This is a genomic window from Paenibacillus tritici (genome assembly GCF_013204885.1).
GTDB lineage: Bacteria > Bacillota > Bacilli > Paenibacillales > Paenibacillaceae > Paenibacillus_AQ > Paenibacillus_AQ tritici.
In genome coordinates this window covers 115,343-173,013 of sequence record NZ_JABMKX010000009.1, presented here as the reverse complement: position 1 = coordinate 173,013, position 57,671 = coordinate 115,343, and the positions used below count along the sequence as shown (strand labels likewise).

Below are 57,671 nucleotides of genomic sequence, written 5' to 3'. Positions count from 1 at the left end.
GGACAACGTCGCGCCAGAACAGAAGCTTATTCTTGTTCTTACGAACGAGTACAGCCGCCAGAAACAGGATCAGAATCAGCTTGAACAGCTCAGCAGGCTGAAGACCGAAGCTGCCAAATTTAATCCAGCCTTGCGCACCGTTCTGTTCTGTACCGATGAAGCTGACCAGCACCAGAATCCCAATCCCGGTAACGTACACATATAGCGCATATTTCACAAGCAGACGATAGTCCACGAACGTCAGCCCGATGAAGGCGATGAAGCCGACGATATAGAATTTCATCATTTTGATGTGCGATCCGTCCACCCTGTCGCGCCCGTGGGTCACGCTGTATATGGAGAAAATGCTGACAACCATCAGCAGCACAAGGATAACGAGGATGACGCCGTCAATCTTTTTAATCTTCTGAAGCATATTCTGTCTCCTTACTCAGTACTGGTTCTTCCGGCCTTATAGCAGCAGCCCTTGCAGAAGCTCCGTCATCTCTATTGTAAAGGAAGGGGCAGCCTAAATACAATTTCCATCGTTTGGGGTTGTTCGGTTACGCCGGACTGGCAGGCCGTTGTGCGCGTATAGTTGCACCAGACGCCTCTCATGAAGAACCTGTCGGCTTGGTTCGGGAGAGAACTGCCTGACGCCTGACAGAAGCGGACTAAGCAGCCCTTACGGGTCGCAAAAGCCTCTTCCTGCGGCGATTCGTCCGGACTCCAAGGCCGTTATTCAGCGATAGTTGTATACTAGAATCATGGTACATCGGCCGTTTAATTGTATGAAATACAGCTATACGGATTATCGCTGGCAAAACAGACGTTTTAGTTGTACTGAGTGCATTTAAGTATACTGCATGTCCCGTAATCGGGGCACGGCAAGCCCTCAGCAAGCCATTGGCTACACACATCTGAGCGTGCCGGGCAGTATCGCAACGGACTCCAAGCGGCTGCAGCAGCATTAGGACAAGCGCGCTGGCTCAGCCTACTGGCGTGCAATGCCCAGCACATGCCGGGGAATCCCGGCGAGATCATTAATAGTAATGATCTCGTTCCAGTGACCGGCCGCCCGCAGCAGCCCGGCCACCTGCTCTGCCTGCCCCTGGCCCAGCTCGAAGCCGACCAGGCGCGGCGGCGCCGGGAGCAGCGGGAGCTGCTCCATCATGCGGCGGTACGGGTCCAGCCCGTCCCCGCCGCCGTCCAGTGCCGTGCGCGGCTCATGGTCGCGCACCTCGCGCTGCAGCCCGGCGATATCGCCGCCGGGGATGTACGGCGGGTTGGAGACGAGAATGTCCGTCTCCAGCCCCGCGAACGGCTCGAGCAGATCGCCGAGCCGCAGGTCCACCGCCGTGCCGTGCCGCTGCGCATTGCGCCGGGCCACGGCCAGCGCGCCGGGCGAGATGTCGCCGGCGCAGACCCGCCACGCCGGCGCTTCCGCCGCCAGCGTGACGGAGATCGCTCCGCTGCCGGCGCCGATGTCGACGGCGGTCAGCAGCCGTGCGGCGCGCGCTTCGCCAGCGCCGCTCTCCCGGCGGGCGGCACTGCTGCCCGCCTGGGTACTACTTCCGGCTGCTTCGCCAGCAGCCGTCACACCCGCGGGCGCGGCTCCGCCCCGCATCCCCGCAGCCTCACCGCCCGCAGTTAGCTCTTGCGTGCATCCTTCCGCTTCCGGCGCAGCTCCGCCCCGCGCCGCGACCACCCCGTCCGGCCACAGCTCCGCGCCGTACTTCAGGATCGCCTCGACGAGCAGCTCCGTCTCCGGGCGCGGAATCAGCACCTCGGGCGTGACCTCGAAGGCACGGCCGTAGAATTCCTGTTCGCCGATGATGTATTGCACCGGTTCCCCCGCCGCCCGGCGGTTGACCAAGGCTTCCCAATCGGCCTTGATCGCTGGCGGAAAAGGATCAGCCAGCGCCATATAATAAGCCGCCCCGGACAACCCCAGCACATGCTCCAGCAGCAGCTGGCTGCTGCGCTGCGGCTCATTGCATCCGTTCCTGGCCAAAAAAGAAGAAGCCTCCGCAAAGGCTTCCCGGATGCTTTGCATATCAGGCATGACGTAAAAGTCCTGTTTCAAAGCATTATTCTCCTTTTTCCATCAATTCCGCTTGTTCCGCAATAGACAATGCCGAGATAATCTCGGTGATATCGCCGTTCATGACCTGCTCCAGACGGTGCAGGGTGAGGCCGATCCGGTGGTCCGTTACGCGGCTCTGCGGGAAGTTGTAGGTACGGATACGCTCACTCCGGTCCCCGGTTCCCACTTTGCTCTTGCGTTCCCCGGAATACTTCGCTTCCTCTTCCTGACGCTTCAGATCCGAGATACGGGCACGCAGCACCTGCAGTGCCTTCTCCTTGTTGGAGTTCTGGGACTTGCCGTCCTGACAGGTAGCCACAATACCGGTAGGCACATGAGTTACGCGTACTGCCGACTTGGTCGTGTTGACGGACTGTCCGCCCGCGCCGCTGGAGCAGAAGGTATCGACACGGATGTCTTTGTCATGAATCTCAATTTCGAACTCTTCCGCTTCCGGCATAACAGCAACGGTTGAGGTAGACGTATGAATACGTCCGCCGGATTCTGTCGTAGGAATGCGCTGCACACGGTGTGCGCCGCTTTCAAACTTCATTTTGCTGTATGCGCCGCGGCCGTTGATCAGGAAAATAACTTCCTTGAACCCGCCGAGATCATTCGTGTTCACATCCATCAGCTCTACGCGCCAGCCCTGAGTGTCGGCATAACGGGTATACATCCGGTACAGGTCAGAGGCAAACAAAGCCGCTTCGTCCCCGCCGGCTGCGCCGCGGATTTCCACGATTACGTTCTTATCGTCATTAGGGTCCTTAGGCAGCAGGAGCAGACGAATCTTCTCCTCCAGATGAGTCTGCCGCGTGGACAGCTCATCAATCTCCATCTTGACCATTTCTTTCATCTCATCATCAAGCTTCTCAGCCTGCATCATCTTCGCAGCTTCAAGCTCTTCCATTACATTCTTATATTCGCTATACGCCTCGAAGGCGGGCTGCAAGTCGGATTGTTCTTTGGAATAGTCCCTCAGTTTCTTACTGTCGCTTGCAACATCCGGGTCACAAAGCAGTTCACTGAGTTTCTCATAGCGGTCCGCCAGGGATTGCAATCGGTCCAACAAGGGAATTCACCTCTCCTGATTCAATTTCTTCGTTTATAATTACTTTAAATTGTTAGCACAACTGAAATAGATATACGACTTTATATTATACCACCACTCAAGCTAATTGGCTACATTTTCAAACCGCAGGATCAGGAAAACTTTTGAATTCTGAGCTGCATCACCTTATGATGTAAAAGCTGCATCCAAGTTATGCATTACGCCCGTGTCCCGATTACAAAATCACCCGGTACTGTATAAACATCTGATGCCGCTCCCTGCCTCATTCCCATGAAGATTAGTTAGTTGTATATAATGGCGGCGATACGGCGTTTATACGGCGGTCATAGGAAGAGGAGGAGCCACTGTGCATGAACAGCATGAATAGTTGGAAAAACGTATCTTAATTTCGGTGTTTTGCATCTTTAGAGGGAATTAATTGGATAAACGTCATTTAATTTCAGGCGTTTCCTCAAAAGTGATCGGTTTGCTGAATATTAAGTGCCTTTTTTCCAACTACTGCCTGGCAGGGGTCCCTCTATTCAGCAGCAAGTGGAGATTATCCAACTGCTTCTCCGGCGTTGACAGCAGGCGAAAGACGACAGGCGGGAAGCCGCCTTTCCAGGTTTTCCACAAATAGGAGTTGACCCTTAGCCTTAGCCTTATCCGAAATTCAAAAAGAACCATCCAGCAAGTAAAACTCTACTCTGAATGGCCTCTCTGCCCTACACTATAAATGTTCTATGCGTTAAATGGTCTAGTTAAATGGTCTAGTTGAATAGTCTATACGTTGAAACGGAAATGCATAACGTCGCCGTCCTGCACCAGGTATTCCTTGCCTTCCAGACGCAGCTGGCCGCGTTCCTTGGCGCCGTTCATCGAGCCTGCAGCTACCAGATCTGTGTACGCAACAACCTCAGCCCGGATAAAGCCGCGTTCGAAGTCTGTATGAATAACTCCTGCTGCTCCAGGTGCCTTGGTGCCCTTGCGGATCGTCCAGGCACGGACCTCCTGAACGCCGGCAGTGAAATAAGTGTACAGGCCGAGCAGCTTGTAAGCTGCTTTGATCAGGCGGTTCAGACCGGATTCCTGCAGACCCAGCTCTTCCAGGAACATGTCCTTGTCTTCGCCTTCCAGCTCGGCAATCTCGGCTTCCACCTTGGCACTGATCGGCACCACTTCGGCATTCTCCGCCGCTGCGAATTCGCGGACCTGCTTCACATAAGGGTTCTCCTCCGCAGTCGCTACTTCATCCTCGCCCACGTTCGCCGCATACAGCACCGGCTTCAGGGTCAACAGGTGAAGATCGCGCACGATCTGGCGCTCGTCATCGGATAATTCCAGGCTGCGGGCAGGCTGGTCCAGATACAGGGCTTCCTTCACGCGCTCCAGTACTTCCACTTCCTGGGCGTATTTCTTGTCGCCGCCCTTGATGTTTTTGCGGGACCGTTCGATCCGCTTCTCCACGCTCTCCAGGTCAGCCAGAATCAGCTCCAGGTTAATCGTCTGGATGTCACTGATAGGATTCACCTTGCCGTCCACATGGGTTACGTTCTCATCGACAAAGCAGCGGACCACATGCACAATGGCATCCACTTCGCGGATATGCGCCAGGAACTTGTTGCCCAGGCCTTCGCCCTTGCTTGCGCCGCGTACCAGTCCGGCAATATCGACGAATTCAAAAGCGGTGGGAACCGTCTTGTTCGGCTGCACCAGCTCTACCAGCTTATCCAGACGTTCGTCCGGCACTTCCACGACACCTACGTTCGGGTCGATGGTGCAGAACGGATAGTTGGCGGATTCTGCGCCCGCTTGGGTGATAGCATTAAATAATGTCGATTTGCCTACGTTGGGAAGTCCAACGATACCTGCTTTCAAAGCCATTTATATGACAACTCCTATTTTCGGTTGGTTTGATCACCGCATGGATTACATAACTGATCTCAACCATTATATATTAGAACAAAACCTCCAGCAACAGCAGATGTCAAGGGGATGCCGCCCCTAAAGCGGAGCTTAACCCCCGAGGATGAATCAGCGACTGCCTTGGGACCCCACAACACTGCTATTTCCGGCCTATCCGGCCTACTTACAATGTCTTCGACATTGTAATATCCGTAACCAGGAAGCCCATCTTCTTATACAGCTCGAACGCACGGTCATTCTGCCCGAAGACATGCAGTCCGATCTTGGTCACATTCATCTTCCGGGCTTCTTCGTCCAGCAGAGTTAATGCCAGTTTGCCGTAGCCCTTGCCCTGGAAGGGCTCAAATACATAAAAGTCATAGATGAACGCTTCCCGCACTCCACGGTTCTCATTCACGTTGAACCAGATGTACCCCGCCTGGGTCTTCGTCTCAGTCTCCACTATAGAATAGAGATAAGCCCCCTCCGTGTAGAGCCCTTTGGGCAGGAACCGCGTCATCTCTTCCTGGGATAGCTTCATGGCTGTCTCCGCATCCCAGGCTCCGGCTTTTATTTTGTCTTCTGCGAAGTCCCGGGTAGATTGTCTTAAGAAAAATTGAAATGTCGATTCATCCATTTGAACCAGTGTAATCATAATGTTAGCCCTTCCTCTTGTTCCATAATCATCGTCTGGTCCCTACCGCTACCGCCGGAGAAGACGCGGGGTACCGCGCAGTGCAGTAAGATCCGGCGCTCCGATGCCGAACATTACCGTCCGCAGCTCCAGCTCCACCTGGGCCAGCGCCTGATCCAGCGCCTCCTCGGAGCTGACGGCCGGGCCCAGCAGCCCCCGCCCGAAGCCCGCCAGATCCGCCCCCAGCGCCAGCGCCTTCGCGGCATCTACCCCATGCTTCAGCCCGCCGCTGCCGATAAGCGCGCCGTGCGGGGAGATGCCGCGCACCTCGGTAATGCATTCCGCCGTGGGAATCCCCCAGTCGGCGAAGGCCTCCGCAGCCGCACGCCGCACCGGATCAACGCTGCGGAACTTCTCCACCTGGCTCCAGGAGGTGCCGCCCGCACCGGCAACGTCGATGAAGGCAGCCCCTGCCTGATATAGCCGGGCTGCCGTATCGCCGTCAATTCCCCAGCCGACTTCCTTGACACCCACCGGAATCTCAAGACTCCGGCATAACGCCTCTATCCGCTTCAGCAGGGAGCCAAAGCCGGTATCGCCCTCCGGCTGGAACACCTCCTGCAGTCCGTTCAGATGAAGAACCAGCCAGTCGGCTCCCGCAATCTCTACTGCACGGCGGCACTCGTCTACACCGAAGCCGTAGGAGAGCTGTACCGCTCCGACATTGGCAATGACCGGAATCGTGGGCGCCCTGCCGCGCACATGGAAGGTCGGCGCCAGCTCCGCACGTTCTACAGCGGCCCGCACTGAGCCGACGCCAAGCGCCCAGCCCCGGCGCTCAGCGGCTTCGGCAAGCCGGTCGTTGATGCTTCCGGTCGCCAGGCTTCCCCCGGTCATGGAGCTGATCAGCAGCGGGGTGCGCAGCGTACGGCCCAGAAATGCTGTACGCAGCGAGATCTGCTCGAAGTCCAGCTCCGGCAGTGCGTTATGACGGAACCGGTACTGCTCGAAGCCGGTTGTGATTCCGCTGCCGGCGACATCCTCATTCAGGCAGAGCCGCACATGCTCAATCTTCCGTTCTCCGGTTCTGGAGTCGGGCAGCAGAGATTTATGTCCGGCCATGCCTGAAGCAACCTGCTGAACGGGTTCAAGCCCTGTGCCTGACTGCTCAACAGAGCTCCGCGGCACGCCATTCTGCGGCATATCATTCATGCTGTCTTCCTCCGCTCTGTGTCATTATATATGTTCATATCTATTATGTTCATATCTATATGGAAGCGCTTTTTCTATCTTACTCAGCGCTGCTCGGCACAAGTACATTTTATTATAACACAACCCTGCCTGGCCGTTGAATGCAGACAGGGCCATATCCCCTCACCAATGGCTGGCAATGTATTCACCAACCAGCCGTCCGGAGAGCGAGACAACCGGTGTTCCCCCTCCGGGATGGGTGGTACCGCCAACATACCAGAGTCCCTGTACATCCCTGGAGCGGTTGCCCGGACGGGAGAAGGTCTGCCTTACCGTATTGGAGGATATCCCGTATATGGCTCCCTGATGCGCCAGCGTATCACGGGCGATATCCTGCGGGGTATAATGCTCCAGCACCTCCGCTGCGGACAGCCCTGTGATTCCATGGCCCTCCAGTACCGACATTACACGCTCCCCGTAAGCATCCGTCTCCGCACTCCAGTCACAGGCCGGGCTCAGATAAGGCGCATTGGCCAGGATGAACAGATTGCTCCCGCCCGCAGGCGCCATCTCAGGCTCAGAATAACCCGAGTGGCAGACATAGACCGCCGGGTGCTGCGGAGGGCGTCTATGCTCGAAGATATCCTTGAATTCCTGTTCATAGTTCTCCGGGAAAAACACCGTGTGATGCAGCAGCGCATCATACGTGCGCGGCACTCCTGCCAGCGTGACCAGCCCGGACAGGGACGGCTCGTACGCTTCAATTCTGCGGTCCGTCATTCCGGGACGGACCGCTTCGGGCAGCAGCAGCCGGTTGATGCTCAGCACATCGCCACCGGCAATGACCGTCTTGGCCGGATAGAAGCCCTGCGCCGTATCCACACCTTCTACCGCACCGGAGACCACGGATATCCCCGTGACCTCCGTTCCTGTCATTAACTTCACGCCCAGATTGCGGGCCAGGGCAGCCAAGCCGCTGACTAACTCATAGGTGCCGCCCTTCACACCGTATACGCCTTCCTGAATCTCCAGATGTCCGAGCATGGCGAAGATGGAGGGAGAACGATAGGGCGATGACCCGACATAGGTGGCATAGCGGCCCAGCATAGCTAGGGTATTCGGATGAGAGAAGTAACGGAGCAGCAAATCATGCAGGCTGAGAAAAGGCCTTACCCTCAGCAGGTCCCGCACAAGGGAAGGGGATAACTTATCCCTCCAGGACAGCAGCAGCCGGTTCAGGAACTGCTTCTCGCTGAGCCGGTATAGACGGGAGGCTTCCGCCAGAAATTCCGGGTAACGCGAAGCATCTGCGGAACTGTAGGATGCGATCTGCTCGCGCATCCTCCCGGTATCCCGGGACAAGTCAACCACCTTGCCGTCAGCGAACACATTGCGTGTCCGCGGCTCCAGTTCATAGAGCTGAACGTAATCCTCCATGCTGGCCCCCGCAAGCTCATACAAGGAGCGGAAGACATGGGGCATCGTAATTGTACTGGGACCCCTGTCGAAGGTGTAGCCTCCCGTCTCCACACGCTGCAGCTTACCGCCGGGCTGCGGCTGCCGTTCCAGCACGGTCACTTCCCAGCCTTTGGCGGCTAGGGTTACCGCGCAGGACAGACCTCCGAATCCGGCGCCTATAATCACAGCCTTCGGTTTCATTCATAACGCCTTCCTTTCCATTCATAGCCCCCGCGTGTGCGGCTTCCGTTCCAGGATGCAGCCGCAATCAGGGATAAGCAGAGCATAGCCGCCGGGAGAAGAATACAATACCAGAACGGCTGCTTACCGGCAGCATCGCTCGTCCGCTTGACAGCGATACCAGTCAGCAGCGCAGCAGCAGGCCAGATCGCTGCGCCTAACTGACCGCTCAGGCAGCCGTACAGAACGGCAGCCGCAGGCAGCACATACAGCGACCAATACAGGAACAGTACTGCCAGCAGGAGTATAGGGCTGCGGCCGATACCGGCATAGATATTCTTCCGGTAGCCGTTCCATACCTGCTTGGCATTGTGATACATCCGCATCGACACCTGCTCCGTGATATTCATGAGCCTTACCGTCTCTCCCGCCCGCTTCACGGCCCGGGCCAGCGCCATGTCATCCACCAGCGCACTGCGGATGGCCTGATGCCCGCCACAGCGGTCATAACTGCTGCGGCGGATCAGGATGAAGCCGCCATGTGCCGCAACAAACCGCGGATCTCCAGAGCCGCTGACCAGCGGAACGGGCAGGTGGCAGATGATGGTGAAGACCATCAGGGGAACCACCAGCCGCTCCAGCCATGACCCCGTAATCTGCCGGGGGAAGCCTGTAATCATGCCGCTGCCCGCAGCTTCGGCTGCAGAGAGAGCCGCCTGCAGCGCCCCCTGCTGCAGACGGACATCCGCGTCGAGGAACAGCAGCCAGTCTCCGCTTGCAGCTTCCGCAAGCTGAGCGCAGGCATGGGACTTGCCAAGCCATCCCTCGGGTAGCGCCCGGCCCCGCAGAACGCGTACCCTGCCGCCACCGGCCGCAGCAGCCATAGCCCCTGTTCCGTCTGTGGATGAATCATCCAGAACGATGATCTCCACCTCTGCTCCACCGGTGCTGCAAGCCAGCACCGAGGAGAGGCAACCGGCAATGTTATCTGCTTCATTGCGGGCAGGGATCAATACCGACAAGCGCCGGACCCGTGAGGTAGCCTGCGCTGGCTGAACCTTCACCTCTCTCCTCCCCGGACCTGCACCTATTACGGGAAGCTGGGCTGCATTCCATAGCGCGAACAACAGCTGGAGCAGCAGAATACCTGACAGGATTTGAAAGAGCAGGTTCATCGTCTCCCCCTGCCCGGCCGCAGCAGATCCAGCCACTCATTGGTGGATCTCCCTTTGCGCAGCAGCGGCCTGAATTCATCCGGCATGTACCCTTTATGATGAATGATCCTGCTCCGGTGTGCCTCCAGTTGTTCACTAAGAACAGTCTCCAGCGTGCGGGCTATTACGGAGCGGTCCATCTCCGCCCATGGCAGGAGCTGCGGCGCTCCGGCCAGCAGTGTAGCTTCCGGCTTGGTATGACGGAACAGGCCGTGATACAGCGTTACCGGCACTACGGCAGTCTGCGGACTGAGGCGCAGCACTAAGGCCGCCCCTGCCTTCAGGCTCAGCGGGCGGTGCTCCAGCGGCAGAATTTCACCTTCGGGATACATCCAGACACTCTCCCCTGCTTGCAGTAATCCGGCTGTATAACGCAGCGAAGCCCGCAAGTCGCCTGTGCTGCCGGAGTTAATGGAATAGGCCCCAAGCTTTCGGAAGAAGGCATATTTGCGCAGCTGCTCCTCTTCCATCATGAAGTAATGGCGGCTGCCGGGCAGCTTCCCGGCGGCGTGATAAGCCAGCAGACCGTCCCACCACGAGCTGTGATTCATCAGATAGAGAATCCCCCGGCCTGCAGCGGCAGAGGGCTGGAGTTCGCCGCTGATTCCGATGGAATGGAAATGTCTGCGCAGCAGATACATTGAATTATAGCGGTAGAACACCCGGTCAAAGCTTCCCGACTTGACGGCTTCCAGCATAACGCAGACTCCCTTCAGCCAGAGCAATACCCGCCACGGCGATAACCGCACAGGCTGGCAGTCCCTCTGTAAGACTGATCAGACCGAACATAATCAGAATCGCCTGATACAAGCGGGTGCCCCGGCGGGCAGCAAGCCGGGCCACCGGCACAGCCGGAAGCAGCATGGACAAGAGCCCGCCTGCAATCAGCCAGCCGCCGAAGTTGCTCCAGGGCACCTGGTAGAAGCCCCCGCCGCCCTCCCAGTGCCAGAAGCCCCTCGCATGGGCAACAGGATCAAGCACCAGATCCATCAGCACCGTCCAGAAGCCCACCTGAACAGCCCGCAGCAGCCGCAGCCTGAAGCCCCGCTGTCCGGCATCATGACTAATCAGTACGGCATTGCACACGACAGCGATCCAGGCGAAGCCCAGTGTAACCGGCACACCGAAGAATAAAGGCCCCAGAATAGTAGAGTAACTATAATCTCCAAACAACCGGCCGGAATGTACACCTACCCATTCGACCGCCATTCCTCCCAGCCAGATCAGCGCCAAGGCGTACCAGAATCGCGCTTTGCGCCAGCCTCCCGAAGAATTGACTGACCAGTCAGACATAAAAGGCTGAACTCGCCCCTTGGATAATAAATCCACGGCATATGCGGCATAGAACACGAGAAACAATCCGTTGGAGAAACGCAGGCTTTGGGGAATTCCGAACCAGATCAGCAGCAGAGCGCCAATGACATACCAGATCCAAAAAAGAATTCTGACCATCCTCAGACCACCGCAGTTCTTATACCGGCATAGCGCACAACCGTACGCTGGAACAGCTGGAGCTTGGCTTCATCACTGACATAAGAGCGCTTGTGAAAAACGTCATAACCGTCTGCCTCCACCGCATCCAGAATGGCAGCATAGAAGGAGGCGGCGAGTTCAATGGCAAGTCCGCTCTCCAAAGGATACGTGTGCACATTCTCCAGCCCCTGGTGGAACCAGCCCAGCGCCTCTGTCTTAAGCTCCTGGATTACTGCGATAAACCGCGGGTTGACCTCCCCGTCTTCCAGTTCCCGCTGGCTGTAGCCATGTCTCCCCATCACCTCAAGCGGCACATACCTCCGTCCTCTGCGCAGATCCTCCCCCACATCACGGATGATATTCACAAGCTGCATCCCTATCCCCAGAGCAATTCCAGCCGTTCGTGCCGCTTCACTCTGATCATCCCGCAGGACGGGCAGCAGCATCTCCCCGACAGTCCCCGCCACAAGATAGCAGTAGTCCTGAAGCTGCTCCATCGTGTCATATTGAGTGAAGGACAGATCTCTGAGCTGACCCTCCATTTGCAGATGGAAGGGCTCACGCTGAAGCTGCGGGAAGCTGCTGAACAGCCAGCGCAGCGCCGGCCAGATGAAATGCCCTTCCGCCGTCTCCAGATTCCTGAAATGCGCCCGCAGCTCATGAATGCTGTACGGCGAATGCTCAGGCTCATCCACACTATCATCTATAATCCGGCAAAAGGCATAAATCACATGCACCGCTTCACGCCTGGGACTTGGCAGAACATCAAACGCTTTATGAAAGGAGGTAGACCCTCTCTTCATCAATTCCTCGCATTGCTGCAGTATCCTTTCATTCATCTACGCTCATCTCCTTTATCATTTGCTGAACGGCAAGCTTCGCTCCCTGCATCACAATCGGCACACCGCCGCCGGGGTGGACGGATGCGCCTGCGGCATATAGCCCTTGGAGCGGATAGGGCTTCGGCTGGGGCCGGAATACCCCCGACTGGCTCAGCAGCGGGGCAATGCCGAAGCTGCCTCCGCCGTACATCCCTTCCTTCTGGGCATCAGCGGGAGTTCTTAGCCTCCGCCAGATCAGACTCGCGGCAAGCCCGGGGAAGCCCCGCTGCTCCGCATCCGCCAGCACCTTGTCGGCCAGCGCTCCGGCCAGCTCCCCCCAGTCCTTATCCGGTGCTGCCGGAACGGGAACAAGGAAATACAGCACGCTTTGTCCGGGAGGGGCCGCGCTGCTGTCCAGCGCTACCGGATTGAATACATAATAAGAGGAATCTGCGGGGATCTGTCCCCGGTCAAACAGCTCATGAAGGCTGCTGTTCAGACTATCCGGCAGGAAGAACTGGTGAACCAGTGACTGCGGCCACCGTTTGTCCGTAGCCGCATAGATCAGCAGGCAGCCCGAGGAAGGCTTGAAGCTCCCCCGCTTGATCCTTTTGGGGGATATGCGGCTGCCCTTATTTGCACTTACATCCAGAGCGCGCTCCTGCTTGAAGACACCCGGTGGAAGCAGCTTCTCGACATGCGGGAAATCACCGTTATACAGTACAGCATCATAAGGGATCTCCTTCCCTTGAACAACAACTCCGCGGCAGCGGCTTCCCGCAACAAGCAAGGACTCCACTTCTGTGCCCGTATGAATCTCTGTCCCCCGGCTCTCCAGCTCCCGGGCCATGATCTGCGGCAGCGTGCCATACCCGCCCTTCAGCATCCAGATGCCGAAGGCATGTTCGGCGTAAGGGAGCATCGTGTAGATACCCGGGGTGCGGAACGGCGCCCCTCCGATATATAGGCTCTGGAGGGAGAAGGCATCTCTAAGCTCCTCATGCCGGAAGTACTGGCCGACGGCAGAGCGCAGGCTCTGGTAAGCGCGCAGGCGGACCATCAGCGACAGGTTGGCCGGGCTGAAGAACTCCCGCCCGTTCGGATACCCCCGCTCAAGAAATGAAGTCCGGCCCTGCGGATACAGCACCGACATCTCGTTCATGAATCGGGTGAAGCCCTTGCCTTCTCCAGGATAGATGCGGTCAATCTCCTCCGCCTGCGCCGAAGCATCGGCGAACTTGGTCAAGACGCGCCCGCTCCTGAAGTGGACCCGGTAGAGCGGATCACAGTGCAGCAGCTCCAGGCTTCCGCGCGGCAGCCCGCCTTCTTCCAGAATCCCCAGCAGCATCTCCGGCAGCAGCACGATGGTAGGCCCACGGTCAATCCGGTAGCCGCCCTCCTCTTCAAAAGCGACCCGCCCGCCCACCTGGGCAGCGCGCTCATATATCACAACCTCATGCCCCTGACGGGTGAGCAGCAGCGCTGCCGTCAGACCGCCGATCCCGCTGCCCACGATGGCAACGCGGCTCATAGCGGCACCCCTGCGCCCGCGCCGTGAGCGCCGGTCTGCACAGTGAATCTGCCCCGCACAGCCTGGTCATGCTTCCGCAGCAGCTGCGCACTGATCTTGGCCGACTCGAAGATCGTCGGCAGACCGCTGCCCGGATGTGTTCCGCCCCCGACCAGCCAGATGCCGCGCACCTCCTCGAAGGTGTTGTGCGGCCGCAGATGCATCATCTGCCCCAGGTTATGGGCCAGATTGAAGGTTGCACCGTTATAGACATTCTGCTTGTCCTGCCAGTCCTGCGGCGAGAAGAACAGGCGCTCTTCCACCCGTCCGGCTATTCCCGCGAGCTGCGGGATCTGCTCCAGCCGCTCCATCATCCAGTCCTCAACCTCAGCGCGCTCCTGCTCCCAGTTGATATCTGCACTCAGATTCGGCACCGGCATCAGCACATAGAGCGAGGATTTGCCCGGAGGCGCCAGCGTCTTATCAATGACCGAAGGATTATGGATGTAGATGGAGGCATCATCCGACAAGACGCCCAGCTCGGTGATCTCCCTGACATTACGCCGGTAATCTGCGGCGAAGTGAACCGAATGATGATCAAGCTCCACCTCTCCATCTATCCCCAGATAGAGCATGGCTGTGGAGCAGGAATATCTTTTGCGGGCAACCTTGGCGGGGGTATACTTCTTCAGCAGGCCCGGCTCGAACAACTGTGTCATCGCGGAGCCGAAATCTGCTCCAATCACAATGTAATCTGCCTCCACCTTCTCCCCGTTCTCCAGCAGCAAGCCTGCGGCATGTCCGTTCTTGACCAGAATGCGCTTCACTCCGCTTGCCGTATGCACCTGCCCGCCATGCTCCTGAATCACCTCGGCCATGGCCTGAAGCACACGGTTAATTCCGCCTATCGGGTGGTACAGGCCGTAGCGGTGTTCCATGTAAGACAGAATCGTGAAGGTGCCTGGACATTCCCAGGGCGACATCCCCAGATACTTGGCCTGGAACGTGAATGAGAAGCGCAGCCGTTCATCATCGAAATACCGGGACAGCCGGTTGTATACGTTGTCTGCGGCATTCAGCTTGGGCAGCGCATGCAGCACATCTCTTTTCATATAATCACCGAGCGATTGGAACGGACGCTGCAGCAGCGGAATCACCCGCTCCAGCTTGTCGCCCTCTTCGGCCATGAACCGGCGGTAGCCGTTGCCGTTGCCGGGGAATAGCCGCTCAATCTCTTCAGCCGTCTGGACCTGATTCGTGGACGGTGTAAATACGGTATCTCCAAAATGCAGGGAATACAGCGGGTCAAGCGGCTTCAAGGAAACATAGTCATGTACAGACCGCCCTGCCAGAGCGAACAGCTCCTCCAGCAAATGCGGCATCATCAAAAAGGTAGCCCCCCGGTCAAAACGGTAATCTCCCAGCCTCAGTTCTCCTGATCTTCCGCCAACCGTGGCCTGCTGCTCGTAGAGCTCCACTTCATATCCTTCGGCGGACAGCAGCATCGCTGCGGCCAATCCGCCCGGCCCTGCGCCGATTACTGCAACTTTTGCCGTACCTGTGGTTCCAGTCAAGCGGCTTCCTCCTTATACCTGCTACCTGCAATATGTAGGCAGATCTCTATTTCCAAACATTATACAAAAACTATACAATAGTTATACAAGTATAATACCCATTTTGTATAGCCATGTAAATATCATCCTCCGGACTTCCAGCAATTAGATTACTAGACTTGTCCGAAGCACAAAAAGAACCGGCCAGCCACCCTTAGCGGGTTCCTGATCGGTCCAAATATTAGTCTGCTCTATTAAAATTCAGTGAGCCTGCTCATTCTTAGGCCTGATTCCGGTGAATTCCTGATCGAACCAGGCCTGCCACTGCTCTGGAGGCTCGGTCATCCTGTAGGTCGCCCTGGTATCTTGGGACCTGGACGATTCATAGGCTCTGCCGCCCACAATAAGCTGCATCTCCGGGTACAGGCTGCCCAGCCGTCCAAGCAAATCCTCAGTGTAGTCTACAAGGTCTTCATTCGTAACGGATAGACAGACCGCCCCGATCCGGTCCTGCTTCACCAGCATATCCATCACGCCCTCCTCAGGCGTATTGGCCCCCAGGTAGATAACCTCAACCCCGTTCCTGCGCAAAAACAGCGAGAACAGCAGCAGCCCGATCTGATGATGCTCTCCCGCCGGACAGAAGGCAAGCACCTTCGGCAAATGGGCATACACAGGAAACACATGAAGGAACTGGGACAGCCGGCTTGAAATCATATGCGTCATATAATGCTCCTGGGCCACCGTTGCCGTTCCCTGCTCCCAGGCCTCGCCGACCTTCACCAGCACCGGCACAAGCACCTGATGCACCATCGCCTCATAGCCGTACAAGGAGAACCCGAAGTCGATCAGCGCATCCGCACGCTCCCCCTGGATTTCGAGCAGCGCCGCATAGATCTGCTGCTTCATTTTGTCCATGGCATCCTTGGGGTCCCCGCCCGCTGCGGACAGGCGTTCATCCAGATCCTTCTGCTTATGCTTCTTCAGCATCCGCACGGCATGTGAGATACTGATGCCCTGTTTATCAGTCTGTTCCTTCAACCAGCGAAGGTCCTCAATATTCTCCTGATTGTACAGTCTATAGCCGGACTCGGTACGCTCCGGAACGACAGCCTGATACCTGTTCTCCCATGCCCGCAGAGTGACAGAAGGAATATCGAGCATTTCGACGACCTGTTTGATGGAATACACGATAGATTTCACTCTCTTCCTGTTAACACTGAATACTTTTGAAGATTCAAACCTTATACAAATTATTTACACTCATTATACATTTGCTTGTCTGTTATGTCATTAGAACTTGTATAATGCAGCTTTACAGGAATGATTCGGAATAAATTCAGCGGATTTAGCAAAAATACATCTTTCAGGTCATTTTGCACTCTGCTGCTTCACTTCTCCTTAGCGGGCGTTATAGGTACTTACAATGCCTGCGCCAAGTATACGAACACCGGCACCGCAGCACAACCAGGAGGATTATTCTATGAATCGAAGCAGCCGCCCCATCACACCCGAACAGTTGCAGCTAACCCTGGCTTCCGGTGCCATCACAGCCACCCGCCGCAAGCGGAGGAAGCGCCTCGTCCTGCGCCGCCCTCGGCTATGGAGTGCCATTATCCTTCTCCTTCTTTGGCTTGCCGGGGTAATGGTCTACCAGACCCATAAGCCGCTTCCTCCCGGACTTTCCATGGAGAGCCCTGCTTATAAGGTCGATAAGGTTGACTTCTGGCAGGATCTGACCTATCAGGACAGCAGCGGGGCCCAAGCGAGGGAAGAACAGATTCTGCCAAGAATGCTGGAGATCATAGAAGAATCCAGACAATTCCTGGTGATTGATCTGTTCCTGTTCAATGGTTACACCCACACCGACCAGCAGTTCCCGGCAGTCAGCCGGAAGCTTACCGATAAGCTGCTCGCCCACAAGGCCGCCTATCCCGGAATGGAGATCGTCTTCATCACTGATGAGGTGAACACGAATTACGGCTCTGCTCCTAACGCCCTCCTGGAAAAGATGAAAGCAGCCGGAATCAAGGTGATTCTGACCGATGTGGATGACCTGCGCGATTCGACTCCGGCTTATTCGGCGGTCTGGCGCACCTTCATCCAGTGGTTCGGCCAATCCGGCACAGGCTGGATTCCGAATCTGATGGCCAGCGGAGGGCCCGATATTACCGCACGTTCCTATCTGAAGCTGCTGAATGTCAAGGCTAACCACCGCAAGGTTGTACTCAGTGAGAACACCGCGCTGATCTCCTCCGGCAATGTGCATGACGCCAGTGCCTATCATTCCAATATTGCCCTGGAGGTGCAAGGCCCCATCCTGGCGGATATTCTGCAGAGCGAGCAAGCTGCAGCTAATCTGTCGGGAGCCGGTCCCCTGCTGAGCAAGCAGCCTGACTTCGGGAAGCCTGCCGCCACCGCCGGAGGATCTCCGCTTGAAGTCCGCTATTTGACCGAAGGCAAGGTGTACAAATATGCTCTGGAGGGCATCGCCTCAGCAGGACCGGGGGATGTCATCTGGATGGGCATGTTCTATCTGGCAGACGATGGGATCATTGATGCCCTGCTTGCGGCAGATGCAAGGGGCGCTGAAGTCAGGCTGCTGCTTGATCCCAATCAGAATGCGTTCGGACGGGACAAAATCGGCATCCCGAACCGCCCCGTTGCCATGGAGCTGGACCAGAAATCCGCAGGCAATATCCTGATCCGCTGGTACAATACGGGTAAGGAGCAGTATCACAGCAAGCTGATGTTCATTGCGAAGGCGTCCGGCGACTCCATCATCCTGGGCGGATCAACGAATTTCACAACCCGTAATCTGGACGATTATAATCTGGAGAATAATCTCTTCGTGTCCGTGCCGCGCGGGCAGCCTCTCTATGCTGACATGGAAGGCTACTTCAACCGTCTGTGGAACAACGAAGGAGCTGAGTACAGCCTGCCGTTCAAGGAATATCAGAGTGAGCTTACCTGGATTAAATATATGATCTACCGGATACAGACCCGCCTCGGGTTCACTACCTTCTGATTGTACCCAGTTGTGCCCAGGCTCAGAGCAATAGGGGGAAATGTCCGGGGGGGTGGGAAATTGGAACCTCTGAGGGTACTGCCTCCTCCTGCTAGAAGCAAGTGGAATAACGTATCTTAATATGCGCATTTCTGAGAGATTGCCGGAAGCAAGTGGATAAACGGCATCTAATCATATTCGTTTTCACTGCTATGGTAATATCGGGCGCAATTAAGTGCTGTTTATCCATCTGCTGACCTAGCAGCGTTCATTCGTTCATCAGCAAGTGCTGTAAATCCAACTGCTTCAGTCTACGTAACATTAGAGCTCGTCCGGTACGCTATTGCAGAACACTGTTGCCATACGAGTTATCCGTATTCTTCCATTGTATAACTCCCTATTCAAAAGACTGCGAAAATCACAAAAACGGTACCGTCCATTTACAGGACGGTACCGTTTTGTATTTCTGTCCCGCCTACAGCAGCGGGGACATCAGCCGGGCTGCCGATTCCAGCAGCCGCTCCAGCAGTCTTTTCTCCATGAAGGTCTCATGGACAATCTGCCGCGTGGACTGCAGGTCACGCTCGAAGTCTGCGACAATGCGCGAGACACTCTCGGTCTGCAGCAGCAGCGCATTCACCTCAAAGTTAAGATGGAAGCTGCGCATATCCATATTGGCGGTTCCGATCGTCGCAATCTCTCCGTCTGCAATCAGCAGCTTGGAGTGGATGAAGCCCTTCTCATATTCATAGATCTTCACGCCTGACTCCAGCAGCGCCGGGAAGTAGGAATGGGACGCCAGGAAGGGAATCCATTTATCCGGCTTGGCCGGGAACAGCAGTCGCACATCCAGACCCGACATTGCCGCCACACGCAGCGCAGTCAGAATATCCTCGTCAGGAATGAAGTAAGGGCTGGCGATCCAGACCGACTTCTCTGCTGTGGTAATCATCGAGAAGAAAATATTCTTGAGGGCACGCCGCTCATTATCCGGGCCGCTGGCAATAATCTGCACCGCCCCGTCTCCGGTGGTGAAACGAAGCTGCGGGGAGAGATAATCCTGCTCCATGATTTTTTCGCCGGTGGTATGCATCCAGTCCTGGAGGAAGATAATCTGCATCGTCCGCACTGCTTCACCTCTCAGCAGCATATGCGTGTCCCGCCAGAAGCCGTAGGTCTTGCTGCGGCTTAAGTACTCGTCGCCGACATTCAGCCCGCCCATGAATCCGACATCGCCGTCAATGACTACGATTTTGCGGTGATTCCGGTAGTTCACCCGGCTGGAGAAGAAGGAGGTCGAGTTGCCATAAGCAGCCACCTGCACCCCGGCATCACTGAGCTCCTTAAGGAAAGCCCGGGACAATTGAATGCTGCCCACCGCATCATACATGAACCGGACAGCAACGCCCGCGCGGGCCTTCTCAATCAGAATCTGCTGAATGCGCGTACCGATATGATCCGCTCTGAAAATATAATATTCCATATGAATATGATGCTGCGCCTGACGCAGCTCGAGCAGCAGGGTGCCGAAGGTCTCTTCCCCGTTCGTCAGAATACGCGTCTCTGAGCTGAAGGAGATCGACGTCCGGCCCAGTCTTTGCGATAATCCCAGCAGCTTCTGCCGCGCGGGGGTGAACACCGACCAGTCCTGGTGCATCCGCAGCGCGTCATTCTCAATCCGTTCATAGGCCATCAGATCGCGCTGGGCTTTTTTGTCATACTTGCGCCGCTTGAATACATTCTGTCCGAACAGGAAATAGAACACAAGTCCCAGCACCGGAATCAGCGCAAGCAGCAGAATCCAGGATACCGTGGTAGAGGGATTGCGGTTCTCCATGAAGATCCCCAGTCCGATAGAGATGACCGTCAAGGTGGAGAAAATACTAATAATTGTTCCGGCAGTACTGCCGAAAATCCCAAATCCAAAATAATAAAAAGCCAGCATAGCACCTATGATGACTATGGCCTGAAGTCCTCTTCTCATATGCAACCTACCTTCTCATTCTTCCGTTCATCACCAAACTGACACATTTATATATTACATGAAGAATCGTTATCTTCCTACTGAAACTGCAAATTTGTAATGCTGCAGGATATATAATATAATCTCACTGACCATTCAGTCAAATACAGAACTTCATAGTCAGAACGGGGGCCAGGCTGGCATTGACCGCTAAAAGCACGACCAAAAAAGAACAAATCATCAAGACAGCCATGCAGCTGTTTGCTGTGAAAGGCTCGTCCTCTACCTCCATGCAGGAGATTGCCGAACTATGCGGGATCTCTAAGGGAAGCCTCTATCTGATCTTCAAATCCAAGGAGGAGCTGGAACGCAGCATCTACATCTATTGCTTCCGGATGATTCATGATCCCCTCCAGCGGGAGGAGCAAGAGACCGGCAGAGCGCCACGGGAGAAGCTGCGTAACCAGCTCGAAATTCTGCTTAGCCATGTCTACGAGCTGCGCGAATTCCTGCAGCGCCAGTTCCAGGAGGTAGCCGGCAGAGGCATAACCGAGACCCCGGACTGGGTAGCGCAGAATAACGCTGCCCTGCTGCGCTGGTTCCAGCATAAGCTGGAGCTCATGTACGGGCCTGAGATTCTGCCCTACGCAGGCGATCTGTGCCTGCTCAGTCATGGCATGATCCACGCCAGCATCAAGCTGCTGTTCGGCGGGGAGGCCTCTGTCTCCATCCCTGACCTGGCGGACCGCCTGGTGGACTGGCTGGATATTCTGGTATCCGGCCTGCTTGCAGGGCAGCCCGCTCCCCTGATCTCTTCCGCAGTCCTCGCCGCATGGGCCGAGGGATACGGGGAGAACCCGCGCCAGAGTCCGCTTCAGCTGATCAAAGCCATGAAGCTCCTGCTCAGTGAAGCGGACGGTTCGCACCAGGAACATGCCGAAGACGGGCTGGAGTCGCTGAACATCCTGGAGAGCGAGATTCTTACCTCCCACCCCCGTAAAGCGATTCTTCAAGGCATGATAGCCAATCTCCAGGGATACCCTGTGTTATCCGGCGAACTCAGTCAACTGAAGAAGCAATTCGCTCCCTTTATGCAGACTTCCTGCGGGCTTCATGAATGACCCATGCAGCACGCTTCAAATATCAAGAATAATTGTACTGGAGGATCGACTCACTAATGAAAAGCCTAATTAATTTCTCACTCCGTAACAAATTCGCTGTCTGGCTGCTGACGATTATTATCGTCTTCGCCGGTCTGTACAGCGGGTTGACCATGAAGCAGGAGACTCTGCCTAATATTAGTATCCCTTATCTCAGCATTACTACTATTTATCCCGGAGCCGCACCCGAGGGCGTCGTGAATGATGTCAGTAAGCCGCTGGAGCAGAAGCTGCGCAACGTGGACGGCGTGAAGATGCTGACGTCCACATCGCTGGAGAATGCCTCCAGCGTTACCATTGAATTCGACTATGGCACCAATCTGGATAATGCAACCGCAGCAGTGCGCGAAGCCCTGAATGAGGTATCGCTGCCGGATAATGTGCAGAAGCCGCAAATCTCGCGCTTCAGCCTCAGCTCGCTGCCGGTCATCTCACTCAGTATCTCTGACGAGAGTTCAGCCGATCTGGAGGAGCTGACCCGGATTGCCGAGAACGATATCCGCCCCGCTCTGGAAGATGTGGAAGGCGTAGCCTCCGTCCAGATTGCCGGACAATACGTCAAAGAGGTCTCGCTGAAGTTCAATCAGGATAAGCTGAAGCAATACGGGCTGACGGAGGACACGATCAAAGGCATCATCCAGGCCTCTTCCCTGCGCGTTCCGCTGGGGCTGTTCGAGATGGACAAATCCCAGAAGGCTGTTGTCGTTGACGGCAATATCACTACGGTGGAAGACCTGCAAAATGTCAGCATTCCGCTAATTCCTTCCGCCGCTCCAGGCGGTGCTGCCGGAGCGGGCGCGGCGGGCGCAGGTGCGGCTGGTGCAGCTGGCGGTACCGCCGGTGCAAGCGCAGGAGCTGGTGCAGCTTCGGGCAATGCCGGTGCTGCGGCCATGACCGGACTGCCGACGGTGAAGCTGAGCGAACTGGCTGCTATTGAAGTAGTCGGCAAATCGGAGTCAATCTCCCGCACGAACGGCAAAGAGTCGATCGGGATTCAGATTGTGAAGGCCAACGATGCCAACACCGTTGATGTCGTCAATGGAGTCAAAGACAAGACGGAAGAGCTGAAGAAGCAATACAAGTCGATGGATCTGACGGTGCTGCTGGACCAGGGCAAGCCGATTGAGGATTCCGTGAATACGATGTTGTCCAAGGCCGCATTCGGTGCCCTGTTCGCCGTACTCATTATTCTGCTGTTCCTGCGGAATATCCGTTCCACCATTATCTCCATTATCTCGATTCCATTATCACTGCTGATTGCTGTATTATGCCTGCGGCAAATGGATATTACCCTCAACATGATGACTCTCGGCGCCATGACCGTCGCCATCGGGCGGGTAGTCGATGACTCCATTGTCGTGATTGAGAACATCTTCCGGCGGCTTACACTGTCCGGCGAGAGGCTGCGCGGCAGAGAGCTGATCAGCGCGGCTACCCGTGAGATGTTCGTGCCGATCATGTCTTCAACGATTGTTACGATTGCCGTCTTCCTGCCGCTCGCTTTTGTCAGCGGTATGGTCGGTGAGCTGTTCCTGCCGTTCGCCCTGACCATGGTGTTCGCGCTGCTGGCTTCGCTGGTTGTCGCAATTACCCTTGTGCCTGCGCTGGCCCATACCCTGTTCCGTAATGGACTGAAGAAGGGCAAGAGCAGCCACGGAGACAAGCCCGGTGCCATGGCCGGTGGGTATGTCAAAATTCTGGATTGGTGCCTCTCGCACAAGCTGATTACCTTCGGCGTTGCCGTGCTGCTGCTGGCAGGCAGTCTGTTCCTGATCAAGCCGATCGGCGTCAGCTTCCTGCCTTCGCAGGAAGAGAAGAATGTTATGCTTACCTTCTCCCCCAAGGCCGGCCAGACGCTGGAGGATGTCAAGGAGCAGGGGCTCGTGGCCGAGAAGTTCATTCTGGCACAGAAGCATCTGGACCAAATGCAGTACTCTATCGGCGGCAGCAGCCCGTTCGGGCCTAGCTCCGGCAATTCAGGACTGTTCTATGTCACATATGACAGCAACACGCCTGATTTCGATACCGTGAAGGAAAAGTTAATCGAAGGACTGTCCAAGGAAGTTCCGAATGGCGTGTGGGGCGATATGTCCGGCATGGCAGGCGGCGGCTTGGGCGGCAGTACACTTACCGTCAATATTTACGGCGATACGCTGGAGCAGCTCAAACCGGTAGCCGATGAGATTGCCGGAATCGTTCAGGCAGATACCAAGAACTTCAAAGACGGGGAGACGAGTCTCTCCGAAGCCTATGATCAATACACCATCGTGGCAGACCAGGCCAAGCTTAGCTCACTGGGCTTAACCGCCGGACAGATTGCGATGAAGCTAAGCCCTGCCGGAACCCGGCCTGTACTGACAGAAGTCCAGCTGGACGGCAAGGATTATAAGGTCTACATCGAGACGGACAAAGATTCCTATAGCAGCATTGAAGAAATGCAGGCCGCTACGCTCACCTCACCGCTGGGCATTACCGTACCCATTGGAGAGGTTGCCCGTATTGAGCAAGGCCAGTCGCCCGACTCCATCACCCGCGAGGACGGCAAAATGAAGGTCGATGTGACCGCCGAAATTATCTCGAATGACATCAGCAGCGCTTCAAAGGCGGTACAGGACAAAATCGACGCCCTGGATCTCCCGGATGGTGTGACCATCACCTTCGGCGGTGTTACCGAACAGATTAATGAAACGTTCGGCCAGCTGGGGATCGCCATGCTCGCGGCAATCGCCATTGTATACTTCGTGCTTGTGGTTACTTTTGGCGGCGGTCTGGCACCATTCGCCATTCTGTTCTCCCTGCCGTTCACAGTAATCGGCGCGCTGGTGGCCCTGCTTCTTGCAGGTGAAACCCTGAACGTCTCTGCCCTCATGGGCGCCCTGATGCTGATCGGTATCGTCGTCACCAATGCGATTGTATTGATTGACCGCGTAATCCATAAGGAACAGGAAGGCATGTCCACCCGCCAGGCCTTGCTTGAGGCCGGAGCTACCCGTCTGCGCCCGATTCTCATGACTGCGCTCGCTACCATAGGCGCCCTGCTGCCATTGGTTACAGGCCTTGAGAACAGCGCTGGAATTATCTCCAAGGGACTTGGCGTAACGGTGATCGGCGGTCTCGTCAGCTCCACGCTCCTGACCCTGGTCGTTGTACCGGTGGTGTATGAGTTCCTGATGAGATTCCGCAGCAAAAAGACATATGAATAACGGATGAACCTCCGTTTCAGTTATATAGAGTGGACCTAAGATAATAACGTAAAGCTCAGGCGTCACTGCGGTGAATATTTGGACTTCCGGCCGCTGTTGTCTCCAGATTTCTTGATTTATACCGCCTATTGCGGTTGAAATCCGGAGACAAAGGCGGACGCTACCGCTCCTACAGTTCCAAAATCCCCCTTCGATCCTTTAGGCTTTTTGTATTTTCTTCAGTTCAAGTAATATAAAGTGAAAGCAGAAGTTCAATACCCGCAAGCAGAAATAAGGCGCCCTTCCGATGATGGAAGGGCGCCTTATTGGGTTAATGCTATAGAGAGTAACTACACTTAAAGCCACAGACCCGCGTATTAAACCATGGCCGCCGCGCTGCTCTCCAGCGAAGCCTTCCAGACGCGCAGCATCTGCAGATCCTGCGGCAGGAATTCCTCCAGCATATGGCTGAGGCCAAGATAGAGCGGGCTGTCGGTTGCCGCGTTCATTCTCTTGCAGAACTGCGGTGTCCACTTCAGCAGGTGTTCTTCGAGGAATCTCTCCTGGATCTCCAGAAGCTCCATTGCACTGCGGATCGAGAAGCTGTTGTACAGCATCCGTTCGTGCAGGATCGCCATGAATTCCAGCTCGATGGCAATATGGTCATCCGCTTCACCGCTGCACTTCTTGAAGACAATGCCCGCTGAGGCGTACACATCGGAGAGCACATTGCAGAATTCTTCTTCACGGCCCAGTTGAGCCGCTTCACGGGCTACAAAGGAGCTAACGGCGCGCTCGTTCATCAGCCGCTTATATTCGAGTTTCTCTTTCTCACAGATGGCCGGGAGCATCGCAGGCTCCTGACTGCACAGGTAACGCTTCAATTCACGGCCGCCTTCAGTCATTTCCGCAGCGACACTCATCTCGCGGTTACGGCTCCACTGGGCGACCAGTGAGAGTGAGGGTTTTCTTCCATAAAAGTCCACAAGTAGCTGATATATTAATCCCCGACTCTCCAGCCAGCGGCTGCAAGCCTCCGGCACGACAAGCGATAGAACGGTTGGTATAGTCATTTTGCAAATCCTCCCTACTTAGTTTGCCGGATGCCCGGGGTAACCTGAGGTTGCCTCCTGAATCTTCCGGTATCATAGCTGTGCTCTTCGCAAAAGTGAAAGTATCTAAAGTTTGAATCTTCCGCACCTAAATTATATCGAATATGGTATGCGCTTTCGGTGAGCATTCTATGACCATTCCCTGAAATTGTCGCACTTTTGTCAAAATTAGCCTATGCCTTTCATCTTCTGTCCCCTATTATTTAGGTTGTCCGCACTTGCGGCACCACAAGCATTCCCCCTCGCTGGAATTACTGGCGTATAGACCCGGGATCTTGTACATTGACGCAGAGGAAGGGTTTCTTTAAAATTTAAAACAAATAAAATCAACAGGTGAAGGAGCAACGCTATGGAGCCGCTGACTGACCCTTTTGGACGCATACATGATTACATCCGTATTTCGGTTACAGACCGCTGCAACCTGCGCTGTATCTATTGTATGCCTGCCGAAGGAATGCAATTCCAGCCGCAGGACGAGATTATGAGCTATGAGGAGATAACCGCTGTGGTGGAGTCTCTTGCGCCGCTGGGCTTGCGGAAGGTCAGGCTGACCGGGGGCGAACCGCTGGTCCGTAAGGACCTGGAGAAGCTGGTAGCCATGATCTCTGCTATACCCGGCATTGAAGATATATCCTTAACTACGAATGGACTGATGCTTCCGGCAAAAGCGGCTGTCCTGAAGCAGGCCGGACTGTCACGCGTGAACATCAGCCTGGATTCGCTGCGGCCCGACCGCTTCTCCATGATCACCCGCGGCGGTGATGTCGCCAAGGTGCTGAAGGGCATTGAAGCCGCTGAAGCCGCCGGGCTATCCCCGATTAAGCTGAATGTCGTACTCATGAAAGGCATTAACGATGACGAGATTAAGGACTTCATCGCCTTGACCCTGAACAGCCCGCTGAATGTACGGTTCATCGAATATATGCCGATTGGCAGCGCCAGCGATGCCTGGCGGCAGACCTATCTCCCCCTGGAGACTGTAATAGAGGCCTGCAATGAAGCAGGCTGGACTACCGAGGAAGCGGATATGCCCTCCGGGAACGGACCTTCGCAGAACCGGCGTGTCACCGGTGCGAAAGGAACCTTCGGGTTGATCCATCCGGTCAGCGAGCATTTCTGCGATAACTGCAACCGGCTGCGCCTGACCGCCGACGGTAACATCAAAGCCTGCCTGTACTGGGAGGATGAATATAATGTGCGCCCGCTGATCAGCGACCCCGCTGCGGTGCAGGCTCTGTTCCGCCAAGCCCTGGGCAACAAGCCGCATAATCATGAAATGGCGCTGGCCCTGGAGCGCAAAGCCCAGAGCCATACGCCCACCTCCCGCCGCATGTCGCAGATTGGGGGCTGAGCGGCCGAATTTTCCACTTGTCATGTTTCAGAGAACATAGGATATAATAAAAAATAGCCGTGATGTTGACCGCATCACAACTTTCCAGACAAATTGCCAGTGGGCGACCACGGCGAGAGTTTCATTTATATGACCGAAAAACCACCGGATCAAGGGCCCCACCTATCGCCGGTGGTTTTTCTTGTCTTTACGTGGCTTCATCTGTTTCGGGCTGCTAAACAAGGTCTTTAGGTCAGCGAAAATCAACTAAACTATTGGATTGATATACGTTATTTTCTGGGCCCAACTTCGGGATGTAAGACGAGGACCAAACTCTATACAAAGTACAACGGCTGAGGTTCCGTGACAGGAATCTCAGCCGTTGTGTTAGGGATATCTATATATGTTAGGCCGTTTATACATGTCTCAGCCTGATTTCGGAATATCTGAAATCGAGATCTCGAAATCCACGGATATCGTCCCCCGGATTACATTATGCTCACTGTCTATTTTGGCGGATAAGTCCACGCCTTGCATAGTAACATCATCGCCTTTATAACGCTTGCGGGACAGATAGTAGGTTGCTAACTCACTTCGGAACTGGGCATGGTGGTCATTCAGCATCAACCTGTTCCGTTCACCAAATATACTTGAATATTTGCGGTAAGGAATATAGGCAGCAAACCTCGTCAGAACATGATCCACATTCCATTTGTAGAGGTTAGCCGCTTGAACAATCTTGAACAACGCTGTAAAAATCTCGTTCTCCCGGATTGAAATGTATTCAACATACTCATCCAGCACCTCGATCTGTCCGTCCATTAAGCGGTAAAGATAGGTATTAGCCGTTCCCCATTCTGTATATTGGGCCTTAATCTTTCTTGCTTCCTCATTGTCCTCCCGTATCCAGCTAAACTCCATATACAAGGGGATAATCTCCAGCGCAGACTTATATTCTCCGCACTCCTCTAAGACAGAGCTACGGAGAAGCAGGGCACTTAAAATATAAGCATATAACGGCCTTTTGTGTCCCTGTTTATTATTTGGCTTCCGGTCTGATTCTCTATGAAGCTCATATAGATTCGTAGCAACTCTCAACATTTCTTCGACAAGTTCCATAACCTTTTGCCACTCATGCAATGAAAAATACGTATTAGCCAACTGACGTAATGCATCTAATTGATTGACCTCGTCCAGTCTGCCCACATAACCTTCACATAAAGTAGCCGCTATCAAGTTTTTCTGCGGATCATCCCCGAGATTAATCAGAAACAACCGGTATTGACAGAGCGCCAGACGTTCGGAATGCTGATATTTCTCGCTGGCTCCCACATTTTCATAGATTAAGGCTGCGGCCTGCCAGTCCTTCTGTTCAAATAACTCCTCGGCAATCTCAAACAGCAGCGGTGCATACAGCAGGTTATCCAATAAATTCTGTACGACCCGCTCAATGCAGTCCAGACGCGATAACGCCGCACATTGCAGGAGGAACGGCCGCAAACGCCGCCAGGTTGGAGCTGAATCATATAGACATTCATCCACATACTTACTGTAAAAGTAGTCCTCGGGAAGTCCCATCCCGCGAGTGACACGGGTTAGATGATTCATCGCCAAGGCCTGATGCCCCTTCATCACCCGGCTGAGTGTACCGGAATGGATACCGCTGTTAATCGCAAACTGATTAATGGACAGGTGATGTTTTAGAAGATAGGCCGCTATTTCGTCCCGGATTTTGACTGTATGCTCCACAGTTTTACCACCTTTTTTCGCACGCTTATCCATAGGATTTCAGATCTAACTTCTCTGTTACTACACAGTTTCTCTCAGGTATTCGTTAAGCAGGGGGCCTTTTATTCATCCGGTAGCTATTATCATAAGCATTGAGCAGTTCATCCAGTACTATGGATTGCCGCAGGACCTCAGGATGATTGAAACCGCCATATTGAATATGTAATTTGTGAAGCTTAGTTCTGGCTTGCTCAATACGAATTCTAACACTTGCTGGACTATACATGGGAATCCCTCCTCCTTATGCAACATTATAGATATTTATGTAAAACTATAAAATAATGGTCCGATTGCATTATCTGTTAAAGTGGATATATTGACAAAGCTCTGGCGAGATAAGAGTTGTCCATAAAAAAGACGCCCCTGCATTAGCAGAAGACGTCTAAGATGATACTGTATAGTTGCAGCCGCTTACTCAGGCACCCGGGCCATGCCCATTTACTTGAATCATTTGTGGTTGTAAAGGTTTGCCCACTACGTCTGCTACAGGCATAGTCATCAGTACAACAACACTACACGAGGCTAGCAATAACAGGAGTTTTCTTTTCATTTGCATCCCGCACCTCTCTTATTAAGATTTTGTATTGCATCTGCTCGTCTTCTCCAGCAATATGCCTGTTCTGCTCGAATAAATCAACACATTTGAAGACGATGCTCTCATTATTAAGCTTAGATGATGATTCCAAACCTTCTAGGATATATCCAATGCCTTCGCTTCGCTTATTCCGCAGATAATAAACTCCCAGTTCAACAAGAAATCTGGCATGTTGGTCAGCTTTAATCTGCTGATTGTACACTCCGAACTCATTAAGATGTATCCTATAGGGCATGTAATCAGAGAAACGTTCCAAAATAGAATCTATATTCCAGTTATACAGGTTAGCAGATTTGACGATATAAAATAATGCTGTGAAAATCTCCCCTTGTTGCGTGGAAATATAATTAACATAATCATCTATTACTTCTAGCTGTCCATCCAGTAAGCGATACAAATAAGTATTAGCCTTGCCCCATTCCTGGAATTGCGCTACAGTCCTCTTCGCTTCCTCACTTTCTTCATGTATCCAGTTTACGTCTGAATATAAAGGTACAAGTTCAAGAGCCGTTTTGTAATCCCCACATTCATCGTAAGCATTCGAACGCATTAGATGGGCATACAATATATAAAAGCAAAGAGGTTTCTCTCCGCTCTTCACTGCCTCTTTATGTTTCGAGTGACAATAAAGATCATACCGGATTGTAGCAAGCCGAAGTAGCTCAAGAGCAAGCTCATTTACTTTACTCCATAATTGCAGTGAGTAGTAGACATCCATCAAATCTTTCAGTGCACCCAGCTGATCCGCCTCATTCAATCGCGGAATATAGCTCTCGAACAGGGTGGCTGCGCGCAGGTTCGTGCTCTGGTCGTCACCGAGGGCGATCTGGAACAGGCGGTATTGGCACATGGCCAGCCGTTCGGAGTACTGGTATTTCTCGCTGGCACTCACATTCTCATAGAGCAGGGCCGCCGCCGGCCAATGTCTCTGCTGGAACAAGCCTTCCGCGACTTCAAACAGCATGGGAACATAGGTCAGATTATCCAGCAGATTCTGCACCAGCAGCTCGATACAATCCACGCGTCCCAGTTCGGCACACTTTACAATGAACGGGCGAAGCCGCCGCCAGGTCGGTGCCGAATAATAGAAGCATTCATCTACATACAATCGGTAAAAATGGTCCTCTCTCATCCCCATCCCTTCAGTAATTAACTCCAAATGGCTCATGGCAATCGGCTGATGGCCCTTAATAATCCGGCTCAATGTCCCGGAATTAATGCCGGATCTTATGGCGAACTGATTAATAGACATCCCGTGCTGTGATAAATAATCCGCTAACTGATCTCGAATCATGGCTGCAGGCTCCAAAGTAACTCCACCTCCCACGTTCCAGAATTTAGAATATTATGTTGATATCTGTAATAGTAGGGGATCAGATTTGAAATTTCAATAGATTTGGCTCAAATTATTATGAAGTTGTGAACTTTTGGAAACAGTTTGGCAACCGCCTTGCCGAACCCGGTTATACGAGGCTAGATTGGCGTCAAAAGAGACTAACCTTCCAAGTAGGGACTGCTGTCTTAGGAGATACAACGTTCTATCCTGTTGGAACTATTTCTCACTATGGGACTGTTAAGGATCGTTGTCTGTCTATAATTTTGAATCGTTAATTTACATATTTCAACAATAATTTTAATATGAGACTGCATTGATCAAAATTATCGACATGTTGTCCTTAAAAAATCAAAAAAAACGCTCTGTTGGCTAAGGTTGACAGAGCGTTTTTTGTCTTTGAAGGGTAAGTGGGAAGAATCATTTTGGGAAAAATATAATATATTCACACTAGAAAATAGTCTTAAATACTCATTTTTCGAATTAAACCTCATAATAATTCCTTTTTTCCTATTATTTATGTTATGGTAATTCCGAGTTAAAATATACCAAAATGTGGAGGTTGAAATGAAAAAAATAATTGCAGCTTGTTCTGTATTAAGTGCATCGTTGTTATTCTCTTCTATTGTTAGTGCTGATACGCATAAACCACGAGGTGGGAATGACCATGGTCATATTCAAGCTTGGTATGATTCATCTGTATCATCGTATGGTTATACAGGTCATTTTGATCATGCTGTATCCACTTGGAATGGGCGAAATGCAAATGTTTCGATTTCCAAGACACTTAATAACTCTGGCCAAGTAGACAGGTACTATGTTGGAACTACCGCCGAATTAGGTTTATTTGGACGAACTAATTGGTATAATGATTTAGGTATAAATGTAGATCCAGATTGGTTTTCCTATAGCCGTTCTGTTGTTTCAATATATCATAATCAATTAAAGGATTATCAAAATGGTATTAATTTCACGTCAACAAGAATCAGGCATACTACAGCCCATGAAGTGGGGCACTCACTTGGGCTAGCACACACAACATCAAGTGCCCAATTAAGTACTTCGCTAATGACAGAAGGGAATAATCCATCTGTTAATAGGAATATAAATACCCCTTCAAGCTACGATATTAGTGAATTAAGATCCCTTTATGGTGGACCTGCCTTTATGGCTCTTTCCTCTAACGAAGATATTTCTAATCAAAGCGAGATTCACATTGAAACGCAACATGCGAGCTATGCCACTTTATCGGAATTATCAGATTATTCAGACCTTGTAGTTATTGCATCACCAATAGATGATTTTGAAAATAGAAAGCACATATCTACTTTTTATGACACAGGCGATTTACAAGATTATTACACTTTAAATAATCTGACTATTAAAAAGGTATTATCAGGAGATAAGTCAAACATTGGAGAAAATTTAGAAGTTATTGAATCAAATAGTATAGTCGATTTTGGTGCACAAAAGATAAAGATGATAAACGATGGATATAAAGAAACTCAAAAAGGACAAGACTATATTTTGTTTTTAAAGAAGGACTCTCAAGGCCAGTATCAAATAATTAATAGGAATGAAGGAACCTTCACAATTGATGAGGTGAATTCTGCAACTGTTAATAGACCAGGAACATTTATAACACGAGAAAACAGTGTGAGGGATAGTTTACTTAGTGAAATTGCCAACACATACTCAAATGAGTTATAAATTTATTATGGAGACTGAATGATCAGTCTCCATATTTCTTGAGTAAGGAGGGAGTTTATGAGAAAAATCGGCATCATTTCAATTTCATTGATAATATTGCTTGTTTTAATATATGTTTTAGTCAGACCAAATCCTGAGATTATTAGCGTCAATCTTATTTCCGAAACAGCGGAAATTACTTACACTGACATTGAAAGCATTCGAATATTCGACGATGCTATAAGAACTGCGAAAAAAGTACGCGGGGCTGTTGATGTGGGTCCACCCACGTATCGAATGAATGTTACTTACGCAGATACTGAAGTTGTTAAATATAGCCTTTATATAGATTTCAAAACCGAAGATGGATTTTTAATTAAAGATAGCGATAGTGAAAAGATGCTGAAATTAAAAGATCGGAGTTCTAAAGAACTAACCGATCTGTTGAGTAAAGTAAACACAGAATAGCTGAAATGTTATATCATGATTTATAGAATCTCTGTGGTAGCGACTACAGGCCAATCACCTTGGTGTTTGGCAGACGTACGATGAAGGCCGTCCCCTCACCGGGACGGCTTGTTACCTGTATGCTCCCTTCGTGAAGCTCGACGATCTTCTTCACCAGCGGCAGTCCCAGCCCGCTGCCTCCGCCGCTGCTGACGCTTCTGGACTTGTCTACCTTATAGAACCGTTCAAAGATCCGCGGCAGCTCCTCCTCGGCAATGCCGATTCCGCTGTCCTTCACCTCCACTTCCAGCCACTCCCCCGTGCTGCGCAGGGAGACGGTGATCCTTCCCCCGGGCGGGGTGAATTTGATGCTGTTATGCAGCAGGTTGGTCCATACCTGGCTGAGCAGATCCTTCACTGCAACTACGGTGGCTTCCGCAAGTTCCGCCTCCACTTCAATGTCCTTGCCGAGCCACTGCGGCTCTGAAGCCAGAATCATCTCCTGCACCTGCTTGTCCAGCCGGTAAGGCTTCCGTTCGAACGGGAAGCTCTCTGCCTCCAGCGCAGACAGCTTCAGCAGATTGTCACTCAGGCCAGACAGCCTGCGGCTCTCCGCTTCAATGATATCCAGATAATGCTTCCGGCTCTCCGGGCTGAGGCTATCATCCTTCAATGCAGCGGCGAATCCGCGGATAGAGGTCAGAGGCGACTGGATCTCATGTGATACATTCGAGATGAAATCCTGACGCATCATTTCCATCCGGCCTAGCTCATTGGCCATTTCGTTGATCCCCTCCACAATTCCGCCGAACTGCCGGTACTGCCTGATGTTCCCCAGTTCAACTTTGAAATTCCCTTTGGAAATCTGACGCATGGCCGTAAGGATCGGCCCATAGAATTCCTGTTCATGACCACGGGTAGCGAAAGCAATAATGCCTGCCACACAGAAAAAAATAATAATCTGCATCCCCATAACAAACAGATGATACCCGTATTCAGAGAAGGACCAATGGAAATGACGGGCCAGCAATCTCGATCCGAAATAGCTCCCGTTCCAGGAGATAAAGAGCATGATGATGATCCCGGCTATAGGTCCAGCCACATTCATTTTTTCCCATATTCTCATGATTCTGCTCTTCATGCTATCCCTCCAGCCGGTAACCCAGGCCCCGGATCGTACGAATAGCGAATCCGAATTTCTCCTGGGGAAACCGCTCGCGCAGACGGCCTACATGCACATCCAGCGTCCGCTCATTGCCTTCATAATCATAACCCCAGATCTCTTCAATCAGCCGGTCGCGTGTCAGTGTCTGCCCCCGGTAGCTGGCCAGCTTGAATAACAGTTCAAATTCCTTCAGCGGCAGCGTAATATCACCATGCTCGGATAGTACTTCATAAGTCTTGCGGTTCATCCGCAGGCTCCCTACGGTAACGCTCTGGGCGGCAGAAATTTGGTACCGCTTCAGCAGTGCTTTCACTCTGGCGATCAGTACGGGCGGCTCGAACGGCTTGACCAGATAGTCGTCTGTGCCCAGCTCGAAGCCTTTGACAATCTGCGAGGTCTCCCCCTTGGCCGTTAGCATCAGGATCGGGAAGTCGTACTGCCCCCGCAGCTCCCGGCACAGCTCCCAGCCGTCCATATTCGGCATCATCACATCAATAATCGCCAGATCCGCCGCGTTCTCTTCGAGCAGCCGCAGTGCCTCCAGTCCATCGGAAGCACTCAGCACCTCTGCCATCCCTTCAGCTCTCAGGAACACTCCCACCAATTCGCGGATGTGCGGATCGTCGTCCACTACCAGTATTTTGACCATACCCTGTCGAACCCTCCTCTCTAACGCGGCCCTGTGGCTCCGGTGTATTCATCTGCAGCTGCTGCTCGGCGAATTCACGGTACAGCGCATGGTCCCTCAGCAGCTCCTCATGAGTCCCCTTACCGGTTATCCGCCCCTTCTCTATAAAAATAATCTGGTCCGCATTCACTACGGTAGCGAGCCTGTGGGCAATAACAATCGTGGTCCGGCCCTGCATCAGATTCCCCAGCGCCTTCTGGACCACTGCTTCCGACTGGCTGTCCAGACTGGACGTTGCCTCATCGAGCATAAGAATCTTCGGATCGCGCAGCAGCGCTCTGGCGATGGCAATCCGCTGCCGCTGTCCGCCGGACAGCTTCACCCCGCGTTCGCCGACATCCGTGTTGTACCCGTCCGGAAGCCCCTCAATGAAGCCGTCAGCGTAGGCCATGGCCGCAGCGCGCTTCAGCTCCTCCTTACTGATCTCACGCTCCAGCCCGTATGCCAGATTCTCGGCAATCGTACCCGCCAGCAGCGGACTTTCCTGGGAGACATAACCGATCCGCTCCCGCCAGGATTTCAGGGAGAACATCGACACCGGCTTGCCGCTCAGCCGGATCACGCCGCTCTGCGGCTCATAGAAGCGTTCCAGCAGCGAGAACAAGGTCGTTTTGCCACCGCCGCTTGGACCTACAATGGCAGTGACCTGACCAGGCAGCATAGTGAAGCTTACCTTATTCAGCACCTTCTCGCCCGTCTTGTAACCGAAGCTGAGGTCTTCCACATCAATAGGCCCTTCTTCGCCTGTAGCCTCTTCTACGCCTTCATATACTTCTTCCTCTGCCGCAAGCGTCTCGATAATCCGCTCTGAGGCACCTTTGGCCTTCTGGAGCTGGGTGAAGAATTGCGTCAGCTGCGTCAGCGGCATAATAATCTGAATCAGGTACAGAATGAAGGCTACCAGCTCACCGGCGGTCAGCGCCCCCGAGGACACCTGCATCCCGCCATAGCCGATAATCACCACCAGCAGCATCATGAAGACGAAGGAGATCAGCGGGCTGATCAGTGCGCTGATCTTGCCCTCACGAATACCGAAGGCCAGCAGGTTCATAATCCCTTTGCGTCCGGCTTCATATTCCTTCTGCTCGGCTCCTGATGATTTAACCAGGCGGATCTCGGACAACACGCCGCTAAGAACGGCAGTGAAGGAGGCGGTCTCATCCTGGGTCCCCTTGGATATCTTGTACATCTGCCGTCCCAGCGGCACCAGAATCAGCGCCGACAATGGGAGAACCGCGAACAGGACCAGCGTCATTTTCCAGTTCAGATAGAGCAGCACAGTGATAGAGCCGACAATGGAGATCATACCGGTGAACAGGCTCGCCAGATGCTCAGAGATCAGTGTTTTGAGAATCCCCGTATCATTGGTCATCCGGCTGACGCTCTCGCCCGTCCGGTTCTCATTGTAGTAGGACACAGGCAGCACAAGGAATTTACTCCACAGCCGGTCTCTCAGTGCGGCGACTATTTTTTGTCCGATCGCATTCAGCAGATAGATGGATAACCCGCCGGCAATAGTCTGGGCGATGAACGCTCCGGCGATTCCGGCAATCTGCAGCTTGCTGACCGAAGCCAGAGAGAAGCCATCGACCAGATTCTTCGTGAACATTGGAATAACGAGACCTACGAGGGTCGAAATCACGCTGAGGCCAAGAGCCAGCGTCAGCAGCATATAGGATGGCTTAGTTTGGTGCAGCAGCTTCAGGAAGGGCTTCATGGCCGCCCCCTGCTTCTGCGGTGCTTGCTTGTTCTTCATGTTAATCCCCTTTTCCGGCAGATAGATGTCAGGAACAGTCAAGGACTGCTTCCGCCTTAGACCCTAGAATAACGGCCCTATGTAAACTGAAGTTAAACGGCCCGGAACAATAGCCGCATAGCAGATTTTTTATCTGGAACAATATGGAATACGGGCTGATTCAGGCCTCTTTCCTTATCTTTGCCCGGCTCATTCCCATTGATTTGCAAATCACCATAAAAGTTGGTTTGTATCCCTTTTCAACAAATGTTACAGTGATAGGAGCGGCATATTTACAGCCACAGCAAGACTGCAAGACACCCTGGCGGGAAAGGAGTGCAAAGTTTGCGGGAGAACCTCGATAAGCAGCTGTCTTTCACCTCACTGAAATGGTTCAACTTCTTCGTGTATGGAACAGTCGTCCTCTTCACCAGCTTCTTTCCGCTATATCTGCAGGATGTTGGGATGAATAAGCTGGAGATCGGAAGCCTGATGTCGGTAGGCGCACTTGTATCCATTATTGCCAATCCCTTCTGGGGGATCTGGAGTGACCGTTATCAGAATATCCGGCGGATTGTCCTCGTCATGCTGACAGGAACGCTGATTCTGTCCCAGCTTGTGTTTCAGGCGAATACATATGAAATGATCTATATAGCTATTCTGCTCTTCTATTTCTTCCAAGGGCCGCTGTTCGCCCAGAGCAATACCATGATTCTCAGTTATATTGACGGAACCCGCCGCAGGTTCAGCTCCTTCCGGCTATGGGGGTCGCTCGGCTGGGCGTTCACTGCCATCCTTGCGGGTCCGGTGATTGAGTGGGCCGGCATCTCCGTGCTGTCCTATCTTTTTGCGGCACTGCTCTGCGCAGCGATGATTGCCCTGATTACCCTGCCGAAGCTCGACCATTCGATTGGAATTGCCCCCCTGCCGTTCAAGGGGATGCGTCAGATTTTCTACAATCCTTTTTTTCTGTGCTTCGTCCTCTTCGGTATACTGGTCTCGATTCCGAATACGATGAACAACACCTTTGTGTCACTGTACATCACAGAGCTGGGGGGAAGCAAGACCATGATCGGTCTCGCCGTATTCCTGTCCTCCATTCTGGAGATGGGGGTGCTGCTCCTGTGCAATCTCATTCTTAAGCGCAGAATCCCTGTGCTGCTGGCCTCGCTTACGCTGGTCAGCGCCCTGTTCTTCCTGCGGTGGTGGCTGATGGCCGGTGCAACCACTCCGCTGCAGGTGGCGTTCATTCAGGTACTGCACTCCATTACGTTCGGCGGCTTCTTCTATGTCGGAACCCAGTTAACCATGCTGCTCGTGCCACGGCCTTACCGTTCCTCGGGACAAGCTCTGTACACGCTCGCATGGAGCGGGATTTCGGGGATTCTCGGCGGCGTACTCGGGGGCTGGTTATATCAGACCCTCGGGGCGCAGACCATGTATCAATCCGGTGCGATCCTGACTCTGTTCGGCGCCATCGGCTTCGGCCTGATGTGGCTCTTCGTCATCCGCGGCAGCTATCGGCCTCCGGCCGATCCGGAGAATGAGCCGGAGGAAGATAGCGAATAGCGAATAGCGAATAGCGAATAGCGAATAGCGAATAGCGAATAGCGAATAGCGAATAGCGAATAGCGAATAGCGAATAGCGAATAGCGAATAGCGAATAGCGAATAGCGAATAGGCTTGGTCTCCCGGGTGGGAGACCAAGCCTATTTTGCCGTTCATAAGTGTTCTAGCCTTGCTTGGGCTGGAAGGAGCTTTTGAGCGGCACTACCAGATTGAATACCAGATGGTCCGGTGACGAATATTTGCTGTCCACGTTGAAATACCCGTGGCGGAAGAACTGGAACTTGTCCTGCGGCACGCTGTCCTTCAGGCCCGGTTCCACGAAGCCCTGGAGGATCTCGATGGACTTCGGATTCAGCTGATCCAGGAAGGTCGGCTCCGGCTTACCCTCAGAAGTCTCCAGACCTTCGATCTCGGCATCCGGCTCAGGTTCTTCTGCAGAGATCAGCGGCTCATACAGGCGGAATTCCGCCGGTACAGCCTGGCTGGCATCGACCCAGTGCAGCGTTCCCTTGACCTTGCGTCCAGTGAAGCCGCTGCCGCTCTTCGTCTCCGGATCATAGGTGCAGTGCAGCTCCACAACTTCGCCATTCTCATCCTTGATGAAATCGTTGCACTTGATGAAATAAGCATTCTTCAGACGCACTTCATTGCCCGGGAACAAGCGGAAATACTTATTCGGCGGAACCTCCATGAAGTCATCGCGTTCAATATAAATTTCACGGGAGAACGGAATCAGGCGGTTGCCCATCTCCGGATTCTCAACATTATTCTCAATCTCGAAATATTCGGTCTCACCTTCCGGATAATTCGTAATCACTACCTTCAGCGGCCGCAGCACCGACATCGTCCGGGGAACCGTCAGCTTGAGATTTTCCCGGATGAAGTGTTCCAGCATCTGCAGGTCCACCAGACCCTGGCTCTTGGAGATCCCGGTCTCGTGTACGAAGCTGCGGATCGCCTCCGGCGTATATCCACGGCGGCGTAGTCCTGAGATCGTCGGCATGCGGGGATCATCCCAGCCGTCTACATGGCCTTCATCCACCAGCAGCTTCAGCTTGCGCTTGCTGGTAACGGTCTGGGCCAGATTGAGGCGTCCGAATTCATATTGATGCGGTGCAGCCTCCATCTCACATTCAGCGACAACCCAGTCATAGAAAGGGCGCTGATCCTCGAACTCCAGCGAGCAGAGGGAGTGGGTAACATGCTCGATAGCATCCTCCAGCGGATGTGCGAAGGTATACATCGGATAGATACACCACTCATCTCCCGTATTATGATGATGGGAGTGTGAGATCCGGTAAATAACTGGGTCACGCAGATTGATGTTCGGGGAGGACATGTCGATTTTGGCGCGCAGCACCTTCTCACCGTCCTTGAATTCCCCTGCCCGCATCCGGTGGAACAGATCCAGATTCTCTTCAATGCCGCGTTCACGGTACGGACTGTTCTTCCCCGGCTCGGTCAGTGTTCCCCGGAACTCGCGGATCTGCTCGGCGCTGAGATCATCGACATAGGCTTTGCCCTTCTTGATCAGCAGCTCGGCCCGCGCATACATCTCCCCGAAATAATCCGAGGCGAACCGCAGCTCCTCCCATTCATACCCGAGCCATTTCACATCCTCCTGGATGGAGTTCACGTACTCGGTATCTTCCTTGACCGGATTCGTGTCATCGAATCTCAGATGGGTTTTGCCGCCGAATTCATCTGCCAGTGTAAAGTTAATCCAGATCGCCTTGGCATGTCCGATATGTAAATAACCGTTCGGCTCCGGCGGAAAGCGGGTAACGACTTCCTTAACCTTACCCGAGCGGAGATCTTCGGTAATGACGTTCTTAATGAAATTGGAGGGTGTGCCCTGATTCTCCACAATGATCAACCTTTCATTCTGTAATATAACTACTTCCTTGTATGAACATGTTTCCTACTAATATACCCGTTAAGCAGGGAATGTTCAATAAAAGTTAAGCACCCGCCGCATCCTTTGACTTCTCTCCCGGCGATGGAGTAGCATGATAAATATAGGAATAACGAGAAGAGAGGGATACTTATGAAACCGGTTAAACTGCCCAAAGAACAGCGGGACATGATCAATGATAACATCCGTGCCTACTTTGAAGCCGAGCGCGGGGAGACCATCGGCCACCTGGCAGCAGACAATCTGCTGGAATTCTTCCTGAAGGAGCTGGGACCGGCGATCTATAACGGAGCGCTTAGCGACTGCCGTACGCTAGTCGGCCAGCGTATGCAGGCCCTGGAGGAAGACATCTACGCACTGGAGTGGATCAAACGTTAATTAGGCGAGAACTTATATCTTAAACCGCATAGGGGGCAGCCGCATGTTTAATTATGTCATTGATGAAGATCTGAAGCTGAAGCTGCTCATGCCGGAGCATTCCCGCCAGATGTTCGCCCTGGTGGAACGTTCCCGCCACCGGCTCAGGCAGTGGCTGCCTTGGGTGGACGGCGTAACGGAGCAGGCTCATCTCTCCACCTTTATTAAGAATTCCGTGAAGCAAGGCATTGATAACGGCGGCTTCACCGCCGGGCTATGGGTGCGGGAGGAATTGGCCGGAATCATCGGGTATCACGAGATTGATTGGCATAACCGCTCTGTCGGCATCGGCTACTGGCTTGGCGAAGGCTACGAAGGCAAAGGTTATATGACCAGCGCCTGCCGGGTATTCGTGGATTACGCCCTGCTGGAGCTGGAGCTGAACCGTATCGAAGTCCGCTGTGCCACCGGTAATATGGCAAGCAGAGCTATTCCTGAACGACTTGGATTTATCTTTGAAGGCGTGATCCGCCAGGCGGAGAAGCTGCCTGCCGGTTATGTGAACCACGCGGTATACGGCCTGCTGCGCAGCGAATGGAAGCTGCTGGCCTGACCCCGGAGGGGCCTTGACGTAGGAGCGGAAACGGACAAGTTCGGGGGTGCTGGCTGCTAGCGTGCTGGTGCCTGGGGTGCTGGTAGCTGGTGTTCTGGGTGCTGAGATGCTGAGATGCTGAGATGCTGGTGCCTGGTGGCTGGCGTTCCCGCGACCGATTTTAGTTGGATTTTGTCCACTTGCTGATGAACGAATGGCCCCTGCTACAACAGTAGTTGGATAAACAGCACTTAAATAATCACATTTCATCCCATGTAGTGGAAACGAACGATAATAGATGTTGTTTATCCACTTGCTTCCTTATTATTAGCAGAAATCGACGAATTAAGAAGCATTATTCCACTTGCTTATTGCAGGAACCAGCAGGAAGCCAGGATTCATAGACACTTCGGCTCCTCATTCCCACTCATGCTCCTGCTCCCGCCCACCTTGAGCGGGTTCAGCAGCTTGCCAGGCGGGATACTCCTTAACAACAAAGAACCCCCGGAGCTCTCGTACCTGCTCGGGGGTTCTTTGGAGTGATCCCTTCCTTGTCCTGGACTCTTTGGTCGGCCCTGGCCCTTGGTCGGCTCTTGGTCGACCCTTGGGCTGTTAATGGTCTATCCTACCACTGTCCTTGGTCTACCTTTGGGCCATACTGGATCTGTACTCGGTCTACCCTGGCGCTCTCCTCGGTCTGCCCACAGCACGCCCTTGGTCTACCCTGGCGCTCTCCTTGGTCTACCCACAGCACGCCCTTGATCTACCCTCGGACTCACCTTGGTCTGCCCACAGCATGTTGATCTACCTCGGGCTGCCCTTAGTCTGCCCCTGCTCGTCCTCGGTCTGCCCGTAGCCGTCCTACTTCTCCGCAGCCTCCAGCCAGCCCCGGAACCGCTCGCGGATACCAGCCGCAAGGCTCTCCAGTCCGGCCAGCTCAGCCAGGCCGGTATGATCCTTACGCCCATGCTCCATCGAGTACAGCACCTGCTTCACCGGGAAGCTGCCCGCGCCGCTCTCCAGCTTAACAATCCGGTCACCGCTTGCCACCCGTCCTTCACGCAGTACCCGGAAATAGAATCCGCTATACCCGGTGGTTAGCACCCGTGCAGGCATGTCCGCCGGTCCGTGCTTTTGCGAGAGCTTGAAGCACGGGAAACGCGGCTGGCTCACCTGAAGCAGTGCAGTACCCACTTCGTAGACGTCCCCGATGCAGACCTCGGTCTCCAACAGTCCGCGCGCTGTGATATTCTCGCCGAAGGCGGAATACTCCAGCTTCCGGCCGAGTTGCTCTTCCCAGTAAGCATAATGCTCAATCGGATAGACACAGACAGCCTTGTCGGGGCCGCCATGGTTCACAAGGTCCGCTTGCCCGTCCCCGGCGAACCCTCCGGCCCGAAGCGCAAGCGGCCCGGCTACCGGCAGTTTGTAGATTCCGGTGTCCAGCGGCTTGCCGCGGTACTCCACCGTCGTCGGCTCGCCTACATTCAGCGAGACGACTTGCATCTTCACTTCAGTCTCCATCCCCTTCTCCTCCCGTCAGCCTGCAGCTCATAAATACTTCATCCACATAACGTCCGCTTAAGTAGAATTCCTCCCGCAGCCGTCCCTCTTCCTCGAATCCGCATTTGCGGTAGAACAGGAGCGCCGGTGTGTTGCAGGAGAGCACCCGCAAGCGCAGCTTGCGGATTCCATGCTCGGCGGCATGGCGCTTGATCTCCGCAAGCAGACGGCTGCCTACGCCCATCCGCTGAAAGCGCGGATGCACCGCAATATTCACCTCGCAGACATGGCGGTTACTCTCCATTCCGCTGGGGCAGCCGAAGCCCACGTAACCGCACAGCTCGCCGTCCTGCAAGGCTACGAGCTGGGAGCCGGGCGGCGCATGCAGCAGATAATCCTCCCGCGAACGCCACATCAGCGGCCCCGGTGTTGTATCCTCCGTCCAGATCATATTATCAAGCACAATCAGCTCACGGACATCCCTGATCTCGGAGGGCCGGATGAGCAGAGCAGAATCTCTGTTAAGTTGTTGCATGTTGTACACCCCTCGCCTTACCCGTCAGTTAATGAAAGGATTAGTTACAGTATGAACATTTATACAGTCTTGCGCTCAAGCTGTACAGCTGAACGGTTAATGTAGGCATGGACCGCAAAGAAGCCCACTGACAGAACCGCCATGCCGCAAGCCAGCCAGCCTGTTGGCGCAAGACCGCCCCTGTCGAATTGAACCCCCATCAGATAAGGGCCGATGACCCGGCCGATTGCGCCGATCCCGCCGCTAAGCCCAAGGTAGAACGGCGCGCTGCGCTGGGCATGCTCTGAGATGAAGGACGGCATCGCCGGAGAGATCAGCATCTCACCTAGTGTAGCCAGCACCATTCCCAGCAGCATCCCCGGATAGCTTGGCATAAACAGAATTACAGCATACCCGGCCAGATAGAACACTGCACTTGCCGTCATCTGTGCGGTTGACGTCTGCGCGAACCCGCGTTTGATCAGACTGACCAGCGGCTGCGCCGCGAAGATTAGCACGCCATTCAGCGTCCAGAGGAAGCCGTATAGCTGCTTCGACCAGCCCTCCGAGATAATAAACGGCGAGACTCCGCTATTCCAGATCGAATTGCCGATTAGGAGGAACATCGAACCCACCGCCATGTACAGATAGATCCGTATATTCCCCAGCAGCTTCCAGCCGGACACTTCGTTCTGCGGTTGCTTTTTCGTTACTGTGCTATGAGCCGGTGCTGCCCCCACCTTGCGCAGATAGACGAAGAAGAAGCAGGCAAACACCGCCGAGGTCACCCCGTTCAGCACAAAGCTTAGCATATAATTGCCCAGGAAGCCGCTCAGGGACGTCCCCAGGGCAACCCCGATATTATTCGCAACATAGATGATATTGAACAGCTCCGCCCGCTGCTCCGCGAACCGGAAGCCGATAAACGCCTGAATGGCCGGGAGTGAGAGCGAGTTGAACAATCCCATCAGACCCATGACTATAATGAATACGCTCCAGCTGCCGCTTGCCCACGGGAGCGCAAACAGGGTCAGGGCGTTCATCGCCAAGGCGCCGACAATCAGCCGGTTCACCCCTACCTTATGGTATAAAGAGCCGCCCAGCAGTTGTCCGGCAATTCCGCCGAGAGACTGCACCAGCAGCACGATTCCCGCGTCCTTCATACTGCGCCCCAGCTCATCGAATACATACATGGTAACCAGCGGCCACATCAGCGCACTGCCGGTTGCATTAATCAGACTGGCAATCAAGAATACTTTAATTTCCTTCGGATAGGCCTGCATAAATCTCATAACTTGTCTGTCATCCCCTGTAACATAGCTGTCATTAATTCATCCAGTATCATCCCAAAACAGGGCGAAGGGCAAGCATACGCATTAACGCTTTATCGCGTGCAACCGACGAATAAGCCAGGTGAAATTCAGCCATCCATTCCCGCCTGCGGCGATATTTATATTCTATAACCAGGCCATTCGCACGTAAAGAAAATCGGATGGTTCAGGGTGATTCGTTCTCTGAAAGCCAGGGTAATAATCCATATGAAACACTCCCTAATTGATTCACCGTGAAGCCCGATTTCGTTCCCCCGAATCGGATTGCACGGTGAATTTTGTTATGTCTGGAAGCGGAGCATCTTCTTATATTCACAAAAAAACACTCCCCGTCCTCCAAGCTCCCCGCAAAGCGGGACGCCGGAAAGCCAGGAAGTGCTTGGGTCAAACTATCACACACGCCGGTGTTAACCGGCTGATTCTTCTTTAAGCGTGTTTCTTCAGCCCTTGAGCGGGGATTCCTTCAACAGATGTTACAGCCGCCGGGTCCTTGCGCAGATAGGCCATCCAGTATGCGGCAGCCACGAAGATCGCGCCGCCCGTCAGATTGCCCAGCCAGACCGGAACGAAGTTGGCGGCATACTGTGCCCAGGTGAAATGTCCTTCAAAGATCGCAGCAGGGATAAGGAACATGTTAGCTACAACGTGCTGGAAGCCGATGGCCACAAACGCCATGGTTGGGAACCAGATACCGAGGATTTTGCCGCTGAAATTGTCTGCCCCATAGGAGAGCCATACCGCCAGAGCCACGAGCCAGTTACAGCCGATCCCGGAGATGAAGGCCTGCAGGAAGGTAGCATCAATCTTATGCTCCGCCATACTTACCAGTTTCTCCAGATACACACCATCTGATGTAAGGCCAACGATGTGACCGAAGAAATAAGCCACGAACAAGGCACCTGCCAGATTGCTGAGAGTAATCAGCACGAGGTTCTTAATGACTTCCCAGAACGAAATCTTCTTCGCAATAAAAGCCAGCGGCACCGCCATCATATTCCCTGTCAGCAGTTCCCCTCCGGCAAGCAGCACCAGGATCAGTCCGACCGGGAACACCGCAGCTCCGATGAAGTTGGCAATCGACCCCCACTCGGCTGGCGCACCTGCAATGACCCGAATATCCAGCAAAAATCCGAGCGCGATAAACGCTCCTCCCAAGAAACCAAGAATAAGTACAGTGCTGAGCGGATTATGCGCCTTCTTAACTCCGTTCTCAACCGTGACCTCAGCGATTCCCTGCGGTTTGTTATAAGCCATGATTCCTATCCCCTTCTAATTACTTAAAATTTGTTCCTTTATGCCATTGTAACGTGATCACAATCACATTTACGTGATAAAAGTCACTATCAGAAAAACAACGTGAAAGTTTTCACTGACATGTCAAATTTACCATAAAATCTGGTGGTGTGGTATACGCAGAAAACCGATGTCTCCCCTAAAGAGGCAGCCCTTCCTCTGGGCATTCCTGTTGGGAATCTATTATTCTTCGTTATTTACGCCCTTTTTTTGCAGTCTGGCAGGACGTTATGCTAGTCGGGCTGGAGAATCCATGCATACCCTACAGCAGACTTCGGAGATGCGGCATCCGGATTCAATCCGGCGCGCCTGCCCATCTGACCAGCCGGTCCCTCGGGTCCGGGAAGTCCATCCGGTTCAATCCAGGAAAGGGGATTAATCCATGAATCCAAACAAGGCAGAAGCAAACAGCAGCAGGAAACTACCCTCACGCGATCCATATGTCTATGTAACTTATGAAATTGACTATCAACTGGCTATGTCGCCGTTATTGATCCTGTTGAAGATCGGAGGCAGCTCTCTTTGTCTATCGCCGCATTCAAAAAAAAGAGCCCTGAATGGGCTCCGGCAGAACATTTTATATTTTACATTTATACATTTATGCGTGTACTGGCTCTTTGACTGCAGCCGGCTTAGGCAGGGCCTGAAGGCCTGCGGTATTCAGGAAGTTCCAAGGCTTGTTGTAGTGCGGCTGGAAGAAGAAGTCGATGAAGGCCAGTTGATCTACGGTCATTTTGTTCTGGATGCACACCGATACGGTATTGATCGACTGTGTCAGATCCATCTTGGACATAATCTGTGCGCCAAGAATGCGGCGGGTAGCCCGGTCGAACACCACTTTGACCTGGACCTGCTCGAAGGTCGGCATGAACTCAGGACGGTAGTTGTCGATCAGCATGACACTTTCAGTATCCATCCCCTCAGCCTTGGCAGCATCCTCAGTCAGTCCGGTTCCGGCAATATTGTCTTCGTATATTTTGATGCCCGAGGTTCCTTGCGTACCCATGTACGGGATCGTGTTCGAGACCAGATTGCGGGCTACCAGAGTTCCCATTCGAACAGCGTTCGTGGCAAGCGGGATGTACGCATGTTTACCGGTCGGGTTGTAATGGATCGCACAGCTGTCACCGGCAGCATAGACATCCGGCAGGCTGGTCTGCATATAATCATTGACCATGATCGCCCCGTTCGGCAGCATATCCACCTGACCCTTCAGCAGCTCGGTATTCGGACGGAAGCCGATGCAGAGAATCACCAGATCGGTCTCATGTTCTCCCTTGCTGGTAATCACCTTGGTCACTCTGCCGTTCTCACCGGCGAAGGAAGCAACCTTCTCGCCAAGCGCCAGCTTAATGCCATGATCCTCAAGTGACTGCTGAATCGGTGCGGTGAATTCTTCATCGAGATATTTGCTCAGAATCCGCTCTTCTCCATCAATCAGCGTAACTTCCTTGCCGTTCATTTGAAAAGCTTCCACCAGCTCCACTCCGATATACCCGGCTCCGACCACAGTGATTCTCTTCACCTTCTGTGCTTCTTCGATAATGGTGTTGGAGTGATTGTAGTTCTTCGAGAGCAGGATACCGTCCAGATTGATTCCTTCCAGCTTAGGCACAATCGGCCACGAGCCTGTGGTCATAATCAGCTTGTCATACGTATCGTCCATTTCCTCGCCTGTAACCAGGTTGCGGGCCTTCAACGTTTTGCGGGCAGTATCTATGTTGATGACTTCATGGCGCATCTTAGTTTGCACACCAAGCGCTGCAAGCTGTTCCGGGGAGGAATAGAATAGTCCCTGCGGGTCCTTGACCACGCCTCCAACATACAGCGCAATTCCGCAAGACAGGAACGATATGTTATCGTTGCGCTCATAGACCGTAATCTGTGCATCCGGGTACAACTGTGCGGTATTAACAATGGCGGCCGTTCCGGCGTGGGTACATCCAATGACTGCTACTTTCATGATTTCTTCCTCCTCCAAGTTGAAAAGCTAATGTATTTGTATTTGTGATTGTTTTCACTTTATACACTGATTATATTGTGATATTTATCACATTTCAAGTGTTTTTGTGATTTTTCTCACATTGTTCACAATTTCAAATTTTAAGTGATCTCTTCAACCTTGCCTTAGTGTCCCCGGGAGGAGGGGGATTATGTCCGTTGTGCGGCAGGAAGCCGAAGGAAACACCGCGCAAGCGGGAACGGCTTTGCCGTCCTTTTATAAGGACGGTATTCGTTTCAGCGGAAATTGAAGGATAAGTTATCGTGTGCAACATATATATTTTATCGCCAAAAAACCTCACCCCCGCAGCATACCGCGGATAGGTGAGGCTATGGAAGATGCGCTTATCGCTTGTCGTTGTTTACTCCAGGCCGGAGATCACGCCATCTTCATCAATCAGCAGACCTTCTGCCGCCGGCTTGGCGGGAAGTCCCGGCATGGTGACCATGTTCCCCGTAATGACTACTGCAAATCCCGCGCCGAGTGACAGCGTGATGTCCCGGACCCCCATAGTGAAGCCTTCCGGCGCCCCAAGCAGCCGCGGCTGATCCGAGAAGGAATAGGGTGTTTTGGCCATGCAGACCTGAAGCTGGTGCAAACCCAGTCTGTCAATTACAGCCAGGCTGCGTTTGGCTGCCGGTGAGAATGCTACTCCTGCACCATGGTAGATCTCGGTGACGATCCGGTTGATTTTGGACGGAATATCCAGACTGTCTTCATAGAGAGGTGCGAAACTCACAGCTTCTTCCTGCGCCAGCAGCTTCTTCAGCTCCTGCGCCAGCGCCTGCCCGCCCGCACTCCCTTCGGCCCATACCTTAGAGACCGCAGCAGGGACCCCCAGCCGCCGGCAGGCTTCCAGCACATCGTCAATCTCCGCCGGGGCATCGCCCTCAAAATGATTAAGCGCCACCAGCACCGGCACGCCGAATTTGCGCAAATTCTCAATATGCCGCTCCATATTGGACAACCCGGAGAGCAGCGCTGCCCGGTTGCCGGCATACAGCTCCTCCTTGCGGACGCCGCCGTTATACTTCAGCGACTTCACCGTAACCACCAGTACAGCGGCCGCAGGCTCCAGCCCGGCCTGGCGGCATTTGATATCCATGAACTTCTCAGCCCCCAGGTCCGCGCCAAAGCCCGCCTCTGTTACCACCACCTCACCAAGCTTCAGCGCGTAGCGGGTTCCAATCACACTGCTGCAGCCGTGGGCAATATTGGCGAACGGGCCGCCATGCACAATAACCGGCGTGCCTTCAAGCGTCTGCACCAGATTGGGCTTCACCGCTTCCTTCAGCAGCGCAGTCATTGCCTCCACCGCTCCGATCTCCTGAGCGGTTACCGGCTGCCCATGCTGGTCATATCCAACCAGGATACGGCTGAGCCGCTGCTTCAGATCAGCAAGATCGCTGCACAGACACAGCACAGCCATAATCTCGGAAGCCGTTGTAATCTGGAAGCCGCTCTCCCGCACAGGTCCGTTGCCGTCCCCAAGCCCGGTCACGATATTCCGCAGGCTGCGGTCATTCATATCCATCACGCGCTTCCAGACGATCCGCTGCGGATCAAGCCCCAGGCTGTTGCCCTGGAAGAGATGATTGTCGATCATCGCCGAGAGCAGGTTATGCGCTGCCGTCACCGCATGGATATCGCCTGTGAAATGGAGATTAATCTCATCTGACGGAACGATCTGCGCCTTGCCGCCCCCGGTTGCTCCGCCCTTCATCCCCAGGCAGGGGCCAAGCGAGGGTTCACGCAGGGCTGCTACCGTTCGGGTACCCGCCGCATTCATGGCCTGGGCCAGCCCGATGGTTGTCAGGGTTTTGCCTTCGCCTGCCGGTGTCGGATTCACTGCGGTGACCAGAACCAGCTTGCCGTCCGGCTTGTCCTTCAGCTCTGCCCAGAGCGACGGGGACAGCTTGCTTTTATATTTACCGTACAATTCCAGATGCTCTTCATTGATCCCCGCTGCCGCTGCTACCTCTGTAATTAACCTCATGCCGTTATGTACCCTCCTGCCGTTATTATCCTGCATCCCTGATTCCTTTATGCAATTCATGTAGTTCGTAGTTAGGTGAAACATTCCTCTTCAAAGGATACAGTGTCTCTGAAAAGATTCAAGGATAATTTTCATACCGGGACAGTTCTGTGCTTCTAACTAACCAGGCAAGGCTACCGTTTGGGTGCACGCGGATTGATGACGAGACGGGCGAAGGCTGGGACGCGCTAAGGATATATCCCCCTCCCCCAGGAAGCAAGTGGAAAAAGGTAGCTTAATTTACCGGTTTCTGAGGAATATACGAAAGGAAGTGGAAAAACAACACTTGCTGGGGTTCATTTTGGCTACAGTGGGTGAAAGGGCCGGAATTAAGTGCTGTTTATACAACTGCTGTTGTAGCAGAGTTCATTCGTTCATCAGTAGGTGCCCAAAATCCAACTGCTATTTCCGGTTACCATCCATACCATCCGATTTCCCCCTACCATTCGACTCCCATCCCTACCATCTGGTTTGTTCAAATCGTTCTTTCGTGTCCCAATCGCTCTTTAAGTATCTCTGGTGCATTCCTAATTACCCACATTACCCAAAAAACTCCCGGACCGCGCCGACCTGCGCCACGATCCGGGAGAGCGTATATAGCCTGGCTTACTTTACTCTGCCCAATCTACTTTCTAATCCATTTCCCCATCCGCTACCGGACCCGTTTCCCCCGGCTTCAGTTCAGCACCGATTCGATAAGTCCCTTCATGCTCTCCGGTGATTCCTTCGGTTCGACGCGCGCGACCACCTGGCCGCTGCGGTCTACCAGAAACTTCGTGAAGTTCCACTGGATATCACTGCTCTCCCCGTCACCCGGCTGCTGCCCCTTCAAATATTGGAACAACAGGCTGGCTTCCGGACCATTTACATCAACCTTGGCGAACACCGGGAAGGTGACCCCGTAATTGATCTGGCAGAAAGCCTCCGCTTCCTCGCTGGTCCCCGGCTCCTGGCCGGCAAATTGGTTACACGGGAAGCCCAGCACTACCAGTCCCTGATCTCCATACTGTTCATACAGCTTCTGTAACTCTCCATATTGCGGAGTAAGCCCGCACTTGCTGGCCGTATTGGCGATCAGCAGCACCTTGCCCTCATAGTCCTTAAACGGCACTTCTGTACCCGAAGGGGTGATTCCGGCAAAACTATAAATCGACATCTCTGCTTCGCTTCCTTTCGGCTGTGTAGTTATGATCCATGTTCATCATGTGGAGCCTTTCCTCTCCATTCTATCCTATTGTCAGCCAAAACCAAATTCCGGCAGGAAAGGCCGCTCTCTCCGCTACTAAGTCAAAGGTATCCTGCAATGCAAACAGGCGGCTCCGCAATCATTACGGGACCGCCTTCTGCCGGATAAGTTATATTTATCGCCTGCCATCTTCTCTGCAAAAGGGTATCTGATACGCCGCCGGACCTTTACTATTTCAGGGATAGGCGCTGCAGCCTCTGTTACTGCTGCACCATCTTCACCAGCATATGGGCCAGCCTGTGGCGCTCCTCCTTGTTCCCGGCCTTCCACAATTCCAGCAGCAGCTTCTCTTCACTATTACGCGGTTCTTCATATGCGGCCAGATAATCGGCGATTTTCTCGGCGGCGATTGCGAGCTGTTCGTCACTGAGTCCGATTTTTTGTGCCAGTTGAATGCGCTTTCCTAAATAAGCCTTAAACTGCTCGAAATTGTTCAGAATCAATTCCTTCTGTCCCGGATCTATCCGGTCCAGCGCATCCGTTACCCGGTTCATCGTTACATTGCCGTCCTTACTCACCACATGATTATGTTCAGACATACAGAACGCCTCCCATTTCATAGTGTGCGGTTTCCCACTACTTAACCAGAGGCCAGGCGGGTGAACCAAGCGAAGAGGCAGGCGAACCAAACGAAGACCCGCAGAGGATGCCGGATGGACAACTGCCTTCTCTCCGCAGGGCAGTGCTTGCCTTAGATACAATGATCTACCCTGCTGGTACGTGGAATAGTAGATCAGGCGGGCTGCGTTCCAGGAGGAAATATAAGGAATATGTATTAAAAAAAACAAAACGGCCCCGCAGAAAACACAGGACCGCCTGTACAGATGTTATTCCGCCACCGGAACGGCATCATAATATTCTTCGAGTGTAATTCCTCGTTCCGTTACAGATGCGGCAATCTCCTTGCCTACATAACGGACATGCCAAGGCTCATAAATATATCCGGTGATCGCCTCCTTGCCTTCAAGGAACCGGATAATATATCCGTATTCAGCGGCATGGGCAGCAAGCCATTCGGCTTCCTTCGTACCGGCAAAGCAGCTCTCGGCAGCACACTTGCCGTCACTGCCGGACAGGTCGATGGCAAGTCCCGTCTGATGCTCACTGTGTCCGGGCAATGCACTGTAGGTACGCGCCTTCTCTTCGCCGTCTCTGTCCACATAGTTATTGAACAGTCTCCGCTGGGTCGCTTCCGAACGGTAGCCGGATACACCGGCCAGATAGATCCCATCTTCCTTGGCTCCGGCGAACATCTCCTCCAGAGCTTCAGCCGCTTCACGCCGCAGCATCCGCTTCTCAATCTTTTCCGAGAAGATAAAAGGTACGTCAGGATAGACCAGATCGGCTGGCTTATATTTCTCTGGCAGACTGTACTGCTTATTGACCATGACCGCGATGCTCTCCGGCTCGGCTACGACCATCTCAGCATCACTAGGATTAGCGGGGGCCGGCTTATCCGTAGCCGCCGGTGCATCTGCATCCTCAGGCAGCGCCGAAGCCTCAGGTCCGGTTCCCGGCTCCGCTCCAAGGTCTGCACCGGTGTTTATATTGGTTCCGTCTTCCCGGGAAGCGGACGGGCTGGTATATTTTCCGATCCCCCAGCCGACAGCAATCACGACGATGAAAAGAATGATAATTTTAGCGGTTTTGGACATGCTGCATAATCCTCCTAAAAGTTGTGTAGACCTGTATCCGTGTTCCGGTATCTATTCTATTAGACAGGCCTAGCGGCAAAAATGTTTCAGTGATGCCTCAGATCACTGCCTGGCATCCCCGTACATAAATATTACCATAGATCAATTGGCTGATGAGCCAACTGCCCTATGGTAACAAGGATTAGCTATAGATGTAAAGCGCCGTTATCTGGACGAGCCGCGTCCGCCGCGTGAACCGCCGCCGGAGCCTCCACTGCGCCCGCCGCGCGATGAGTTCCCGCCGCTGCTGCGTCCGCCCGAGGCGAATCCGCCTTTGCCGCCCTTGGAGCCGCCGCGTGAGCCGCCTTTGGGAGCGGAGGCACTGTAGCCGCCGGCATCGTTGCTGCGTGCTACATGGGCCCGGAATTTGGGGCTTGATTTCGCGCCGCCGGGATTATACCCGGCGCCCGATCCGGCGCCCTTCGAGGCACCGTAGCTGAACCCTCCGGCATCCGCACCTCTGGCTACATTGGTGCTGTAGCCGCTGCTCGGGCCGCCTTGTGCGGCGGCGCCCCTCGCAGCGCCGCCCTTGCCGCCGCGTCCCGCTGCGGCGTTCGCACCGGCGGCATAGCCGCTGGCTGCGCTGTCGCCGCCGCTGGCGAAGGCACCGTAGCCGCCGCCCGGTCGTGGCTTCGCCGCGCTCTTGCCGGCGGAGTCGCCCATCGGCGCAGCCGCGCTGTAGGCGCTGCGCTTACCGCCTCCGGCCGCGCCCTTACGGCTGCGGCCACCGCTTTCCGCAGGCGCACCCCAGCCGCCTGCTTCTTTACCGCCAGCGGCCGCGCCTTTACGGTTGCGGCCGCTGCCTTCCGCAGGCGCGCTCCAGCCGCCTGCTTCCTTGCCGCCGCGTCCGCGCCCGCCCGGACGCCCTGCGGCTTCACCGCGCGGCGCACCGCCGCTGCGGCCCTGTCCGCGGCCGCCACGGCCGGCGCGCGCCGCTTCAGGCGCAGCGCTCTGCCGCCCGCCGCGTGGCGAGCCGCCGCCTTGGACCGAGGTGAATTCGCCTACGCCGAATTCATCCTTCTCGTACCGGCGGCGGTCCAGCCGCTGGGAGATGCCGTGCTCGATCAGTTCGAGCCCGGCGCGCTCGCGCGGCGAAGAGAACGTGATCGCAAGGCCTTTGCCTCCGGCGCGGCCCGTGCGGCCAATCCGGTGGATATAGCTGTCCGCATCCAGCGGAAGATCGTAGTTGAAGATATGGGTGATCCCTTCCACATCCAGACCGCGTGCCGCCACATCAGTAGCTACCAGCAGCTGGAGCTTGGCCTCCCGAAACCGCTTCATGACGGCTTCACGTTTGCCCTGTGACAGATCGCCGTGCAGCTCGTCGCAATCATAGCCGGCCGCCTGCAGCGCTTCATTCAGCTTGATGGCCCGGCGTTTCGTCCGGCAGAAAATAATGGCCAAGTAAGGACGGTCCCGCTCGATCAGCGAGATCAGCGCCTCTTCCTTGTTGCGGTCGGAGCATTCCACCACCTGCTGGCGGATATTATCCAGCGGAATCGGCGAGCCGCTCTTGATAATAATATCAAGCGGCTCCTTCATATAGTTCGCAGCCAGCCGTTTGATCGGGTCCGGCATGGTCGCGGAGAACAGCATCGTCTGGCGGCGGTAAGGCACAGCCGTAATGATCGTCTCCACATCCTCCAGGAAGCCCATATGCAGCATCTGGTCCGCTTCGTCCAGTACCAGCATCTTCACGCCGCCCAGGTCCAGCGTCTCCCGGCGCAGATGATCCAGCAGCCGTCCCGGCGTGCCGATGATCAGATGTCTGCCGCCTTCCAGCTTGCGGAGCTGCTTCTCCACATCCTGACCGCCATAGACCGCCAGAATCTTCACACCCGTATGACGCGCCAGCTTGCGCGCCTCCTCGGTAATCTGCAGCGCGAGCTCACGCGTTGGCGCAAGGATAAGCGCCTGCGGATAAGCCGCCTCTACCCGGATCTTGTCCATAATCGGCAGCAGAAAAGCCAATGTCTTCCCCGTTCCCGTCTTCGCGCGCGCAATGACATCCAGACCCTCCACCAGCGGCGGAATAGCCTCTTCCTGCACCGGCGTCGGCTTCACGATTCCCTGCCCCTTGAGCAGATCGGTTAATACTTCAGATACTCCTAATTCCTTAAAACCCGGCAATTGCTCCACCTCACTCTTTTTCCTAAATTTTCGTTTCATAAAAGTCCGGTCCAACCTCAAAAACCCTCACTTGGCCCGCATCCTGCGAATTCAGGTGCATTAATACCCCTCATTTCCTCACTCAGCCCGCATCCGGCGAATTCAGGTGCATTAATACCCCTCATTCCCTCACTTGGCCCGCATCTGGCGAATTCAGGTGCATTAATCCCCTTCATTTCCATACTTGGCCTGCATTCAGCGAATTCAGGTGCATTAATACCTCTCATTCCCTTACTTGGCCCGTACCCGACGAATTCAGGTGCATTAATACCCCTCATTCCTTCACTTGGCCCGCATCCGGCGAATTCAGGTGCATTAATACCCTTCATTCCCTCACTTGGCCTGCATCCAGCGAATTCAGGTGCATTAATACCCTTCATTCTCGCACCAGGGGGCTACCTGAAAGGGAACGCCCCTCCGGCAATCAAATTTCATAACTTATATTCATCCATTTAACGGAGTAATGTACGCAAGTAAGCAGGATACGGATATCGCTCGTGAGTATCCGTATCAAACAAAAGCGGAAGAACCCCGTCACCGGAGCCCTTCCGTCCCATGGGCCCGCAAGGCTGCGGTCGAAGTTCGGTTTTAAAGGCGCAGCAGCGATCCACCGGACATTCAGACGGCACTCCATTTGCGTTCCATTACACTTTAATTTCTGGCAAGTTATCTGTATATATTGTACTTGATTTCACGCCGCTTGTGTGCATCTGCCGGAGAATAATTATTTCCCGTCTTCTTCCGGCTAGAATCTTCCTGATTTGAAGATGGAGAACAGCAGCCACAGAATCATCAGCAGGGCGATGACTGATCCGATCTCAACGATCGGGAAGTCCCAGAGCAGCGAAGGCTCGCCGCGCAGGGAAGATGCGATAATCAGCCCGGCCATAATGATGCTGAAGGCCAGCAGCACAATGCTGAAGGACAGACGGTTACCGACCCGGCTGAACTTATGCTCCAGACCCTGGAGCTCGGGTACACCGATCTCGACCTTCAGCTTGCCCTTGCTGATCAGCGACGAGAGCTGCCGGGCCTGGGCGGGAAGCTCCACCAGACTCTCGGCAAGATCGGCTACCCCGCCCAGCAGCTTGCGCTGCAGGCGGCTTCCGCTGAAGCGCTGCTTCAGCAGTTGCCTGCCGAACGGCTCGGCCATCTGCATAATGCTGAAGGCCGGGTCCAGGCTGGACACCATGCCTTCCAGCGTCAGCATGGTCTTGCCCAGCATCGCCAGATCCGGCGGAATGACCAGCCGGTGCTTGCGGGCAATGCCGAACAGATCATTCAGCGCCTTGCCGATGCTGACCTGCTTGAACGGGATATCATAATACTGCTCCCGCAGCCGGTCCATATCATCATGCAGCGCCATCCGGTCGGCATCCTCAGGAATTACACCCAGACGCAGAATAGCCCGTACCATTGAATCCGTATTCTTACGCATGAGTGCGATGACCAGTGCGGACAGGCCATCCTTCATGTCCTCGCTAAGCCGCCCGACCATCCCGAAGTCGATCAGGGCCAGCTTCCCGTCCTTCAGCACCATGACATTGCCTGGATGCGGATCGGCATGGAAGAAGCCATGAATAAAAATCTGATTCAGCATCATCTCAACAAGCTGCTGGGCGATAGTCTTGAGCTTAAAGCCTGCGCCCAGCAGCTCGTCCCTGCGGTTCAGCGTAATTCCTTCCATATACTCCATGGTCAGTACCCTTGTGGAGCTGAAGTCCCAATAGATGGACGGAATATATACATTATCTTGAGCAGACAGCTGCCCGGCTATACGCTCGGCATTACGCCCCTCCTGGGCATAATCAAGCTCCGCCAGCAGTGCGCGGGAGAATTCCTCGACCATCCGGGTTAACCCGTATTGCCTGGCCCAGTCCATCTTGCGCTCGGCAAGCAGGCTTAGATCCGTTAGAATTTCCAGATCCCTGCTCATGGTCCGCATGACGCCTGGACGTTGTATTTTGACCGCTACACTCTGTCCGCCATGCAGTACAGCCCGGTGTACCTGGCCGATGGAGGCGGCAGCGAGCGGATTGTTCTCGAAGTATTCAAAAACCGCATCAATATTCTGGTCCAGCTCCTGCTCCAGAATATTGCGGGCAGTCTCGGCAGAGAAGGGCGGCACATGATCCTGCAGCTTAACCAGCTCCTGAATAATCCCCTCCGGCAGCAGATCGGAGCGCGTACTGGCAAGCTGGCCGAGCTTGACAAAGGTCGGCCCCAAATCCTCCAGCACCCGGCGGACCCGCTCACCGAGTGTCACACTTTCATGAACCTCCTGTGTAATAATCCGGCGGGGAAGTGACAGAAGATGGTAAAGGCCCAGTTCCTCCACCATATAGCCGAAGCCATGACGCATAAGCGCCATGGCTATAGCCCGGTAACGTCCGGCATGCCTTATGCGGACTGCCATTTATTCACTACTTGTTTCCGGCACGATGGTCTCCTGGGGGAACTCCTGAGGGGACTTGCCTTCCAGCTCGGCCACGCGTCCTTCCAGCTTGGCAATACGTGACTCCAGTCCGGCTATATCCTCCTGAACGGGCACCTTAAGCTCCTTCAGCACCCGCTGAACCTGTTCCTGCACGGCAGACTTGAACGCTCCCCGTTCTTCATCCCCGCGCTCTACCAGGCGGTCGACCAGGGCCTTGGATTCCGAAGGGGCCAGCTCGCCCCGCTTCACCAGCTCATCTACGACCTTCTCGACTTTCTCCTTGCTGACAATGGTGAGGCCAACTCCTAAAGAGATTGCTTTCTTTAACAAATCACTCATGGTACTTCCCTCCCAAAGATTCCAGTTATGGATAAAGTATACCCCTTAGCCCGCCATTTCACAAAAAAAGCGGATTATCTGGGGATTCGTGCCGCCCAGGTAGCTGCCCGCAGAATAAGCTGGCGGACTGCCGGGTGACGGAATGAAGGCTCGTGATGCCCCGGCATCAGATAGACTACCCGTCCCAGGCCATAGCTGTGGCACCAGGCCGCAGGCAGCAGCTCACCGTCCGCTTCGTACTCCAGCAGAATTTTTTTGTCGGTGAATGGGTCGAACTCGAACCGGTATGGCTCTTCATCCAGCTGGAAATCCTCCATGCCTTCGGTGATATCATGCTCCAGCACCTTGAATTGAAGCGGTGTAAAAGGCGGGTGTCCGGTGAATCTGCCGCCGATCAGCTGGGCTAGCTCATACCGCTTCGCCAGG

At 54.0% G+C, this 57,671-nt stretch carries 46 protein-coding genes (2 of these 46 running past the window's edge); 9 read left to right on the top strand and 37 right to left on the bottom strand.

Annotated features, from left to right (window positions below; all coding sequences use genetic code 11):
* From HQN87_RS17540 to HQN87_RS33030, 14 genes are all read right to left on the bottom strand, one after another.
* Positions 1-415, bottom strand: partial view of an FtsW/RodA/SpoVE family cell cycle protein gene (locus HQN87_RS17540; protein ID WP_173136065.1) — the start only. 770 nt of this gene lie to the left of the window's left edge; 415 of the gene's 1,185 nt are visible here — the first part of the coding sequence; the start codon lies at positions 413-415; its stop codon lies off the left edge, out of view.
* A gap of 558 nt (positions 416-973) precedes the next feature.
* Positions 974-2,065 carry a N5-glutamine methyltransferase family protein gene (locus tag HQN87_RS17535; protein ID WP_173136063.1) on the bottom strand — a complete coding sequence of 364 codons (1,092 nt, stop codon included), beginning with the start codon at positions 2,063-2,065 and terminating at the stop codon, positions 974-976.
* A 4-nt stretch (positions 2,066-2,069) separates the two neighbouring features.
* Positions 2,070-3,137, bottom strand: a complete 1,068-nt coding sequence (prfA, locus tag HQN87_RS17530) for a peptide chain release factor 1 (RefSeq protein ID WP_173136061.1) — start codon at positions 3,135-3,137, stop codon at positions 2,070-2,072.
* A 762-nt stretch (positions 3,138-3,899) separates the two neighbouring features.
* A complete protein-coding gene (gene ychF / locus HQN87_RS17525) occupies positions 3,900-5,000 on the bottom strand; it encodes a redox-regulated ATPase YchF (protein ID WP_173136059.1) in 1,101 nt (366 codons plus the stop codon).
* A 205-nt stretch (positions 5,001-5,205) separates the two neighbouring features.
* Positions 5,206-5,676: a GNAT family N-acetyltransferase gene (locus HQN87_RS17520; protein WP_246553121.1), complete on the bottom strand. Its 471-nt coding sequence runs from the start codon at positions 5,674-5,676 to the stop codon at positions 5,206-5,208.
* Positions 5,677-5,724: 48 nt separating this feature from the next.
* Entirely contained in the window at positions 5,725-6,777 is a 1,053-nt protein-coding gene (gene fni / locus HQN87_RS17515; RefSeq protein ID WP_254075548.1) for a type 2 isopentenyl-diphosphate Delta-isomerase, read from the bottom strand.
* A gap of 252 nt (positions 6,778-7,029) precedes the next feature.
* Positions 7,030-8,505, bottom strand: coding sequence for a phytoene desaturase family protein (locus HQN87_RS17510; RefSeq protein ID WP_173136056.1), 1,476 nt, complete (start codon positions 8,503-8,505; stop codon positions 7,030-7,032).
* Positions 8,502-9,695 (bottom strand): glycosyltransferase family 2 protein, encoded by a 1,194-nt coding sequence (locus tag HQN87_RS17505; RefSeq protein ID WP_367272741.1) that lies wholly within the window; start codon positions 9,693-9,695, stop codon positions 8,502-8,504. The genes HQN87_RS17510 and HQN87_RS17505 overlap by 4 nt, the downstream gene beginning before the upstream one ends.
* Positions 9,656-10,396, bottom strand: coding sequence for a lysophospholipid acyltransferase family protein (locus HQN87_RS17500; protein ID WP_173136054.1), 741 nt, complete (start codon positions 10,394-10,396; stop codon positions 9,656-9,658). Before HQN87_RS17500 ends, HQN87_RS17505 begins: the two co-directional genes overlap by 40 nt.
* On the bottom strand, positions 10,365-11,150 hold the full coding sequence (locus tag HQN87_RS17495; RefSeq protein ID WP_173136052.1) for a carotenoid biosynthesis protein: 786 nt from the start codon (positions 11,148-11,150) through the stop codon (positions 10,365-10,367). Before HQN87_RS17495 ends, HQN87_RS17500 begins: the two co-directional genes overlap by 32 nt.
* 2 nt (positions 11,151-11,152) lie before the next feature.
* Positions 11,153-12,010, bottom strand: coding sequence for a phytoene/squalene synthase family protein (locus HQN87_RS17490; RefSeq protein WP_173136050.1), 858 nt, complete (start codon positions 12,008-12,010; stop codon positions 11,153-11,155).
* Positions 12,003-13,523 carry a phytoene desaturase family protein gene (locus HQN87_RS17485; protein ID WP_173136048.1) on the bottom strand — a complete coding sequence of 507 codons (1,521 nt, stop codon included), beginning with the start codon at positions 13,521-13,523 and terminating at the stop codon, positions 12,003-12,005. Before HQN87_RS17485 ends, HQN87_RS17490 begins: the two co-directional genes overlap by 8 nt.
* On the bottom strand, positions 13,520-15,076 hold the full coding sequence (locus HQN87_RS17480) for a phytoene desaturase family protein (RefSeq protein ID WP_301953188.1): 1,557 nt from the start codon (positions 15,074-15,076) through the stop codon (positions 13,520-13,522). The genes HQN87_RS17485 and HQN87_RS17480 overlap by 4 nt, the downstream gene beginning before the upstream one ends.
* A gap of 240 nt (positions 15,077-15,316) precedes the next feature.
* Positions 15,317-16,246 carry a MerR family transcriptional regulator gene (locus HQN87_RS33030; protein ID WP_173136046.1) on the bottom strand — a complete coding sequence of 310 codons (930 nt, stop codon included), beginning with the start codon at positions 16,244-16,246 and terminating at the stop codon, positions 15,317-15,319.
* A 292-nt stretch (positions 16,247-16,538) separates the two neighbouring features.
* Between HQN87_RS33030 and HQN87_RS17470 the strand changes: the two genes are divergently transcribed.
* Positions 16,539-18,083, top strand: a complete 1,545-nt coding sequence (locus HQN87_RS17470) for a phospholipase D family protein (RefSeq protein WP_173136044.1) — start codon at positions 16,539-16,541, stop codon at positions 18,081-18,083.
* 454 nt (positions 18,084-18,537) lie between these two features.
* Here HQN87_RS17470 and cls read toward each other — a convergent pair whose 3' ends face one another.
* A complete protein-coding gene (gene cls, locus HQN87_RS17465) occupies positions 18,538-20,046 on the bottom strand; it encodes a cardiolipin synthase (RefSeq protein ID WP_173136042.1) in 1,509 nt (502 codons plus the stop codon).
* A gap of 182 nt (positions 20,047-20,228) precedes the next feature.
* Between cls and HQN87_RS17460 the strand changes: the two genes are divergently transcribed.
* Together HQN87_RS17460 and HQN87_RS17455 are read left to right on the top strand one after the other, a co-directional pair.
* Positions 20,229-21,146, top strand: a complete 918-nt coding sequence (locus HQN87_RS17460) for a TetR/AcrR family transcriptional regulator (protein WP_173136040.1) — start codon at positions 20,229-20,231, stop codon at positions 21,144-21,146.
* Between the two features lie 56 nt (positions 21,147-21,202).
* A complete protein-coding gene (locus HQN87_RS17455; RefSeq protein ID WP_173136038.1) occupies positions 21,203-24,388 on the top strand; it encodes an efflux RND transporter permease subunit in 3,186 nt (1,061 codons plus the stop codon).
* A gap of 356 nt (positions 24,389-24,744) precedes the next feature.
* Here the strand turns inward: HQN87_RS17455 and HQN87_RS17450 are convergent, their stop codons facing one another.
* Positions 24,745-25,440: a TorD/DmsD family molecular chaperone gene (locus HQN87_RS17450; RefSeq protein WP_173136036.1), complete on the bottom strand. Its 696-nt coding sequence runs from the start codon at positions 25,438-25,440 to the stop codon at positions 24,745-24,747.
* Between the two features lie 388 nt (positions 25,441-25,828).
* Between HQN87_RS17450 and moaA the strand changes: the two genes are divergently transcribed.
* Entirely contained in the window at positions 25,829-26,830 is a 1,002-nt protein-coding gene (gene moaA, locus HQN87_RS17445; RefSeq protein WP_173136034.1) for a GTP 3',8-cyclase MoaA, read from the top strand.
* A 405-nt stretch (positions 26,831-27,235) separates the two neighbouring features.
* Here the strand turns inward: moaA and HQN87_RS17440 are convergent, their stop codons facing one another.
* The 3 genes from HQN87_RS17440 to HQN87_RS17430 all read right to left on the bottom strand — a co-directional run bounded on the left by HQN87_RS17440 (position 27,236) and on the right by HQN87_RS17430 (position 30,501).
* Positions 27,236-28,558: a helix-turn-helix domain-containing protein gene (locus tag HQN87_RS17440; RefSeq protein WP_173136032.1), complete on the bottom strand. Its 1,323-nt coding sequence runs from the start codon at positions 28,556-28,558 to the stop codon at positions 27,236-27,238.
* A gap of 85 nt (positions 28,559-28,643) precedes the next feature.
* Positions 28,644-28,823 carry an aspartyl-phosphate phosphatase Spo0E family protein gene (locus tag HQN87_RS17435; protein WP_173136030.1) on the bottom strand — a complete coding sequence of 60 codons (180 nt, stop codon included), beginning with the start codon at positions 28,821-28,823 and terminating at the stop codon, positions 28,644-28,646.
* A 286-nt stretch (positions 28,824-29,109) separates the two neighbouring features.
* On the bottom strand, positions 29,110-30,501 hold the full coding sequence (locus HQN87_RS17430) for a helix-turn-helix domain-containing protein (protein ID WP_254075537.1): 1,392 nt from the start codon (positions 30,499-30,501) through the stop codon (positions 29,110-29,112).
* Positions 30,502-31,092: 591 nt separating this feature from the next.
* Here HQN87_RS17430 and HQN87_RS17425 point away from each other — a divergent pair.
* Entirely contained in the window at positions 31,093-32,235 is a 1,143-nt protein-coding gene (locus HQN87_RS17425) for a matrixin family metalloprotease (protein ID WP_173136028.1), read from the top strand.
* 57 nt (positions 32,236-32,292) lie between these two features.
* A complete protein-coding gene (locus tag HQN87_RS17420) occupies positions 32,293-32,682 on the top strand; it encodes a YhfM domain-containing protein (RefSeq protein WP_173136026.1) in 390 nt (129 codons plus the stop codon).
* 43 nt (positions 32,683-32,725) lie between these two features.
* Here HQN87_RS17420 and HQN87_RS17415 read toward each other — a convergent pair whose 3' ends face one another.
* From HQN87_RS17415 to HQN87_RS17405, 3 genes are read right to left on the bottom strand one after another with little or no spacing between them, the layout of a single operon-like run.
* Entirely contained in the window at positions 32,726-33,802 is a 1,077-nt protein-coding gene (locus HQN87_RS17415; protein ID WP_246553133.1) for a sensor histidine kinase, read from the bottom strand.
* 1 nt (position 33,803) lies between these two features.
* A complete protein-coding gene (locus tag HQN87_RS17410; RefSeq protein WP_173136024.1) occupies positions 33,804-34,475 on the bottom strand; it encodes a response regulator transcription factor in 672 nt (223 codons plus the stop codon).
* Positions 34,405-36,270, bottom strand: a complete 1,866-nt coding sequence (locus HQN87_RS17405; protein ID WP_173136371.1) for an ABC transporter ATP-binding protein — start codon at positions 36,268-36,270, stop codon at positions 34,405-34,407. Before HQN87_RS17405 ends, HQN87_RS17410 begins: the two co-directional genes overlap by 71 nt.
* A gap of 324 nt (positions 36,271-36,594) precedes the next feature.
* Here HQN87_RS17405 and HQN87_RS17400 point away from each other — a divergent pair, with 324 nt between their 5' ends.
* Positions 36,595-37,818 carry an MFS transporter gene (locus tag HQN87_RS17400; protein ID WP_173136022.1) on the top strand — a complete coding sequence of 408 codons (1,224 nt, stop codon included), beginning with the start codon at positions 36,595-36,597 and terminating at the stop codon, positions 37,816-37,818.
* Between the two features lie 163 nt (positions 37,819-37,981).
* Here HQN87_RS17400 and HQN87_RS17395 read toward each other — a convergent pair whose 3' ends face one another.
* The gene (locus tag HQN87_RS17395) at positions 37,982-39,685 is read right to left on the bottom strand and encodes a glutamine--tRNA ligase/YqeY domain fusion protein (RefSeq protein WP_173136369.1); all 1,704 of its coding nucleotides are present in this window, start codon (positions 39,683-39,685) and stop codon (positions 37,982-37,984) included.
* Between the two features lie 180 nt (positions 39,686-39,865).
* Between HQN87_RS17395 and HQN87_RS17390 the strand changes: the two genes are divergently transcribed.
* Together HQN87_RS17390 and HQN87_RS17385 are read left to right on the top strand one after the other, a co-directional pair.
* Positions 39,866-40,111 carry a DUF2164 domain-containing protein gene (locus HQN87_RS17390; protein ID WP_173136020.1) on the top strand — a complete coding sequence of 82 codons (246 nt, stop codon included), beginning with the start codon at positions 39,866-39,868 and terminating at the stop codon, positions 40,109-40,111.
* A 43-nt stretch (positions 40,112-40,154) separates the two neighbouring features.
* On the top strand, positions 40,155-40,703 hold the full coding sequence (locus HQN87_RS17385; protein WP_173136018.1) for a GNAT family N-acetyltransferase: 549 nt from the start codon (positions 40,155-40,157) through the stop codon (positions 40,701-40,703).
* An 840-nt stretch (positions 40,704-41,543) separates the two neighbouring features.
* Here the strand turns inward: HQN87_RS17385 and HQN87_RS17380 are convergent.
* The 14 genes from HQN87_RS17380 to HQN87_RS17315 form a co-directional block, all read right to left on the bottom strand.
* On the bottom strand, positions 41,544-42,206 hold the full coding sequence (locus tag HQN87_RS17380) for an MOSC domain-containing protein (protein WP_246553135.1): 663 nt from the start codon (positions 42,204-42,206) through the stop codon (positions 41,544-41,546).
* Positions 42,196-42,720, bottom strand: coding sequence for a GNAT family N-acetyltransferase (locus HQN87_RS17375; protein WP_173136016.1), 525 nt, complete (start codon positions 42,718-42,720; stop codon positions 42,196-42,198). Before HQN87_RS17375 ends, HQN87_RS17380 begins: the two co-directional genes overlap by 11 nt.
* Positions 42,721-42,779: 59 nt before the next feature.
* The gene (locus HQN87_RS17370; RefSeq protein ID WP_173136014.1) at positions 42,780-43,991 is read right to left on the bottom strand and encodes an MFS transporter; all 1,212 of its coding nucleotides are present in this window, start codon (positions 43,989-43,991) and stop codon (positions 42,780-42,782) included.
* A gap of 465 nt (positions 43,992-44,456) precedes the next feature.
* Complete coding sequence (locus HQN87_RS17365; RefSeq protein WP_173136012.1) at positions 44,457-45,284, bottom strand: formate/nitrite transporter family protein; 828 nt, start codon at positions 45,282-45,284, stop codon at positions 44,457-44,459.
* A 637-nt stretch (positions 45,285-45,921) separates the two neighbouring features.
* A complete protein-coding gene (locus tag HQN87_RS17360) occupies positions 45,922-47,286 on the bottom strand; it encodes an FAD-dependent oxidoreductase (protein ID WP_173136010.1) in 1,365 nt (454 codons plus the stop codon).
* 400 nt (positions 47,287-47,686) lie between these two features.
* Entirely contained in the window at positions 47,687-49,321 is a 1,635-nt protein-coding gene (locus tag HQN87_RS17355; protein WP_173136008.1) for a formate--tetrahydrofolate ligase, read from the bottom strand.
* A gap of 715 nt (positions 49,322-50,036) precedes the next feature.
* Positions 50,037-50,516, bottom strand: coding sequence for a glutathione peroxidase (locus tag HQN87_RS17350; protein ID WP_173136006.1), 480 nt, complete (start codon positions 50,514-50,516; stop codon positions 50,037-50,039).
* A gap of 290 nt (positions 50,517-50,806) precedes the next feature.
* Entirely contained in the window at positions 50,807-51,145 is a 339-nt protein-coding gene (locus tag HQN87_RS17345) for a DUF3243 domain-containing protein (protein ID WP_173136004.1), read from the bottom strand.
* A 288-nt stretch (positions 51,146-51,433) separates the two neighbouring features.
* A complete protein-coding gene (locus tag HQN87_RS17340; protein ID WP_173136001.1) occupies positions 51,434-52,261 on the bottom strand; it encodes a M15 family metallopeptidase in 828 nt (275 codons plus the stop codon).
* 204 nt (positions 52,262-52,465) lie between these two features.
* A complete protein-coding gene (locus HQN87_RS17335; protein ID WP_173135999.1) occupies positions 52,466-54,469 on the bottom strand; it encodes a DEAD/DEAH box helicase in 2,004 nt (667 codons plus the stop codon).
* Between the two features lie 17 nt (positions 54,470-54,486).
* Positions 54,487-54,849: a hypothetical protein gene (locus tag HQN87_RS17330; protein ID WP_173135997.1), complete on the bottom strand. Its 363-nt coding sequence runs from the start codon at positions 54,847-54,849 to the stop codon at positions 54,487-54,489.
* 365 nt (positions 54,850-55,214) lie between these two features.
* On the bottom strand, positions 55,215-56,885 hold the full coding sequence (locus tag HQN87_RS17325; RefSeq protein WP_173135995.1) for an ABC1 kinase family protein: 1,671 nt from the start codon (positions 56,883-56,885) through the stop codon (positions 55,215-55,217).
* Entirely contained in the window at positions 56,886-57,245 is a 360-nt protein-coding gene (locus tag HQN87_RS17320) for a phasin family protein (protein ID WP_173135993.1), read from the bottom strand.
* 74 nt (positions 57,246-57,319) lie between these two features.
* Positions 57,320-57,671, bottom strand: partial view of a ThuA domain-containing protein gene (locus tag HQN87_RS17315; protein ID WP_173135990.1) — the 3' portion only. Its footprint extends 281 nt past the window's final position; 352 of the gene's 633 nt are visible here — the last part of the coding sequence; its start codon lies beyond the right edge, outside the window; the stop codon is at positions 57,320-57,322.

What these genes read in the sequence shown, in the direction of transcription:
- HQN87_RS17415 (WP_246553133.1), bottom strand. Translation starts at nt 33,802, where the DNA reads ATGAAGAGCAGAATCATGAGAATATGGGAAAAAATGAATGTGGCTGGA.
- HQN87_RS17425 (WP_173136028.1), top strand. Translation starts at nt 31,093, where the DNA reads ATGAAAAAAATAATTGCAGCTTGTTCTGTATTAAGTGCATCGTTGTTA.
- HQN87_RS17405 (WP_173136371.1), bottom strand. Translation starts at nt 36,270, where the DNA reads ATGAAGAACAAGCAAGCACCGCAGAAGCAGGGGGCGGCCATGAAGCCC.
- HQN87_RS17355 (WP_173136008.1), bottom strand. Translation starts at nt 49,321, where the DNA reads ATGAGGTTAATTACAGAGGTAGCAGCGGCAGCGGGGATCAATGAAGAG.
- fni (WP_254075548.1), bottom strand. Translation starts at nt 6,777, where the DNA reads ATGGCCGGACATAAATCTCTGCTGCCCGACTCCAGAACCGGAGAACGG.
- HQN87_RS17500 (WP_173136054.1), bottom strand. Translation starts at nt 10,396, where the DNA reads ATGCTGGAAGCCGTCAAGTCGGGAAGCTTTGACCGGGTGTTCTACCGC.
- HQN87_RS17345 (WP_173136004.1), bottom strand. Translation starts at nt 51,145, where the DNA reads ATGTCTGAACATAATCATGTGGTGAGTAAGGACGGCAATGTAACGATG.
- HQN87_RS17350 (WP_173136006.1), bottom strand. Translation starts at nt 50,516, where the DNA reads ATGTCGATTTATAGTTTTGCCGGAATCACCCCTTCGGGTACAGAAGTG.
- HQN87_RS17365 (WP_173136012.1), bottom strand. Translation starts at nt 45,284, where the DNA reads ATGGCTTATAACAAACCGCAGGGAATCGCTGAGGTCACGGTTGAGAAC.
- HQN87_RS17335 (WP_173135999.1), bottom strand. Translation starts at nt 54,469, where the DNA reads ATGAAACGAAAATTTAGGAAAAAGAGTGAGGTGGAGCAATTGCCGGGT.
- HQN87_RS17470 (WP_173136044.1), top strand. Translation starts at nt 16,539, where the DNA reads ATGAATCGAAGCAGCCGCCCCATCACACCCGAACAGTTGCAGCTAACC.
- moaA (WP_173136034.1), top strand. Translation starts at nt 25,829, where the DNA reads ATGGAGCCGCTGACTGACCCTTTTGGACGCATACATGATTACATCCGT.
- HQN87_RS17360 (WP_173136010.1), bottom strand. Translation starts at nt 47,286, where the DNA reads ATGAAAGTAGCAGTCATTGGATGTACCCACGCCGGAACGGCCGCCATT.
- cls (WP_173136042.1), bottom strand. Translation starts at nt 20,046, where the DNA reads ATGAGAAGAGGACTTCAGGCCATAGTCATCATAGGTGCTATGCTGGCT.
- HQN87_RS17510 (WP_173136056.1), bottom strand. Translation starts at nt 8,505, where the DNA reads ATGAAACCGAAGGCTGTGATTATAGGCGCCGGATTCGGAGGTCTGTCC.
- HQN87_RS17420 (WP_173136026.1), top strand. Translation starts at nt 32,293, where the DNA reads ATGAGAAAAATCGGCATCATTTCAATTTCATTGATAATATTGCTTGTT.
- HQN87_RS17325 (WP_173135995.1), bottom strand. Translation starts at nt 56,885, where the DNA reads ATGGCAGTCCGCATAAGGCATGCCGGACGTTACCGGGCTATAGCCATG.
- HQN87_RS17390 (WP_173136020.1), top strand. Translation starts at nt 39,866, where the DNA reads ATGAAACCGGTTAAACTGCCCAAAGAACAGCGGGACATGATCAATGAT.
- HQN87_RS17320 (WP_173135993.1), bottom strand. Translation starts at nt 57,245, where the DNA reads ATGAGTGATTTGTTAAAGAAAGCAATCTCTTTAGGAGTTGGCCTCACC.
- HQN87_RS17385 (WP_173136018.1), top strand. Translation starts at nt 40,155, where the DNA reads ATGTTTAATTATGTCATTGATGAAGATCTGAAGCTGAAGCTGCTCATG.
- HQN87_RS17330 (WP_173135997.1), bottom strand. Translation starts at nt 54,849, where the DNA reads ATGAAGGGTATTAATGCACCTGAATTCGCTGGATGCAGGCCAAGTGAG.
- HQN87_RS17450 (WP_173136036.1), bottom strand. Translation starts at nt 25,440, where the DNA reads ATGACTATACCAACCGTTCTATCGCTTGTCGTGCCGGAGGCTTGCAGC.
- HQN87_RS17495 (WP_173136052.1), bottom strand. Translation starts at nt 11,150, where the DNA reads ATGGTCAGAATTCTTTTTTGGATCTGGTATGTCATTGGCGCTCTGCTG.
- HQN87_RS17520 (WP_246553121.1), bottom strand. Translation starts at nt 5,676, where the DNA reads ATGATTACACTGGTTCAAATGGATGAATCGACATTTCAATTTTTCTTA.
- HQN87_RS17435 (WP_173136030.1), bottom strand. Translation starts at nt 28,823, where the DNA reads ATGTATAGTCCAGCAAGTGTTAGAATTCGTATTGAGCAAGCCAGAACT.
- HQN87_RS17485 (WP_173136048.1), bottom strand. Translation starts at nt 13,523, where the DNA reads ATGAGCCGCGTTGCCATCGTGGGCAGCGGGATCGGCGGTCTGACGGCA.
- HQN87_RS17490 (WP_173136050.1), bottom strand. Translation starts at nt 12,010, where the DNA reads ATGAATGAAAGGATACTGCAGCAATGCGAGGAATTGATGAAGAGAGGG.
- HQN87_RS17410 (WP_173136024.1), bottom strand. Translation starts at nt 34,475, where the DNA reads ATGGTCAAAATACTGGTAGTGGACGACGATCCGCACATCCGCGAATTG.
- HQN87_RS17455 (WP_173136038.1), top strand. Translation starts at nt 21,203, where the DNA reads ATGAAAAGCCTAATTAATTTCTCACTCCGTAACAAATTCGCTGTCTGG.
- ychF (WP_173136059.1), bottom strand. Translation starts at nt 5,000, where the DNA reads ATGGCTTTGAAAGCAGGTATCGTTGGACTTCCCAACGTAGGCAAATCG.
- HQN87_RS17380 (WP_246553135.1), bottom strand. Translation starts at nt 42,206, where the DNA reads ATGGAGACTGAAGTGAAGATGCAAGTCGTCTCGCTGAATGTAGGCGAG.
- HQN87_RS17370 (WP_173136014.1), bottom strand. Translation starts at nt 43,991, where the DNA reads ATGAGATTTATGCAGGCCTATCCGAAGGAAATTAAAGTATTCTTGATT.
- HQN87_RS17340 (WP_173136001.1), bottom strand. Translation starts at nt 52,261, where the DNA reads ATGTCCAAAACCGCTAAAATTATCATTCTTTTCATCGTCGTGATTGCT.
- HQN87_RS17375 (WP_173136016.1), bottom strand. Translation starts at nt 42,720, where the DNA reads ATGCAACAACTTAACAGAGATTCTGCTCTGCTCATCCGGCCCTCCGAG.